This is a genomic window from Rhodovulum sp. PH10 (genome assembly GCF_000293785.1).
Lineage (GTDB): Bacteria > Pseudomonadota > Alphaproteobacteria > Rhizobiales > Xanthobacteraceae > Rhodoplanes.
The window spans coordinates 1-56,570 of record NZ_AKZI01000113.1 but is presented as its reverse complement, the minus strand read 5'-3'; the positions used below and the strand labels follow the sequence as shown (position 1 = coordinate 56,570).

Here is a 56,570-nt window from a genome sequence, read left to right as displayed (position 1 = left end):
CGCCGCGCTGGCTCGCCTCCAAGGGCCACTTCGCCGAGGCCGACAAGATCGTCACCAAGCTCGAGGACGAGGCGACCAAGCGTGGCCTGCCGCTGCCCGAGCCGACCCCGCGCCCGGTCGATCCGCGTGCGACCGCCAAGTCGGACTGGCGCGAGCTGTTCAAGGGCATCTACCGCAAGCGGACGCTGACCATCTGGGCGCTCTGGGTGTGTGCGTACACGATCAACAACGGCATGATCACCTGGCTGCCCACGCTCTACAAAGGCGTGTTCAAGCTGCCGCTGCAGACCGCGCTCGCCTATGGCTGGACCACCTCGGCCTTCGGCGTGCTGGCTTCGGTCGCCTGCGCGCTGCTGATCGACAAGGTCGGCCGCAAGCCCTGGTACATCGCGGCGTTCGTGATCGCGGTGATCCCGCTGGCGACCCTGGCGGTGCTCGGCGGCACCTCGGCGACGCAGATCCTGATCTTCGCGACCATGGTCTACGCCGTGCTGCAGACCATCGCCTTCTCGCTCTACCTCTACTCCTCCGAGCTCTATCCGACCCGCATGCGCGCGATCGGCACGGCGCTCGGCAGCGCGTGGCTCAGGGCGGGCTCGTCGATCGGTCCGGCGATGGTCGGCTTCATCATGGCGGGCTACGGCATCCGCTGGGTGTTCGCGGCCTTTGCGGGTGTCGCGTTGATCGGCGGCCTGATCACCGCGCTGTTCGCGATCGAGACGAAGGGCAAGTCGCTGGAGGAGCTTTCTCCATGATGTGACGCGACGCCGGCCGCCTGGCGCGGCCGGCTCGCTCGACGACCAATAAAAAGAAGAAGACCTCGAAGACCGACAACAAGAACAAGAATGGCGCTCCGCCCCGTCGTGCCGGTCGCACGATCCGGGCGGGGCGTTTTTTTTTCCCAGGGTGTTTTTCGCTGCTGCGAGGAAAGCGGAGGGGCGTGGCCGCCCCCCCTCTCCATCGACGGCGGGCCAGAGATCAGGCGGCGGTGCGCGCCGCCCCCTCGAGCTCGGCGACCGCATCGTCCGGCAAGGACAGCTCGGCCGCCGCGAGGTTTTCCCGCAGATGCGCGACCGACCCCGTGCCCGGGATCAGCAGAATGTTCGGCGCGCGCCTCAGGAGCCAGGCGAGCGCGACCTGCATCGGCGTCGCCCCGAGCCGCGCCGCCACCCGAGACAGCACGGTCGACTGCAGCGGCGTGAAGCCGCCGAGCGGAAAGAACGGCACATAGGGCACGTTTTCGCGCGCGAGGTCGTCGATCAGCGCGTCGTCGTCCCGGTGCATCACGTTGTACATGTTCTGCACGCAGGCGATCGCGCAGATGCGCCGGCCCTCGGCGATCTGGGTCGGGGTGACGTTGGACAGCCCGATGTGGCGGACGAGCCCCTTGCGCTGCAGCTCCGCCAGCGCCGTGAGCGGCGCCTCGAGCGAGCCTTCCGCCGGACCGTGAACGCCGAACATCAGCCGCAGATTGACCACCTCCAGCACGTCGAGCCCGAGATTGCGCAGATTGTCGTGCACCGCCGCGGTGAGCTGCTCGGCCGAGAAGGCCGGGTTCCACGAGGCGTCGGCGCCGCGCACCGCGCCGATCTTGGTGACCAGCACGAGATCGTCCGGATAGGGCGCGAGCGCCTCGCGGATCAGCTGGTTGGTGACGTGCGGCCCGTAAAAGTCGCTGGTGTCGATGTGGTTCACGCCGCTCGCCACCGCCTCGCGCAGCACGGCGATCGCCGCAGCACGATCCTTCGGCGGCCCGAACACGCCGGGCCCGGCGAGCTGCATGGCGCCGTAGCCGAGCCGCCTCACCGCGCGGTCGCCGAGCACGTGGGTGCCGGCCTTCTCGATGCTGGTCATGATCGATCTCCCTGAAAAGCTCCCCGGCTCAGATGTGCACGACCGGAGCGCTCGGAAACAGTGGGAGAACCGCACGCCCCGTACGGGACATCGAACAATGAAGCTCGAGAGGCCATCGAGACGAGACGGCGCGCGAAGGGCTCAGGCGACCTCGCGCTCGGATTCGCGCTCGGGCATCAGTCGTGACACCTCCCGCGCCTCGTCGTCGAGCGGGAAGCGCACCACCACGACGGTGCCGCGGCCGGGGGTCGAGCGCATCCGCATCGTCCCGGAATGCAGCTCGATCAGCGATTTCGAGATCGCCAGGCCGAGCCCCGAGCCCTGGTGCGATTTGGTGAACTGATCCTCGACCTGCTCGAACGGCCGGCCGAGCCGCTCCAGCGCCTTGCGCGAGATGCCGATGCCGGTGTCGGCGATCGCCACCACCACCGCGTTCTTCTTCAGCCGGCCGTGCACCCGCACCTCGCCGCCGTCCGGCGTGAACTTCACCGCGTTCGACAGAAGGTTCAGCACCACCTGCTTGATGGCGCGCCGGTCGGCGTCGAGCACCAGGCCCTCGCCGATGCTCGACGTCACCGTCAGCGACTTGTCCAGCGCGCGCTTCGACACCACGCGGATCGCGTCGGCGAGGATGCGGTCGACCTCGACCTCCTCGACGTCGAGCCGCAGCCGGCCCGCCTCGATGCGCGACATGTCGAGAATGTCGTTGATCACCTCGAGCAGATACTGGCCGCTCGCGCGGATGTCGCGGCAGTACTCGTCGTAGCGGTCGACGCCGAGCGGGCCGAACAGCCGCGCCTCCATGATCTCGGAAAAGCCGATGATGGCATTGAGCGGCGTTCTCAGCTCGTGGCTCATATTGGCGAGGAATTTGGACTTCGCCTGGTTGGCGACCTCGGCGCGGGTCTTCTCCTCGGCGTATTTCTCGGCGAGCTCGGCGAGCTGACGGGCCTGGCTCTGCAGCGCCTGCTGGGACGTTCTCAGATCGCGCACCGTCGCCATCAGCCGGCGCTCGCTCTCGATCAGCTTCTCCTCGTGCCGCTTGATCTTGGTGATGTCGGTGCCGACCGAGACGTAGCCGCCGTCCTTGGTGCGGCGCTCGCTGATTTGCAGCCAGCGGCCGTCGTCGAGCTGCGCCTCGAAGGTGCGCCCACCCGGCGCCGCAGCGCCGGTCTCGTTGACGATGGTGCGCACCACGTGCTGGCTGCCGGCGGCCAGCACCGCCTCGTAGGAGGTGCCGGCGACCACGGCGGAGTCCGACAGATTGTAGAGCTGCTGGAAATTGGAGTTGCACAGAACGAGGCGGTTCTCACAGTCCCACAGGACGAAGGCTTCCGGCACCGTCTCGATCGCGTCGCGCAGCCGCAGGTCCGCCGCGACGGTCTTCTCGACCAAGCTCTTCTGCTCGGTGATGTCGACCGCGATGCCGATCAGATGCAGGCCGCGCTCGTGCGCCTCGCGGATGATCTCACAACGCACCCGCACCCACACCCAGTCGCCACGGGCGTGGCGAATGCGGAAGGCGCGGTCGATCGCCTTGGTCTTGCCGTCGCTGATCTGGGCGGCGAGCGCATAGAGGTCGACGTCCTGCGGGTTCACCAGCGCCTCGACGTCGCCGAAGGTCAGAAGCTCGTCGCTCGCCTCCATGCCGAGGATCGCGAACATCGAGTGCGACCAGAAGATCCGGCCGGACGACAGGTCCCAGTCCCACAGGCCGCAGCGGCCGCGATTGAGCGCGGTGTCGATGCGGTGGCGGACGGTGTCGTGAATGAGATCGGCCTCGCGGGCGCGCACCGTCTGCCAATGGAAGGCGAAGCCGAGGATCAGCACGACGAAGCTCGTCGTCGCCGACAGCGTGATGGTCAGCGCGGTGTCGGAGCGCCATACCGACAGCGCCGGCGGATCGGGTGCGATCACCAGCACGTGCCCGAGCGGAGCGGCGAGCCGGCGCAGCGTCGACAACCCGCGGCGTCCGTCGGGAAGATCGACCAGCAGCACGCTCGCGCGGCGCCCGAGCAAATCCTCGCCCGCGGTCGCCGACACGAGATCGGCGAGCCCGTGGCCGCGGGCGCGCTCCGGCGGCGTCGAGGCGATCACCACGTCGTTCGCGTCGGTGACGAACACGTCGCGGTCCTTCAGCGCCGGATCGCTGCCGATCAGGCGGCTCACCGCCTCCTGCAGACGGACCGGATCGGCGCCGGCGCCCACCGTGACGTCGCCCAAGCGCTCGACCAGCAACGCGGCGAGGATCTCGATCTCGTTCGCCACCATGCCGGCGGCGTGATGACGCGCGTCACGGATCTGCACCGCCGCGCCGGCCGCGATCGTGATCAGAAAGACGATGATCAGCACCGGCACGGCGCGCCGCAGCACCGGCTCGGCGATCAAGAGCCGGCGATAGGTCGGCCTCGCGACCGATTGCGCCAGTCCCTTGATGGAATCGGTACTCGCAGACGCGCTCGCACCGTGAGCGGGCGCCATCGCCAGCCTCCGTTCGGATCGTTCCTGAAAGTCGGAAGGATGTGCCGCATCTCCCGAACGATCGGATTTGAATCGAAGACGAGTGATTTGTCGAGAGTCGCCGAATCATTTTTGGCGGCTTTTGGCCACAATGCCGAAAGCCTACGTGTTTTCAGGGAGTCCGGCCGGACTCGGGTGCCGTCGCGGCGGCATCCGGCCGGGCCGGACGGTAGGCGGCCGGCGCGACGGCCGGCTCGCCCGCGTCGCGTCGCCGGTGTCGCGTCGGCAGTGCCGCGCTGCCGGCGCGGTGCCGACGCCGGTGCGTCAGGCGTCGCCGAGCGAGCGCTGCACGATGTCGGCGAGGTCGCGCGACAGCGACGCCGCCGCCCCCACCCGCTCGATCGCCGCACGCGCCTTGGCCCGCCGCGCGGGCTCGAGCGCCCGCCACGAGCGGAACGCGGTCATCATGCGGGCGGCGACCTGCGGGTTGCGCCCATCGAGCTCCAGCACGATGTCGGCGACGAAGGCGTAGCCGGCCCCGTCGGCGCGGTTGAACTGGGTGTGGTTGGCCTGCGCGAACGAGCCGATCAGCGCCCGCACGCGGTTCGGGTTGCCGAGCGAGAAGGCCGAGTGCTCGGTGAGCCGGCGCACCCGGTCGAGCGTTCCCGCCTCCGGGATCATCGCCTGCAGGGCGAGCCACTTGTCGATCACCAGCGGGTTCGCCTCGTAGCGCTGCAGGAAGTCGGCCAGCGCGTTTTCGCGCGCATCTCCCGGATGCAGCGAGAGGGTCGACAGCGCCGCCATCCGGTCGGTCATGTTGTCGGCCTCGGCATACTGCGCCGCGGCGAGCGCGATCGCCTCCGCCCCGCCGGGCGCCGCCATCAGATCGAGGCAGGCATTGGCGAGCGCGCGGCGGCCGGCACTGGCGGCGTCGGGGCCATAGGGCGCGCCGGTGCGCATCCGGCCGCGGGTCGCGGCGAGTGCGGGCGCGAGCTCGTTGCCGATCGCGCGTCGCAGCGCGCGGCGGGCGAGGAAGATCGCCTCGGGATCGACCTCGCGGCCGAGGTCGCGGGCGATGTCGCCCTCGGAGGGGATCGACAGCACCTGCGCGACGAAGGCGGGCTCCAGCGTCTGGTCGGCGAGCAGCGTGCCGAGCGCGTGCACCAGCCCGCCGTCGTGATGCAGGTTGCCGGCCGAGCGGATCGCCGCCACGTTGTCGATGAGGAGAGACGAGGCGAGCGTCTGCACCGCCTGCCAGCGATTGAACGGGTCGGAATCGTGGGCGGCGAGGAAGCGCAGATCGTCGCTCGACAGATCCGCCTGGATCTTGACCGGCGCCGAGAAGCCGCGACCGAGCGAAGGCACCGGCCGCTCGGCGATGCCGGTGAACACGAAGGTCTCCGCCGGCTTGGTCAGCACGATCACGCCGCGCTCGACCGGCCCGTGGCCCTCCAGCACCAGCGGAAGATCGTCGCCGTCCGGGCCGACCAGGCCGAGCGCGAGCGGGATCGCCATCGGCGCCTTGGAAGGCTGGCCGGGCGTCGGAGGCACCATCTGGGCGAGCTCGAGCGTCAAGGTCTTGGCATGCGGATCGTGCGTCGTGGTCACCGCGATCTCGGGCGTGCCGGCCTGCGCGTACCACAGCATGAACTGCGTCAGATCGACCTTGCCGGCGTCGGCGAAGCAGGAGACGAAATCCTCGATGGTCGCCGCGCGGCCGTCGTTGCGCGCGAAATAGAGGTCCATGCCGGCGCGGAATTTTTCCGGACCCAGCAGGGTCTTCAGCATCCGCACCACCTCGGCGCCCTTCTCGTACACGGTCGCCGTGTAGAAATTGTTGATCTCGCGATACACCTCCGGGCGCACCGGGTGGGCGAGCGGGCCGGCGTCCTCGACGAACTGATGGCCGCGCAGCACCCGCACGTCGGCGATGCGCTTCACCGGGCGCGAGCGCATGTCGGAGGAGAACTCCTGATCACGGAAGACGGTGAGGCCTTCCTTCAGGCACAGCTGGAACCAGTCGCGGCAGGTGATGCGGTCGCCGGTCCAGTTGTGGAAGTACTCGTGGGCGATCACCGCCTCGATGCCGGCGAAATCCTGGTCGGTCGCGGTGTCGGTGGAGGCCAGCACGTACTTGTCGTTGAAGACGTTGAGGCCCTTGTTCTCCATCGCCCCCATGTTGAAGTCGGCGACCGCGACGATGTTGAAGACGTCGAGGTCGTACTCGCGGCCGAACACCTCCTCGTCCCAGCGCATCGCCCGCTGCAGCGCCTCGAGGGCGTAAGCCGCGCGGTCCTCCTTGCCGGTCTCGACATAGACGCCGAGCGCGACGGTACGGCCCGACATGGTGGTGAAGCTCGCGGTGCGGGCAGCGAGCCGGCCGCCGACCAGCGCGAACAGATAGGACGGCTTCGGGTGCGGATCGTGCCACACGGCATAATGCCGGCCGGTGCCGGGAATGTCGCCCGCCTCGACCGGGTTGCCATTGCCGAGCAGCACCGGCGCCTCGTCCTTCGCGGCCTCGATGCGGGTGGTGTAGACCGCCATCACGTCCGGCCGGTCGGGGAAATAGGTGATGCGGCGAAAGCCTTCCGCCTCGCACTGGGTGCAGTAGTTGCCGCTCGAGCGGTAGAGCCCCATCAGCTTGGTGTTGGCCGACGGGTTCAGCTCGGTCTCGATCTCCAGCACGAACGGGCCGGAGGGCGGCTGCGGGATGGTCAGGCCGTCGGCGGTGGCGAGATAGTCTTCCGGCGCGAGGCGCGTGCCGTCGATCGCCACCGACACCGGGGTCAGCTCGTCGCCGTCGAGCGTGACCGGCGCGGGCGCCGCCGCCGCCGGGTTCGGCCGCAGCGACAGCCGCGCTTTCACCCGCGTGCGGGCGGGATCGAGCGAGACGTCGAGATCGACCGTGTCGACCAGCCAGTCGGGGGGGCGATAGTCCGCGAGGCGGACCGGACGGGCTTGCTCTGTACGCATGGGATGTCCTTCGGCTGGTACCGAGCGATGTAAGCCGGCCGCCGGCGGATTTAAAGAGATTTGCCGGCCCGCCGGAGTCCGGGGTCGCCCTGCCGGCCGCCCTGCCGGGTCACCACCCGGTCACCGGCCGGCGATCGCCGCCGACGGGTAGCCGACACAACGGAGACTTCACGGGAATTTCGTTCGCCTGTGGCGGAACCGCGCGGAAGCGAAGCGGTTCTATGCAGGAGTTGCCGGACCGGTCGCCGAGGCATCGCCCCTCGCATGGCTCCCGGACTCGAACCCTCAAGGCACGGGCGGGGGAGTGGAACGAGGACCTCAATGGCTGTTGCTCGCAGGATACGCCGACGCGGCTGGATGAACGCCGCGAAGAAGACACCGCAAGCGCCCGAGCCCCGCCGTCCGTCCGTCCCGCACCTCGCGGTACGCTCGCGCACCGGCGGCTCGCTGGCCGAGGCGCGGGTCTATGTGTTCGACATCGAAGGCACGCTGGTCGACACCGTGCTGCCCTCGCTGAACTGCTGGACCCAAACGCTCGCCGAGTTCGGCCACACCTTCCGCACCGCCGACATCCATCGCTACGAGGGCATGGATGCCGAGGACATGCTGACCGAGCTGCTGCCCGAGAGCGAATGCCGCGAGACGCGCGAGCTGGTGCTCGACAAGTATCGCTGGCGGATGCGCACCGAGGTGTTGCCGACGCTGCGCGCCTTTCCCGGCGTACGCACGCTGATCGCCGACCTGAAGAGCCGCGGCGCCGCGGTCGCGCTGGTGACCACCGCGCGCGACGAGGAGCTCGCGCATTATCGCAGCCTGATCGAGGTCGACGATCTGGTGGACACCGTGGTGTCGGGCGGCGAAGTGGAGCGCGGCATGCCGCATCCCGATCTTCTCGAGGCGGTGCTCGAGCGGCTCGGCACGCGGCATCCGGGCGACGCGCTGCTGATCGGCGACACCCCCTACGACGCGGAAGCCGCCCATCACGTGCGCATGCGCGCGGTCGGCATGCTGAGCGGGCTCTATGCCAAGGCCGATCTCGTGAATGCCGGCTGCCAGGCGGTGTTTCTCGATCCGCGCAGCCTGCATTCGGCGCTCGCGCTGCCCGAGCACGCCGCCGCGCCGGTGGCGGCCGAGCCCGGATCCGAGGTGGGGTCCGAGTTGGAGGTGGACGCAGAGACGGTGCCGACCGCCCCCGCGCCGGAGGCGGCCTGAGGGCTCGGCCCGCGCGCCGCACCGACGTCCGAAACACGATCTAGGATGAAGACCGGACCGGCCGGCCGCGGGAGACGTGGCCGGCCGCTGTCGCATGATCCCGATGCGCTGCCAAGAGCCGGTCGTCCCCATGGGCCGAGCGACGCGAAAACCCGGGATGCGCGAGACGAGCCGCCGGCCGCCGCCCCGCGCGCTTCAAGCGGGCGAGCGCATGGCGTAAAAAAGCACCTGCGGCTTTTCCTCGTCCACCCGCCCCCTGCTGCGCTGTGCGCGGAGACCCGCGTGCCTCGCACGGGCGGCAGCGCAGGTTCTCGAACATGCCGGTCCCCGTCGATTCCCTCGAAGTGCACATCCTGGTCGACAACACGGTCGACAGCCTGTCGTCGGTGCCCGCCGGCATCGAGGCCGAATGGCCTTATCAGGTGCGGCGCGGCCACGAGGTCTCCTCCGACGTGCTGTGCTGCGCGGTGCACGGCCTCGCCTGCCTCGTCACGGTGCGGCGCGACGGCGTCGCCCGCAGCCTCTTGTTCGACGCGGGGCCCGAGGGCTACGCCTTCGAGCGCAACACGACGCGGCTCGGCATCGATCTCGGCGCCGTCGAGGCGGTGGTGCTGTCGCACGGCCACTGGGACCATGCCTGCGGCCTGCCGGCCGCGCTCGACCTGATCCGCGCGGCGAACGGCGAGAAGCCGGTGCCGCTCTACGTGCATCCCGGCATGTTCGCCCAGCGCGGCTCGAAGCGCGCCGACGGCAGCCTGCGGATTCTGGAAGACATCCCCTCCCCCGTCACGCTCGCCGCGCACGGCGCCGTGGTGATCGACGCGACCGAGCCGCAGGAGCTGCTCGACGGCATGGTGCATCTCACCGGAGAAATTCCGCGCGTCGTGCCGTTCGAGAAGGGCCTTCCGGGTGACCTGCGCCGCAACGCCGAGGGCGAGTGGGAGCCCGACCCGCTGATCACCGACGAGCGCTTTCTCACGGTGAACGTCGCCGGCAAGGGCATCGTCGTGCTGACCGCCTGCTCGCACGCCGGCATCGTCAACGTGCTGAAGCACGCGCGCGAGATCCATCCCGACGTGCCGCTGCACGGCGTGGTCGGCGGCCTGCATCTCGCCGGCACGAACGAGCGCATCATCCCGCAGACGGTGGAGGCGCTGCGCGACTTCGACCTCGCCCGGATCGCCGCCGGCCACTGCACCGGCTGGCGGGCGATCGACGCGCTCGTCGAGACCTTCGGCAAGGCGACGGTGTCACCGCTCGCCGCCGGCAAGCGTTATCTGTTCTGAGACGCCCTCCACCCTTCGCACCGAACGCGAACGCGCCCCGATCCGAGAGAATCGGGGCGCGTCGGCCGTTCGTCGAGGAGGTTTCGCGACCCCTCCGCCGAACCGGGGGTCAATCCGGCAAGGGCTTGCCGGCGGTCTCCGGCAGGAACCACGGCACGATCACGCCGAGCACGAACACGCTGGCCATGGTCAGCGCCGCGCTCGACAGCCCGCCGAGGCTGGCGACCAGCGCACCGGCGATGATCGGGAAGAGCCAGGCGATCAGCCGCGCGGCGTTGAAGATGAAGCCGGCGGCGGTGGCGCGCACCGCGGTGGGGAACAGCTCGACCAGATAGATCGCCATCCACGAGAAGGCGAAGCCGAGGGTGAACACGCCGTTGAAGAAGGCGATCACCATGAAGGTGTAGAGGTCGCCGGTCCAGGTGTAAGTGAGGATCGACATCACCAGCGAGCCGGCGAACGTCATGAGAAGATACGGCCGCCGCCCGATCGCATCGGCGATGAAGCCGGACGAGACATAGGCGATGATCGCCCCGACATTGTAGATGAGCGACATGCGCGGCGCCCACACGCCGGCCGGCTCGCCGTGCAGATGCGCGAGCTGCTCGGTATAGGCCGGCATCCAGCTCGACACCGCCCACCAGCCGACCGTGGTGGCGAACGACAGGATGGTGGTCAAGAGCACGCGGCGGCGGCTCTCGGGATCACGGAAGATCTCCGACAGCGTGAACGGCCGGGTGCTCTCGCCGTGGCTCGCGGCGACGGCGCGCTGCGCCTTGACCGCGGCGACCCACTTCTCGGACTCGTCGAGCGCGCGGCGCAGATAGAGCACGCAGAAGGCGGGCAGCGCGCCGGCGACGAAGATCAGCCGCCAGCTCTCGCTGCCGAGCGGCTGGAAGGTGGCGAGCAGGAACCACACCGCCGAGGCGAGCAGCGCGCCGCCGCCGAAGCCCGAATGCAGGAAACCGCAGCCCTTCGGCCGCGCCTTGTCCGGCCAGGTCTCGGACACCAGCGCGACGCCGGTGCTCCACTCGCTGCCGATCGCGAGCCCGGTGATGAAGCGCATCACCGCCAGCATCTCGAAGCTGGTGGAGAAGCAGGTGAGGCCGGTGAACAGCGCGTAGAAGAATACCGCCAGCATCATCATCCGCTTGCGGCCGATATAGTCGCACAGGACGCCGCCGATCAGGCCGCCGATGCCCCAGCCGAGCAGGGTGATGCCGATCGCCGTGCCGGCATAGAAGGCCGGCGTCTGCGCCTGCTCGGGGGTGAGCAGCGTGCGCAGCGCGGAGGGCAGCGCGACGACCAGGGCGAACGCCTCGAAGCCGTCGAAGATCCACCCCATGTAGCTGCCCCACAGGATGCGCCAGTGACGCGGCGTCAACCCTGCATACCAGGGATCCGAACCACTCGCCGCGTCTCCTTGCCCGACGAGGCGATCTTGAATATTCGTCATCTTGCCCCCGCTTTTTCGGTGTCCGAGGAAATCAGAAATCGCCCGGGGGGCCGCTGGCAAATGATAAATAACCAGTCCAGCATGACGAAACGTCATGTCGCCACCGATCGCGACGGAGTGATCCGCGAATGCCCGGCCGTCTTCCCTCGATCGCCTGCCTGCGCGCCGCCGAGGCGGTGGCGCGCCACTGCAGTTTCGGACGCGCCGCAGTCGAGCTGAATCTCACGCAGACGGCGATCAGCCACCAGATTCGCAAGCTGGAGACTCTTCTCGGCATCGAGCTGTTCACCAGAAAAGGCGGCACGGTGCGGTTGACGCCGCCCGGCGAGCAATACCTCGCGGACATACGTCCCATGATCGTCGGCATCGCTCACGCGACCGATCGGGTGGCGCACGGCACCGGCGAGACCTTGATGATCGGGTGCCCCGGCACCTTCCTGCTCAAATGCCTGGTGCCGCGCATCGACGGCTTCATCGAGAAGCATCCGGACATCGACGTGCGGTTGCGCACGCTCAACCCGTACGACACGGGCGACCGCGACGGCACCGGCCCCTTCAAGGGGCTCGACCTCGCGATCCGCTACGGGCTCGGCGCCTTCGCCGGCCACGACTCCGACCGCATCTCCTACGAGCGCATCTTTCCGGTGTGCGGCCCGGCGCTGCTCGCCGGCAAGACGGCGCCGCTCGATCCGGCCGAGCTCGCGCACCACCGGGTGATCCGCGCCACCACGCCGCTCCTGCTGCGGGACGACTGGCCGCTGTGGCTCGAGACCGCCGGCGCGCCGGGCCTCGCCTTCGCCGACGAGATCGCCTGCGACCTGCTCTATTCGTGCTTCGAGCTGGCGGCCAACGGCATCGGCGTGGTGATGGGGCGCACGCCGGTGGTGGCGGAAGATCTCGCGCGCGGACGACTGGTCGCGCCATGGGCGCACAGCCTGCAGTCGTCGTCCGGCTATTTCGTCACGGTGCCGCACGGCCACGGCCGGCACGAGGCGGTGCGGCTGTTTCGCGACTGGCTGCTCGCCGAGTTCGCCGAGCCCGACGCCCCCGCCCTGCCGATCGCGTGAGAAAGTGTCAGCGGTCGGGATCGCGACGCCAGGCCACGAGATCGACCGGCTCGGAGGCGACGACGGTGACGGCGCCCGGCGCCATCTGCTCGTCGAAGAGCACCAGCGTGTCGCACGGCCAGCGGGCGCTGGGTGCGATCAGGCCGTCGAAGCCGAGAAAGAACGCCGCCTCGGCGATCGCCTGAGACCGGAGGTAATCACGATCGGCCCAGCGTTCGGTGACGACGCCGAGCCGCGCGAGCGCGGACGGATCGGCGAGCCGCAGCGTGCGCGCGGTGACGACCCGCAGCGTGTGGACGAGCCACCGGATCTTGGAGGGAAACACCGGCTGCAGGGAGAGAAGCGCGTCGATCTCGGCGATCGCCCCGTCGCGCGCGAGCGAGGTGTAGAGCACGTCGAACGAGCCGTCGCACCAGCGGCTGCGCGAGGGTCCGCCGAGCGTCGGATCGCGCTCCTCGCGCACCACCCGCCACACCCGGCCCTCGAACGCCTCGCGTGGAAAGGCGTCGATCGCGTCGAGCAGCGCGAGGTCGCGGGCGCGACGCATGCCGCCGGGCGGATCGTCCGCCATGTCAGGTGTGGGCTCCGGTCTCCAGCGCCTCGACGAGCGCCAGCACCTCCTCGGTGCGGCCGGCATTGATCAGGTCGATCGCCCGCTCGCCACCGAGCATCGGATGCGCCGCATGCAGCCACAGCCGGGTCTCGTCGGGCGTGTAGAGGTCGGCGAGCCGGTCGACCACGTAGCGCAGCTCGGCGATCACCGTCTGGGTGCGCAGATCGGGCGTCGCCTTGCCGCTCGACCAGCGCGACACGGTCGCCGGCGAGACCGCGACGATGTTGGCGATGTCCTTGCCCTGGAGCCCTCCGTCGTCACGGAGATGGGCGATGATCCGGCCGACCGCGGTGGACATGGGCGTCTCGTCCTCCCGGCGGAGGATTGCATTTCGATTTCACAGCGTCAACGCGGTGAAATCCGCCCGGTTCGCCCGGCCCTCCCCTCACCTGGGTCCTGCCCTCGCCCCTACGGCTCCTCTCCCAAAATCCGAACGAAGCACTTGCGCACCTTCTCCTGGGTCTCGACCACGTGCGCCTCGAGGGTGGCGAAGTCCGGCACGTCGCCGGCGCGGGTGAGCAGCGCCAACAGGCCGGCGCCGGCCTGCTCCGGCACGAACGGCCCGGACAGGCACAGCCGCAGGATGTGGCCGAGGTCGTGATAGAGCCGCGCCGCCGGGCGCAGCACCTCGGCGTCCTCGGCCGACAGGAGGCCGAGGCGGGCCGCCTTCTCGAGCACCCTTATGGTCGAGGTGTCGAGAATCTTCGGCTGCTCGGCGGCGTGGACGAGCTGCAGGTACTGCGTGACGAACTCGATGTCGACCAGCCCGCCGGCGACGTATTTCAGGTCCCACCGCTTGTCGTCGCCCTTCTCGGCGGCGATCGCCCGGCGCATCTCGACGACGTCGCCGGCGATCCGCTCACGGTCGCGCGGCACCGCCAGCACGGCGCGGATCGCCCCGTCCACCGCGGCCGCGAACTCCGGCGAGGCCGACACCACGCGGGCGCGGGTGAGCGCCATGTGCTCCCACGTCCAGGCCTCGGTGCGCTGATAGTCGCGGAAGGCGGCGAGCGAGGTGGCGACCGGCCCGGCGCGGCCGGACGGGCGCAGCCGCATGTCCACCTCGTAGAGCCGGCCGTGATTGGTCCGGGTGGTCAGCGCATTGATCAGCCGCTGGGTGAAGCGGGCGTAATACTGGCTGCCATAGAGCGAGCGGGCGCCGTCCGACTCCGGGTGGTCGGGATCGAAGTCGTAGATCACGATCAGATCGAGGTCGGACGAGGCGGTCATCTCGCGGCCGCCGAGCTTGCCCATCGCCAGCACCGCGCTCTCGCCGTTCGGGATTTTTCCGTAGGTCGCGGTGAAGGTCGCGTCGACGGAGCGATGCAGCGCGCGGATCACCACGTCGGCGAGCCCGGCGAACGCGTCGCCGGCCTGCACCGCCGACACCGTGCCGGAGAGAATCCGCGCGCCGATCAGGAACATCTGCTCCTGGCCGAACAGGCGCACGCGGTCGAGAAAATCCTCGTCCGAGCGGGCGAGCGCGAGCGAGCGGCCGAGCTCGGCGTCGAGCTGCGCGGCATCCGGCAGCGCGCCGAAGAAGGCCGGCTCGATCAGCGGGTCCATCACCTGCGGGTGCTCGGCGAGGATGTCGGCGAGCCGCGGCGCGGTGCCGAGCAGCACGCCGAGCAGCGTGACGAGATCGGGATTCTGGACGAGCAGCGCGAACAGCCGGCCACCGGCGTGCAGGCCGGAGACGAAGCGGTCGAAGGCGAGCACCGCCGCATCGGGGCTTTCGGCGTGGGCGAACTGATCGATCAGGCCCGGCACCAGCTGGGCGAACTGGCTTCGCGCGAACTCGCCGCGCAGGCCGCGCGGCGCGCCGGTCAGCCAGTGCCGCACGCGGGCGGACACCTCGAGCGGCTTCTGAAACCCCATCGTGGCGAGCTTGTCGAGCGTCTCGCGGTCGTCCTGGTCGGGCGGAAAGACGAGGCCGCGCTGCTCGGCGGCGCGGGCGGCGGCGTCCTCGAACAGCGCGGCGTAATGGCGCTGCACCACCTCGAGCTCGGCGACCAGCGCGGCGGCGAACGCGTCGCGGCTCTCGAAGCCGAGGAAGCGGGCGAACTTTTCCAAAGACTCGCGGTCGGCCGGCAGCGTGTGGGTCTGCTCGTCGGCGACCATTTGCAGGCGATGCTCGACGGTGCGGAGAAAGCGGTAGGCCCGCGCCAGCTCGGCCGCCGCCTCCGGCGTGATCCACTGGCCTTCGGCGAGTGCGTCGAGCGTCGCCAGCGTTTCCCGCCCGCGCAGCACCGGGTTGCGGCCACCGGCGATGAGCTGCTGGGTCTGCACGAAGAACTCGATCTCGCGGATGCCGCCACGGCCGAGCTTCACATTGTGCCCCTCGACCGCGATCGCGCCGTGGCCCTTGTAGGCATGAATCCGCCGCTTCATCGCGTGGACGTCGGCGAGCGTCGCGAAGTCGAGATATTTGCGCCAGACGAACGGCGACAGCTCCTTCAGAATGTAGCCGCCGAGCGCGAGGTCGCCGGCACAGGGGCGCGCCTTGATGAAGGCCGCACGCTCCCAGTTCTGGCCGGTGCTCTCGTAATAGTCGAGCGCCGCCGGCACCGACACCGCCACCTGGGTGGACGAGGGATCGGGCCTGAGCCGCAGGTCGACGCGAAACACGTAGCCGTCGACGGTGCGCTCGGAGAGAAGCTTGATCAGGCTGCGGGTGAGCCGCACGAACAAGGGCCCCGGCTCGAGGCCGGGGGCGAGCGGCGCGGTCGGGTCGTAGAAGACGATGAGGTCGATGTCGCTCGAATAGTTCAGCTCGTGGGCGCCCATCTTGCCCATGGCGAACACCACGTAGCCGCAGTGCTCGGCAACGTGGTCGGGATCGGGCGGCACCAGCTTGCCGGCGCGCACCAAGCCGTCGAGCAGGAAGCGCACCGCGGCGCGCACGGTGGTGTCGGCGAGATCGGACAAGGCCCCCGTCACCCGCTCGACCGGCCACACGCCGCCGATGTCGGCGAGCGCGATCAGGAGCGCCGCCTCGGCCTTGAGGGTGCGCAGGAGGCGCATCGCCTCGGCCTCGTCGCGGCTCGCGGCGACGGCGCGAAACGTGTCGGCGAGGATTTCGGCGAGGCGGCGGTCGGGGTCGCAGGCGAGCAGCGCCGCGAAGCGCTGCGGGTCGCGCTGCACCAGCTCCCACAGATAGGGCGAGCCGTCGGCCAGCGCCTCGAGCAGCGGCGCGACGGTGGGCGCGACGTCGAGCGCCCGCTCGACCGCCGCCGCTCCCGCCGGGTCGAGGGTTTCACGCCAGCGCGCGACGGTCTCGCTCGCACCCTCGGGGTCGGCACAAAGGGGCACCGCGACGATGCGCCGGGCCAAGGCCGGCGAGCCGTCGACGGTCTCGGCAGCGGCCTGGTCGTCCACATGGTCGTCCACGTCGGATCCTCACGGCGGCGCCGCCCGCGGCAGGGACAGGACGGCACGAAGACCCGGCGCATTGTCTTCGAGCCGAAGGTCCCCTCCATGAAGCCGGGCGATCGCGGATGCAAGGCTCAATCCGAGCCCGGAGCCCGGCTGCGACCGGCTCTGCTCCAGCCGGACGAAGCGGTCGAGCACGCGCACGCGGTCGCCCGCACCGATGCCGGGGCCACGATCGGCCACCTCGAGCTCGACGCGGTCGGCGACGATGCGGGCGCGCACCACGATCTCCGGCGGCGCATTGTCGCCCGCACGCGGGGCTTGCTGGCCCGCCTCCTCCGCACCCTCCGCTCGTCCCGGCGAAAGCGGAGATCCGGCGGAAGCCGGGGCGTGCTCGATCTCGTCCGGCCCGCCGGCCGGCCGGCCCGCGACCTCAGCGAGCGCCGGCGCAGGCGCTTGCGCGGCCTTCTCTTCGGCTTCCAGCGTGAGCACGGAATATTTGATGGCGTTGTCGATCAGATTGGCGATCGCCTGCCCGACCAGCTCGCGATTGCCGCGCACCGGCGCCGTCGCCACCGCCTCGACCCGAAGCGACAGACCCTTCTCCTCGGCCAGCGGCTCGTACAGCTCGCCGACGTCGCGGGCGATGCCGGCCGCATCGAACGCCGCCATATTGTCCCGCAGCTCGCCGGATTCCGCCCGCGCGATCATCAGGAGGGCGTCGAAGGTGCGGATCAGCCCGTCCGACTCGGCGATCGTCTTCTCCAGCGCCGCGCGATAGTCGCCCTCGCCGTCGGCATTGCGCAGCGCCGCCTCCGCCTGGTTGCGCAGCCGGGTGAGCGGCGTCTTGAGGTCGTGGGCGACGTTGTCGGACACCTCCTTCAGCCCGCGCATCAAGGCCTCGATGCGGTCGAGCATGACATTGAGGTTGGAGGCGAGGCGGTCCAGCTCGTCGCCGGTGCCGGCGATCGGCAAGCGGCCGGTGAGATCGCCGGCCATGATGGTGCGGGTGGTGTCGGTCATCGCATCGACGCGGCGCAGCACCCGGCGGCTGACGAACAGCCCGCCGGCGAGACCGAGCACCAGCACGATCGCGACCGACCAGCGGCCGGCGGTGGCGACGATGCGAAACAGCCGCTCGCGCTCGGCGAGGTCGCGGCCGACCAGCAGGCGGAAGCCGCCCGGCAGCTCGGCCACCTTGACGAGCGCGACATGACCCTCGCCCTCGGTCTCGTCGAGCCGGCGATAGGCGGTCTCGACCCAGCCGACGCTCTCGATCACGCCGGGCTCCAGCGAGCCGACGTTTCCCGCGAGGGCCGCGCCGTTCGGCATGGTGACGAGATAGAGGTTCGAGCCCGGCTGGTTGGCGCGGCTCTCGACGATGTAGACGAGCCGGCGCAGCCCGCCGATGTCGTACTGGTCGGACAGCTCGGAGACCTCGCTGGTCACCGTGCGCTCGATCTGCTCGTTGATCAGGCGGCGGGTGTTGAGCGCGAAATAGCCGAGCAGGAAGGCCGCGAACAGCGCGACCACCAGAAGATAGACGAGGGTGAGGCGGAACGCCGTGGTGCGCAGAAGCTTGGCGAGCGCCGACATGGCGGGACCGAGGGAGCGGAACAGCGTCATCGGGCCGCCACGCCGGCGCGGGAGCGCCACGAGCAGACGCCCGACACCGGGAGGGAGCGGGTCATCCGGCGACCGTGTCCCGGATCATGTAGCCGGCGCCGCGCACGGTGTGCAGCAGCGGCTGTGAAAAACCCTTGTCGATCTTCGCGCGCAGCCGCGAGACGTGGACGTCGATCACGTTGGTCTGCGGGTCGAAATGGTAGTCCCACACGTTTTCCAGCAGCATGGTGCGGGTCACCACCTGGCCGGCGTGCTTCATCAGATATTCGAGCAGGCGGAACTCGCGCGGCTGCAGCACGATCTCCTCCTCGCCGCGCACCACCCGGTGCGACAGGCGGTCGAGCTCGAGGTCGCCGACCCGGTAGACGGTCTCCTCCCGCCCACCGTGGCGGCGGGCCAGCACCTCGATGCGGGCCAGAAGCTCGGCGAACGAGTAGGGCTTTGCGAGATAGTCGTCGCCACCGGCGCGCAAGCCTTTCACGCGGTCGTCGACCGCGCCGAGCGCCGACAGGATCAGCGCCGGGGTGGTGACGCCCTTGCCGCGCAACGCACCGATCACCGCGAGGCCGTCGCGCTTGGGCAGCATGCGGTCGACGATCAGCACGTCGTAGGATTCGGCGAGTGCGAGCGCCAAGCCCTCCTCGCCGTCGGCGGCGTGGTCGGCGACGTGGCCGACCTCGCGCAATGCCTTGACCAGATACTCGGCGGCATCGCGATCGTCTTCGATGACCAAGAGACGCATGGCGTGCCCCTTGTCGGCGCCGGTGCTTCCGGTTGCGGTGTCCTGCTCGGCCGACGACAGACGCGACATGGGCGACATGGCCCGACCTCCGATCGACAAGTAACGATCCCCCGACGCGATGACAATCCATCCCGACTTGCCGTCCCCGGCTCGCCGTCCCGGCTCGCCGCACGGACTGCGAGGGCGCCCGCGAGCGGACCGGCGGGGACCGGCGGAACGGCGAGGGACGGACCCGAGGGTCCGCCCCTCAGAGGCTGCCTGGCGGGGGCGACGGTTGCCGACGGCAGCCTCTTGGCAATCTCCTCCTGCGGAAACGGCCGATCAGCCCTTGCCGAGCGGCACCGCGACGAAGCGGGTGTTCTGGCCCGACTTGATGCGCATCAGCACGGTCTTCTTGCCGCCGTCGGTGGCGTCGGCGAGCGCCCGGCGGACGTCGCGCGGGGTGGAGACCGCGGTGCCGGCCACGTCGAGGATCACGTCGCCGGTGCGCACCCGGTCGGCGGCCGCGCCGTCCGGATCGACCTCGGTGACCACCACGCCCTCGCCGCCGGCGCCCGCCACGTTGTCGGCCGGCGCGAGCGTCAGGCCGAGCCGCGACACCTCGGTGTCCTGCCGGCCGCCGCGGCCGCGATCGCCGTCGTCACGGTCGGCGCGGGCGGTGCGCTGCTTGGGCAGCTCGCCGAGCGTCAAGGTGACGTCCTCGGTCTTACCGTTGCGGTAGAGGCCGAGCTTGACCGAGGTGCCGGGCGGCATCGCCGAGATGGTGCGGGCGAGCGAGCGGGCGTCCTTCACCGGATCGCCGTTCACCGACATGATCACGTCGCCGGACTTGATGCCCGCCTTGTCGGCCGGGCTGCCGTCCTGCGGCTCGGCGACCAGCGCGCCCTCGGCCTTCTTGAGCCCCAGGCTGTCGGCGATGTCGTCGCTCACCGGCTGGATCTGCACGCCGATCCAGCCGCGGGTCACCTGCCCCTTGTCCTTGAGCTGGTCGACCACGTTGCGCACGGTCTCCGCGGGGATCGCGAAGGCGATGCCGACCGAGCCGCCGGACGGCGAGAAGATCGCCGTGTTGACGCCGATCACGTTGCCGTCGACGTCGAAGCTCGGGCCGCCGGAATTGCCGCGGTTCACCGGCGCGTCGATCTGGATGAAGTCGTCGTAGGGGCCGGAGCCGATGTCGCGCCCACGCGCCGAGACGATACCGGCGGTGACGGTGCCGCCGAGGCCGAACGGGTTGCCGACCGCCAGCACCCAGTCGCCGATGCGCGGCGCCTTGTCGGCGAGCGCCACCGTCGGGAAGGTCCGGCCCTTGCCGTCGACCTTGATCAGCGCGAGGTCGGTGCGCGGATCGGTGCCGATCACCTTGGCGTCGTAGCTCTGGCCGTCGTCGGTGGTGACCTGGACGGTCTCGGCCTTGTCGACCACGTGGTTGTTGGTCACCGCATAGCCGTCGGCGGAGATGAAGAAGCCCGACCCCTGGCCGGTGGTGAAGTGGCGGCGGCGGTGATGGCGCGGCGTGCGGCCCGGCATGTCGTCGCCCTGGCCGAAGCGGCGGAAGAAGAACTCGAACGGCGAACCGGGACCGAACGGGTCGTCGCTGGTCGCTCCCATGCGGGGCGACGGGTCGCTCATCTTGACGCGCACCGACATCACCGCGGGCTTCACCTTCTCGACGATGTCGGCGAAGCCGGCCGGGCGCTGCATGTTCTGCGCATAGGCGGGGCTCGCCAGCACCGGGCCGCCGCTCTGCGGGGCGAAGCCGGGCGCGGCGAACAGCACGCCGGTGCCGACGGCGCCGACGGTGGCGAGGAGAGCGAGGCGGCGGACGGACAGCGGGCGGCGCGCCTTCTTCGTCGTTTCGGTCATGCGAGGCTCCAAAAGCTCGATCGTGAACGCGGGTTTCTCGGGTGACCCGTCCGGTCGGGGTCCTGGCCGGCCGGTCGGCGAGATGGCGAGGCGGAGAACCGCAGCGCCGTTGCCGGGGAAGATGGGAGAGGCCGGATTACGGTGTCCTGACCGCGGGATTAAACATCGGTAATGTCGCGCGTTCCGGACCCGGGAACGACCGCTCCCGGCGGTCGCTGGCAAGAGGAACGACCGCCCCGGGCGGTCGCGGGCAAGAGGCACGACCGCCCCCGGCGGTCGCGGGCAAGAGGTACGACCGGACGCCCGCCGGTCGCGGGCGAGCGGGATCGCGCCTACATTGTCTTCGCTCGCCGCCCGTCCGGACGCCGAGCGCCCGATCCGACCGAGAACCAGCGCCGCCGGAACGGCGCGCGTCCGAGAGCCGCCCATGCCCCCGATCCCGGCCCCGCCCGCCGTCCCGCCCGCCGTCCCGTCCGACCCCGACCGGCCCGACCCCGCCCCGCCCGATCCCCGCGCCGAGGACCACGGGTCCGAAGAAGGCGACCTGCGCGAAGAAGACGATCTGCGCGACGACGCGCCGACGCTACCGGCGGTGCCGCCCTCCCCGGCCGCCGCCGCGCTGCCCGACCAGGTGGCGGCCTGCGCCACCCTGCACGAGCCGGGCGTCGTCAACGCGGTGGTCTATCGGCACGGCAAGAAGATCGGCGACGTCGCGATCGAGCATGCCGGGCTGTGGGCGCAAAAGCCGGAGCACGTGGTGTGGATCGGCCTGTTCGAGCCGGGCCACGACCTGCTCGCCCGCGTGCAGGCGCAGTTCTCGCTGCATCCGCTCGCCATCGAGGACGCCGAGAAGGCGCATCAGCAGCCGAAGCTCGAGCTCTATGGCGACACGCTGTTCGTGGTCGCCCGCACGGCGCAGATGGCCGAAGGGCGCATCGTGTTCGGCGAGACGCATCTGTTCGTCGGCCGCGGCTACGTGGTGAGCGTGCGGCACGGCCCGTCGATCTCGTATGCCGACGTGCGCCAGCGCTGCGAGGCGGCGCCCGACATGCTGATCAACGGCGAGGACTACATCCTCTATGCCGTGCTCGACTTCATCGTCGACAATTACGCCCCGGTGCTCGAGACGGTGACCGACGAGGTGGAGGCGATCGAGGATTGCGTGCTGGTGCGCAACCTCACCGGCGACGAGGTGAACCGCCTCTACATGCTGCGGCGCGACCTCCTGCGGCTGCGCAACGCCGCCGGCCCGCTGGTCGACGTCTGCCAAAGGCTCGAGCATTCCAAGCTCACGGTGGTCGATCCCGAGCTGCAGCCGCTGTTTCGCGACGTCACCGACCACATCAAGCGCGTCCAGTCGGAGATCGACACGCTGCGCGAGGTGCTGGCGTTCGCCTTCGAGGCGGGGCTGATGATCGGCCAGTCGCAGCAGACCGTGATCACCCGCCAGCTCGCCGCCTGGGCCGCCATCCTGGCGGTGCCGACCGCGGTCGCCGGCATCTACGGGATGAATTTCTCCAACATGCCGGAGCTGCACTGGCGGTACGGCTATTTCGTCGTGCTCGGCGCGATCGTCGCGATGTGCGGCGGGCTGTTCTGGTGGTTCAAGCGGGTGAAGTGGCTGTGAAGGCCGGCGCGGGGCGTCTGGCCCGGCCGGGCCGGCGGCGCGGGACTTGGCCGGCGGCGCGGCGCGCGCGGTTGTGGTAAGGTCGCGGCGCCGTTCGCCGGCGGCCCGACCAGCGTCGCTCGACGGCCACGAGAGGGCTCATCGATGACCACGACCGCTCGGCGTGCCGCGACTTCGACCGCGATCCGGACTGCGATCCGAACTGCCGCGATCCGGTTCCTGTCGGCCTCGGCGCTGGCCCTGCTGACATGCCTTCCGCCGCCCGGCGCCGCGCGGGCGCAAGACGCCGGCACCGGCGCCGCGGATGCCGCACCCCGGCTGCGCGCCGGCACGGTCGAGCTGCGCGACATCGCGATCGACGGCGGCGCGGGCGCCGCAATCGGCATCGGCCGGATCGCCTTCAAGGGCTTTTCGCGCGACGGCGACGCCATCCTGGCCGAGCGCATCGACGTCGAGGCGGTCGAGATGCGGGTCGCCGCCCAGACCGTCCGCATCCCCGACGTCCATCTCGCCGACGTGCGGCTGCCCGACCGGCTCTACCGTGCGCTCACCGAAGGTGGCGGGCCCGACACGCCGTGGGTCGCGCTGTTTCTCGGTGTGAAGGCCGACATGGTGACGATCGACCGCATCACCGTCGCCGACACCGCCAAGCGCTTCGAGCAGACGCTGAGCGGCTTCGTGCTCACCGGGCTCGCCGACGGCGTGGTCGGCTCGGCCCGCCTCGGCGCGTTCACCGCCACCACCACGCCCGCGCCGGGCAAGACGGTGCGGATCGAATCCGGCGAGCTGCGCTACCGCACGCTCGACATCGGCAATGCGCTGCGCATCGTCGTCGGCGGCGGCGACGGCACCGCCAAGCGCTTGCTCGAGCACGCCTCGATCGACGGCCTGACGATCACCGCCGACGACCTGACGATGCGGATCGGCCGCTACGAGGTCGGCAACGTCGTGATGGCGGTGCCGCGCGAGCCGCTGCCGCCCGAGCTGGTCGCGCTGATGGAGATGCCCGACCCGGCCAAGAGCGCCGACCCGGCGGTGCTCGCCGCCGCCGCCCGCTGGTACCGCCATCTGCTGCGCGATTTCCGCATCGAGACCTACCGCTTCGAGGGCATCGCCGCGACCGATGCCGAGACCAAGGTCTCGATCGACCGGATCGGGCTCGACGGGTTCGGCGGCCGCGGCTTCGACCTGTTCGCGGTGGAGGGAATTTCGGTCGAGCAGCCGAGCGAGCACTTCCGGCTCGACCGCTTCGCGGTGGAGAAGGTGAGCTGGGGCGGCCTGGTCGATCTGGTGCTCGATGCGCTCGCCCGCGGCGAGGAGCCGGTGATCCCGCCGGGCGGCCTCGGCGACCGCGTGCAGGCGGCGGCGGTGCGGGTCGCGGGGCTGTCGGTCGGCACGCCGCAGGGCCCGGTGAGCCTCGACCGGCTCGCGCTCGAGGCCGACAACGGGCCGGACGGCATTCCGCGGCGGCTGTCCTTCGCGCTCGCCGGCCTCTCCGTGCCGGTCGGCACGATGACCTCGGGCAAGGAGCACGAGGAGCTGGTCGATCTCGGCTACGAGACGCTGAAGCTCGACGCGACGACCACCGTGCGGTGGTCGCCCGACGACGAGACGCTGACGCTGGAGGGCACCGCCGTCACGCTCCAGGACGCCGGGCGGATCGGGCTGGCGGCGCAGGTCGCCGGCCTCGACCTCGCGGCGCTGACCGCCGCGCCGGAGCGGGCCGACGCGATTCTCGACCGCGCCGCGGTGCGCGAGGTGCGGCTCGAGGTGACGGATCTCGGCCTCGCCCAGCGGATTTATGCGGCGCTCGCCCGCCGCTCCGGCGACACGCCGCAGGCGGTGCGCGACGAGATCGCCCGCCGCGTCGAGGAGGACACGCGAAAAACGTTCGGCAGCGCGCTGTCGGCCGCCGATCTCGACCGCGTCGTGCGGTTCGTGCGGCAGCCCGGCGAGATCGCGATCACGCTGCGCCCGCGCGGCGGCCGCACCTCGATCCGGCTGCCCGAGATCGTCTCGCTCGGCCCGGAGATCGTGAGCCGGCTGACGATTTCGGTCACCACCCGAAACCCCGCCCCCACCGGGCCGGACACGAGCGGCGGGAAGTGACGACGGCGAGCGCCGGAGCGGCCCGAGCGAGAGGCGCGTGAACGGGGGGCGTGGCAGCGGCCCGTGTGTTGCGTCGGCCAGTGTTGCGTCGGCCAGTGTTGCGGTGGCCGCGGATGCGTCGCGCGAAAAATTCGGATCAGGCGGCGGGACGGCCGCCGCCGTCGGTCAGTGCCGCGAGCTTCTTCTTCTCCGCCTCGGTGAGCGGCCGCGGGGCGCCGCCGGACGAGAGATCGCGGCGGCGGTGCAGCATCACGCCGAAGCCGATCGCGCCGGCGAGCAGCACCAGCCCGGGCGCGATCCACAGGAGCGCGGTGTGCCACTCGAAGCGCGGCTTCAGCAGGACGAACTCGCCGTAGCGGCTGACCAGGAAGTCGACCACCTCGGAATTGGTGTCGCCCTTCTCCAGCCGCTCGCGCACCAGGAGGCGCAAATCCTTGGCGAGGCCGGCATCGGAATCGTCGATCGACTGGTTCTGGCAGACCAGGCAGCGCAAATGCTGGGAGATGTCGCGCGCCCGCTGCTCGAGCGCCGGGTCCTTCAGCATCTCGTCCGGCTGCACGGCGAGAGCGGGCGACACGGCGGCAAGCGCCAGCACGGCGGTCGTGATCACGAGAGCTTTACGAAACATGGGAGGCGACCCGTCTCGACGTTGACATCGCATTGTGCGATATTGCGGCATGCGGTCGATCGTGTTCACACCGGCCGCCACACGGCAGTGGACAAAACTCTCCCCTGCCGTTCGCGCCCGGATCGGAGCCAGGCTGGAGGCTTTTGCGGCGACCGGCCACGGGGACGTGAAAGTGCTGAAGGGCCGCGCCGGCGCGCGCCTGCGGGTGGGCGACTGGCGGGTGATCTTCGACCAGAACGACGAGACGATCGTGGTCGCCGCCGTCGGCCACCGCCGCGAGATCTACGACTGAGAGGGTGCGATGAAGGTGCGCTTCGAGACGACGCCCGAGGGTGAGATGGCGATCGTGCCGCGCGCCGAGTACGAGCGCCTGATCGCGCTCGCGGCGGAAGCGGAGGAGGATGCCGGCACCGCGCGCCTCGTCGACGACGCCTTGCGCGAGATCGCGGCGGGAGCGCCGCTGTTTCCGCTCGCGGTCGCCAATGCGCTCGCCGATGGCGAGAACCCGATCCGGGTGCTGCGAAAATTTCGCGGGCTGACGCAGGCCGAGCTGGCGGCAGCCAGCGAGATCGGCCAGGGCTACCTGTCCGACCTCGAGGGCGGAAAACGAAAAGGTCCGCTCGAGCTTCACCAGAAGATCGCCCGCGCCCTCGGCGTGCCGCTCGATCTGTTGGCGCCGGCCGGCGCTTCGCCCGAACCCGCGAGCCCGGCGAAGCGCACGCGGCGCGTCACCCGGCCGGGCCGATCGCAGCCGCGTCGCTGAACGCGGCGCCGACTTCCCTCCCCCCGCGTCCGGGGAGAGCCGGCGTCGAAAAACCTCGACGGCCCCGTCCATCGGGCTCACTCCGCCGGCTGGAGGCCGAGCTTGGCCTTGGAGGGGCGGGGCGCGCCGACCCGCAGCCGCCGGTCGGACAGCGACAGGCCGCCGCCCACCGCCATCACCAGCGTGCCGAGCCAGATCAAGAGCACCAGCGGCTTGTCGTAGGCGCGCACCGCGACCGTGCCGTCTTCGCCGACGTCGCCGAGCGAGACATAGAGCTGGCTCACGCCGTGGCGCATCAGCGCCGCCTCGGTGGTCGCCATCTGGCGGCTGGCGAAGGCGCGCTTGGAGGGCGACAGCGTGGTCACCACTGCGCCGCCCTCGCGCACCGTGAAGTTCACCAGGACCTCGGTGAAATTCGGACCGGCGCGCTGCTGCATGCCGTCGAGCGTCAGCTCGTAGCGGCCGACGGTGGTGGTGTCGCCGGCCTTCATCGCGACGATGCGCTCGATGTTCCACTGCGACTCGCCGACGATGCCGAGCAGCATCACGCCGAGCCCGACATGGGCGACCGCGGTGCCCCAGGCCGAGCGCGGCAGGCCGACCGCACGGCGCAGCGAGTTCGCGAGCGAGGTGCGGAACAGCGCGGTGCGCTCGGCGACGTCGGTCAGCGCGCCGACGATGACGAACACCGCGAGGCCGATGCCGAACGGCGCCAGCACCGACTTGCCCTGGATCATGAAGGTGACGCCGAGCGCGAGGATCGCCAGCGCGGCGGCGGCGAGCAGGCGCTGGGCGGCGCCGAGGATGTCGCCGCGCTTCCAGGCGAGCAGCGGGCCGAACGGCACGGCGATCAGCAGCGGCACCATCAGCGGCCCGAAGGTCATGTCGAAGAACGGCGCGCCGACCGAAATCTTGTCGCCGGTGGTGGCCTCGAGCGCGAGCGGATAGAGCGTGCCGACGAACACCGTCGCGCAGCCTGTCGTGAGAAAGAGATTGTTGAAGACCAGCGAGCCTTCGCGCGAGATCGGCGCGAAAAGGCCGCCCTGCCGAAGCATCGGCGCGCGCCAGGCGAACAGCGTGAGGCTGCCGCCGATGAACATCACCAGGATCGCCAGGATGAACACGCCGCGGGTCGGGTCGGTGGCGAAGGCGTGCACCGAGGTGAGAACGCCCGAGCGCACCAGGAAGGTGCCGATCAGCGACAGCGAGAAGGTGAGGATCGCGAGCAGCACGGTCCACACCTTGAGCGCGTCGCGCTTCTCCATCACGAGCGCGGAGTGCAGGAGCGCGGTGCCGGCGAGCCACGGCATCAGCGAGGCGTTCTCGACCGGATCCCAGAACCACCAGCCGCCCCAGCCGAGCTCGTAATAGGCCCAGTAGGAGCCCATCGCGATGCCGAGCGTGAGGAAGATCCAGGCGGTCAGCGTCCATGGCCGCACCCAGCGCGCCCAGGCGGCGTCGATGCGGCCGATCAAAAGCGCGGCGGCGGCGAACGAGAACGCCACCGAGAAGCCGACATAGCCGACATAGAGAAGCGGCGGATGGATCGCGAGGCCGGGATCCTGAAGAATCGGGTTGAGGTCGCGGCCCTCGAACGGCGGCTGCGCGAGGCGGGTGAACGGGTTCGAGGTGAGCAGCACGAACAGATAGAACGACACCGCGATCACCGCCTGCACGGCGAGCGAGGCGGCCTGCAGATCGAGCGGGATGTTGCGGCCGAATTGCGCGAGGAGTGCGCCGAACAGCGCGAGGATCAGCACCCACAGGAGCATCGAGCCCTCGTGGTTCCCCCACACGCTGGTGATCTTGTAGATCAGCGGCATGGTCGAGTGGGAGTTCTCGGCGACGTTGAGCACCGAGAAGTCCGACTGGACGTAACAGATCGTCAGCGCGGCGAAGGCGAGCGCGGCGAACAAGAGCTGGGCGAGCGCGGTCGGGCGGGCGACGCTCATCAGCGCGGCGTCGCCGGTGCGCACACCGGCGAGCGGCACGATCGCCTGGGCGAGCGCGAGCGCGAGCGCCAGCACCAGCGCGTAATGGCCGAGCTCGGGGATCATCGCGTCGCTCCGGCGACTGCGGTGCCGACCGGTGCGGGAAGCGCGCTCGATGCCCCCGGAGCGGCCCCCGGCGCGGCCGGCGAGCCGGCGGCGGGCGAGGCGGGCGAGCCCGCGGGCGCTTTCGCGCCGGCCTTGTCGTAGTCGGTCTGCCAGTGGCCCTGCTTCTTCAGCGCGTCGGCGACCTCGCGCGGCATGTATTTCTCGTCGTGCTTGGCGAGCACGGTGTCGGCCTTGAACACGCCGCCCGGCTCCATCATGCCCTCGGCGACCACGCCCTGCCCTTCACGGAAGAGATCGGGAAGGATGCCGGTATAGGTCACCGGCACCGCCTTGTTGCCGTCGGTCACCTCGAAGCGGACGTCGAGCTTTGTCGGGCGCACCACGGAGCCGGGCTGCACCAGCCCGCCGATGCGCAGCCGCGTGCCGGGACCGACGGGTTTTTCGGACAGCTCGGTCGGCGAGGTGAAGAAGGCGATGTTGTCGTCGAGCGCGTGCAGGATCAGGCCGACCGCCACCGCCAGCACGGCGACGCCGCCGGCGATCAGGGTGAAACGGCGCTGCTTGCGGGTCATTGCGGTGTCTCCTCGCCTGTCGCTCGTCGCCCGAACGGTCGTGGTCGCATTCGCGGTGGTCGTCTCGTCGTCTTCGTCTCGCGTCGTGTTCTCGCCGCCGCCGGCTCGCCGGCGTGCCGAAAAAGCTCAGCCGGTGATGCCGAGCTCCTTCACCACGCCGTCGAGGCGCTTCAGCTTGTCCGGGTCGCCGGCCAGCGCCTTGCGGGCGTCGCCGAGCGCGGCGCTCGCGCGGTCGCGCTGCCCCAGCGCCATATAAGTGCGCAACAGCTTCTCCCAACCGTCGACGTCGGAGCCGTCGGCCGCGAGCTTCTTTGCCAGCCGCTCGGTGAGAACGCGCATGGTGGCGTCGTAGTCGTCGAGCGTCGCCTCGGACCCGGCAGACGTCCCGCCGGCGGAAGCCGCCGTGCCGGAGGCCCCGCCGGCGGAAGCCGGCATGCCGGGAGCCGCGCTTTCGGCCGAGGCCGAGACCGGCGCCGTCGGCGTCGCCGAGGCTTCCACCCGCGCAGCCGGCGCGGACTGCTCCGGCAACGCCGGCAGCGCGATCGCCGGGCCGGCGGGGGCGGTCACCCGCGGGCCGGGGGCGACCGACGCGGCGGCCGCCGCCGGATCGAGCCCGGTCTCACGCAATCCCTGGTCGAGCAGCGCGAGCTTCTCGCTATTGCCGGCGAGCGCCGCACGGGCGTCGGCCGCGGCGGCGAGCGCTGCGGCACGGTCGCCCATCACCACGTGCGAGCGCACCAGCCGCAGCCAGCCCTGCACGTCGGAGCCGTCCTGCTTCAGCCTGGCGGCGAGCCCGTCGATCATGCCGCGCACCATGGTGCGCTGCTCGTCGGTCAGCTCCGGCGGACCACCGGCACCGGCCGCGGCCTGCCCGGCCGACGGCGCCCCTGCGGGCGCGGCGAGCGAGGCGAGTGCGTTCTTGACGAAGCCGGTCCACGGCGCGTCGGCCGGCGCACCGGCGAGCAGCGCCTCCCAGCGCGCCTTTGCGGCGTCGGGCCGGCCGGCCTGCTTGTCGGCGAGGCCGAGATAGAAGCGCGCCGAGACGTGCTGCGGATCGAGCGCCAGCGCCCGCTCGAACTGCGCTTTCGCCTCCGGCGTCACGGTGCCGCGGGCGACCCCGGTCATCGCCTCGCCGAGATCGGCGACCCGGTCGGCGCTGGCGCCGAGCAGGCGGATCACGTTGCGATAGGCGGTCACCGCCTCGGGATAGCGTTCGAGCCGCATATAGACCGGAGCGATCACCCCCCAGCCGCGCCCGTCGTCGGGATTGGCCTGCAGATGCGCTTCCACCCGGGCGACCATGTCGGCCATCGCGGCCTGCTGGTCGGCGACCGTCTTCTCGTCCTGCTGGAGGCGGGCGATCCGCTCGGCCAAGGGCTCGCCGGGCAGGTCCGGCGACCCGGTGACGAGATAGAAGCCGACCGCGCACAGCGGCAGCACCACGAGCACCACGCCGGCCATGCCGCGGTTGGAGCGCAGCGCCGGGGTCTTCCGCGCCGCCTCGGTCCCCTTGGCGTCGGCGGCGGCGATCAGCCGGCGCGACACCTCGATGCGGGCCGCCTCGGCCTCGGCCGGGCCGATGCCGCCCATCGACAAATCGCGCTCGATCTCGTCGAGCTGGTCGCGATAGACGGCGACGTCGTCCCCGCCGCGCACCGGCGCGGAGCGCCGCAGGAGCGGCCACAGAGCGGCGCCGACCGCCACGGCCGTCATCAGCGCGAACAGCAACCAGAACATGCCGAAACCCTATCCCGTGAGGCTCCTGTTGACCATGGCGCCCCCGGGCACACCTTGGCAAATGTCAAAACTCGGCAGCGGCGGAACGGCGCAGCCGCGCCCGGCCCCGGCCGGCTCGGCGGGCCGATACGGCACGAGCGCGCGAAAATTGTGGCGAGGGGGATGGCGAGTGGCGAGTGGGGAATAGCGAGTGGCGAATGGCGAATGGCGAGTGGCGGGAGGGCGCAGGAGGACGAAGGCGGGAGGAAGAAGAGGAGGAAAAGGAGGAAAAGGAGGAAAAGGAGGGAGGAAGTGGAAGGGGCGTGAAGAAGAGGGGGACGGACGGGGGTGAGCGGCCGGCCGTGCGCCGGCCGGCGACGCGGGCGGGTCCGTCAGGCCTTGGCGGACTTGGCCGCCTGACCGGCCTTGGCCGGCTGGCCGGATTTCGCCTTGCGCTCGCTGCCGACCGCCACCTCGGCCGCCCGCGACAAGAGCGTCGCGTACTCCTCGCCGAGAATTTTTGCGCAGAAGCGGGTCGCCGCCTCCATCTGCGCGGTCCGGTAGGCGAGCTCGGCCTGATCGCAGGCGCGCAACACGTCGAGAATCGAGCGCGAGCCGTTGTCGAGCTGGCTCTGGAGATCGGACAGCACCCGCAGGGTGATCTCGTTGAGCGCCAGCTCGCCTGCGTAAATCTTGCAGGCGGCGACGAAGGCGAGCAAGCCCTCGATCTCGGCGACCTCGCTCGGGTCGATCGTCGCGCCGCGCGGCAGCTGCTTGCCGGGCACGATGCGGATCACCCGGCGCACCCGGCCGGGGATCGATTCGAGTTCCGACTTGAAGGCGTCGGCGACCCCTGCCCGCACCGCGGCGAGGCGGCGGGCCGGCGGCGTGCCCGCCACCATGTTGACCTCGCTGCGCAAGCCGCGCACCGCCTCGTGGACGTCCTTGAGCTGGGCGATCGCCCGCACCATCTGGCCGCGGCGGAAGTCGCGCACCAGGTCGCGCACCTGCCGCTCGACGTCGCCGAGCACCATGTCGAGCGCGAGCCCGTAGGGGCTCTCGGCGATGCGGTCGGCCTTGTCGGACTGCACCGCCCGCAGCGCCACCCGGACGAGATGCCAGGCCGCCGGCATCCGGTTCATCACCAGGACCAGCGCGTGGCGCAACAGCTGCTTGTCGCGGGCGAGCGCGCCGTCGAGCACGGCGATCACCTGGTCGAGCTGATCGGCGGAGACGCTGCGGATGCGGGTGGGCAGCCGGCCGGCGATGGTGGCCAGCGCGTCGCGCTCCTTGAGGATCGTGTAGAATTCCAGCACGTCGTCCTGGGCGCGCGGGGTGCCGATGCGGAAGGCGATGCGGCGGCGCGCCTTGTCGTCCTTGCGGGCGGCCTCGAGAGATTCCTCGAGCCGCTTCACCACCACGTCCTGCAGGACGCGGGCGGCCTGGTCGGCCTTGGCGCTCTCCTTGGCGAGCAGGAAGCGGGCGACGTCGGCGAGATAGATCTTGGCCTCGGCGGGGGCGATGTCGGTCGACACCCAATCCCACAAGGGGCCGATGGCGGCGCGGGCGAGCCGGCCCTCCTGGGCGTGCTCGGGCTCGTCGTCGACGATGAAGGGCTCGACCGGCAGGAAGAACAGCCGGGCCGGATTGCCGATCCGCTCGGGGACGCGCTCGTCCTCCCACAGCGCCTCGCGCAGATGGGCGAGCAGCAGGTCCGACTGCGGCATCTGCTCTCCCCGCAGAATTCCCCGCTCGAGCTCGGCCATCAGCATGGCCCGCGCCTCCGGCGTGAGACCGCGAAGATAGGCACGCAGCTTCTCGGAGGACTGCTCGTCGCCTGCCATCCCCACACCCTGCAAACGGAATTTCTTCCGGTTCGGTATAGGGACGTGGTCTGAAGAAGCAGTTAAATGTCCGAAAGGTCGAGCGAGCGCGCGGAGGACGGGTGGCGGGGTCACGTCCGACCGGCTGCTCCGGGCGGGCGCTCCGAGGCCGCGGCTGGGCTGGACGAGGCGAGAGAGAAGCGCGGGTTTTGCCCGCGCCTCCGATGTCGGTCCGTCTCGATGTCGCGCGCCCCGAGGTCGGCACAAGGTCGCCACAGAGGTCGCCGCCGGAGGCAATCCGGCCGCCTCCGGCCGATCGTGCCGGCGGGTCGGCCTGGTTCAGCCGACCGGCTGCCAGCTGCCGTCCGGATTGCGGCAGGCGGTGCCGCGGGCGGTCTGCGGCGTGCCGTCGATATAGATCGTGTGGGTGTAGCTCCGGCACTGCGAGGGCCCCTGCTGATAGGCCGGCCCCGGCACCACGCTGCCGTAGCGCCCCGAATCCGGGTTGCGCCAGTTGACCGGTGCACCCGACCGGCCACTCTCGAGCGCCGCCATCTCGGCCGCATAGGCGCGCCGGCGGTCCTCGTCGTCCATCGCCGCGCCGATCCGATTGCCGAGCAAGCCGCCGATCGCCGCGCCGGCGACGCCGCCGGCGATCTTCGAGCCCGCACCGCCCCCGGTGACCGCCGCGCCCAGCGCCGCGCCGCCCAGCGCGCCGAGCAGCGTGCCGGTGTTTTCACGAGGGCCGGTTCCGAAATTGGGATCGCCCGCGCAGGCGCCGAGCATCAGCGCCGCCGCCGCGACCGCGACCCCGCGCCCGACGATTTTCCGCGGAGAGACTCCTCGTGCGAAATCGCGCGCGGCTCCTCGCGCACGTGGTGCAAAATCGCGCGCAGACGCGCTGTCGACGCTCATGGTCACCCCCCTCTCACCCGGCCGGCCGAAGTCGGCTCGTGGACCCTCCGGCCCAATGGGGTGAGAAATGGGGCAAAACTGAGGGGCGGTTCCGGATGGTCAGCAGGCCGTTGCGGCCGCCCCGCCGTGGTGGTCGGGAAAGAAGGACTTCAGCTCCGAAGCGACGACGGCCGGTCGGCTGCGAACCCGCGCGAGGTCGAAGAACACGAGCCTGCGCAGCACCACACCGGCGACGGGACCGCGATACGTCATCGCCACGAGCGACGACACGATCGCTTCCATCAGCGGCTTCATCAGCTCCTTCCGGCGACCCAAGAAGTCGGACACTGCGGGGTCGTCCTCGGCATCGTCGTACGTCTCCTCGAAGCCCTTGTGGCGAAACAGCAGATGCCCGAGGATTTTGCTCGCGATGCTTCGGTCGGAAATGATGTCGTTGAGAAATTCGATCAGCTCGACGATCCCTGAAGGTGTGTCGGGATCATCGAGCAACGGCGCGATGCTCTCGTAGAACTTGCTCGCATGCCGCTCGAACATCAATTCTTGCTTTGTTCTCCACCTCGTCCAGTAATAGACCGCAAAGACGAAAAGAACAAAGAATATGATCGCATAGGCCATGGTGCCATTCATCCCGGCGGGTCACGCTGTCTTTTCTTCTCCAGCCTCTCTTTCTTTTTCTTTAGTGAACGGGCAGCGAGCAAACGCTTTCGTTCTATCTCCGCCTCGATCCGCCTGTGCTCCCGAGCGCCGGTAAAAATCTCCCGGACGATATCCGGCAAGCGCCAGACCAGCATTCCCGCGGCAACGATGGCAAGCGTCCATTGCGGCGGATAGTTCCGTATGATCTCGGCAACAATCTGCCCCCAGCCGTCGTCCGACATGCCCTCGCCCCTGGCGAGAGGATAGGCACGTCGATCGAGGTTGTGTAGAGGAAAACCTCCCCTTCGGTCGAGGAACACCGGCTCGAGCGCCGCCCTACCCCGCCGCCGGCAGGGTGAGCTCGGCGCGCAGGCCACCCATCGGCGAGTCGGTGAGCACCAGGCGGCCGCCATAGAGGCCGGCGAGCTCCGTGACGATCGACAGGCCGAGGCCGGAGCCGGGCTTCGATTCGTCGAGCCGGCTGCCGCGGCGGGCGACCTGCTCGCGCTCGCCGACCGAGAGGCCCGGTCCGTCGTCGTCGACCAAAAGGTGCAGGCTCGGCCGCAGCCGGCCGCTCGCCGCGCCGGTGGCGGCGACCGGGGTCGGCGCCCCGGATCTGGCGGCGCCCGCCGCGCCGCCGGTCGAGCGCGACGGCTCCGACGACGCGAGCGGCACCGCCAAAACCTCGATCGAGACGCGCCCTTGCGCCCATTTGCAGGCATTGTCGACCAGATTGCCGACCATCTCCTCGAGGTCCTGCCGCTCGCCGAGGAACCGCAGGTTTTCCGGCACGTCGGCGTCGATGACGATGCCGCGGCCGTGGTGCAGCTTCTCCATCGTCCTGGCGAGCGCCTCGACCACCGGCCGCACCTCGGTGACGGTGCCGACCACCTCGAGGTGGGCGGCCAGCCGGGCACGCTCGAGCTGCCGCGCCACCTGGTCGCGCATGATCGCCGCCTGCTCCCGCACCTTTGCCGCCAGCGGGTCGTCGCGCCCGGCCGCCTCGTTGACGATCACCGTGAGCGGCGTCTTCAGCGCGTGCGCGAGATTGCCGACATGGGTGCGGGCGCGCTCGACGATCTCGCGGTTCGCCTCGATCAGCGCGTTGGTCTCGCGCGCGAGCGGGGCGATCTCGTCGGGAAACGTGCCTTCGAGCTTTTCGCTGCGCCCGGCGCGGATGGCGGCGAGCCCGTCCGACAAGCGCTTGAGCGGCGCCAGGCCGAACCGCACCTGAAACACCGTCATCAGCACGAGCACCGCCGCGAGCATCACGAAGGTGACGCCGAGCGTGCGGTCGAACGAGCGGGTCTCCTCGTCGATCTCCTGCGGGTCGCCGGCGACCGACACCAGGAAGCGGCCCTCGTCGCCGAGATCGATGATGCGCTCGACGAGCCGCAGCCGCTGGTCCTGGGGCCCGTCGACATAGCCGCGGCGGGTGCCGTCGGGCCCCGGCTCGACGCCGAGATCGGCGAGGTGCGGCAGGGTCGAGTCCCACAGGGAATGCGACGAGCGGGTGTCCTTGTCGCCGTCGAGCCGGCCGATCTGCCAGTACCAGCCGGACAGCGGCAGCTCGAACAAGGGCTCGCCGAGCGGCATCGGCGCGCGCTCGCCCTCGTCGGGGGCGGCGATCTCGGCCACCAGCGTGCGCAGATAGACGCCGAGCCGGCGGTCGAACGAGCGCTCCACGCCCTGCCGGTAGAGCGACGACAGCCCGATGCCGGTGGCGAGCAGGATCACCACGGTCCAGGCGGTGGCGGAGAGAAAGAGGCGGAGCGCGAGCGAGTGGGCGCGCACGGGCATGATCTCAGCGGGCCTCGCCCGGCGGCGTCAGCAGATAGCCGAGCCCGCGCACGGTCTGGATCACGTCGACCCCGAGCTTCTTCCGGATGCGCCCGACGAAAACCTCGATGGTGTTGGAGTCGCGGTCGAAGTCCTGGTCGTAGAGGTGCTCGACCAGCTCGGTGCGCGACACCACCCGGCCGGTGTGGTGCATCAGATAGGCGAGCAGCCGGTACTCGTGTGAGGTGAGTTTTACCGGCGCGCCGTCGACCGTCACCCGGCCGGTGCGGGAGTCGAGCCGCACGGGGCCGCACAAAAACTCCGCCTTGGCGTGGCCGACCGAGCGGCGCAGCAGCGCCCGCATGCGGGCCAACACCTCCTCGAGGTGGAACGGTTTTGCCACATAGTCGTCGGCGCCGGCGTCGAACGCCTGCACCTTGTCGCTCCAGCGGTCGCGCGCGGTGAGCATCAGCACCGGCATCGCCCGGCCGGCGCGGCGCCAGCTCTCCAGCACCGAGAGGCCGTCCATCCGCGGCAGGCCGATATCGAGGATCACCGCGTCGTAGGGCTCGGTCTCGCCGAGATAGTGGCCCTCCTCGCCGTCGAAGGCGCGGTCCACCACATAGCCGGCCTCGGTCAGCGCGGTGGCAAGCTGACGGTTGAGGTCGGGATCGTCCTCGACGACGAGAAGCCGCATGGAGAGAATCTCGGGCGGAGCCGGCGCACGAATCCGCCGATCGGCCGGGATGGCCGTATCACCCCGACTGTGGTTTCGAAAATGTCCAAAAAACGGCGGTGGCGCAACGCTCCCTTGCGGACGGTGTCGTGCAGGCGGGTCAGCGGGAGGCGATCAGGCTGCCGGTGACGGCGTCGACGGTCGCCCGCACCACTTTTCCGCCGCGCGGCAACACAGTGAGATGATAGACGAGGCGGCCGTTCTGCTCGCACAGGCGGGCGCGCACCACCTCGCCGCGGCGAGCTTTTGCGGCGTGCATCGCGCGGGCGAGCGAGACCACCGTGTGGTTGGCCGTGCGGGTGCGCTGCTCGGCGCGGGTGAGGCAGCGCGGACCGCCGGGCGCCGGCTCGCGCTTCTGCTGGGCAGGGCTCGCCGCATGCGGCCGGGCGCCGCTCTGCTCCGCGGCCGGCGCGCGAAACACGCCGCAGCCGGCGAGCAGCCCCAGCGCGAGCAGAACCGTTCCGGCCGTGTGCCGGCCGTTTCGCCTCCCGGCTTCTCGCGTCATGACGATCACGCCCGCCGACCTTTGCCGCGCCGCCCGGCGGCGCCGGCCCGTCCGTTGCTCCGGACAGTCCGGCGGCGCATTGCCGCCGGCCCCTGCCCTTTCGGCGTATTTAGGGGCACATTGCGGCGACGCAAAGTCCACCCGACGCCGCAGGCGGCGCGTTTCGTCGCCTCGGCACACTTCCTCGGCACACTTCCTCGGCGCGCCTCCTCAGCGTGCCCGCGCCGCGCCGATCACGCGGCCGACCAGCGAGGGCACCGGCTGGCCGGTGGCGAGCGCGGTCTTCTCCCGCGAGCGGCCCTCGACATAGACGCCGAGCACGGCGAAGCGCGCGCCCCAATAGAGGCCCAGGAGCCCGGTCGCCTCGACGGCGGCGTTCAACGGCGCGACGTCGCCGCGGGCGAGCGCCCACACGACCACCCCCCAGAAGGCGGCGCACTCGACGGTCAGCTCGAAGCCGTAGAGCGGGCGCCACCAGCGCTGCACCGGATCGCCCGCCAAGGCCTCGGCCCGCATGGTCGCCTGCGTCTCGCCGAGCGCCCGGCCCAAAAGGTCGGCGCGCGCCTTGGCGATATCGGCGAGCGCCGGCCATTTGGCGAGCGCCTCGCTCTCGGCGCCGGCGAGCTTGGCCGAAAGCTCGGCCGGCGCCGTCGCGGCGATGGCGGCATCGACCGCCTCCGGCGTCGGCTCGGCGCCGAGCGCTTCCGCCAAAACGCCGCCGACCGCGTTGCCCAAAAGGCCACCGAGCGGCCCGCCGAGCGCCGTGCCGATGATCGGAGCGCCCGCCTTCGCGAGCTGCCCGCCGAGATCGCGCCAATCCATCGTCAGCCTCCCCTGCCGATCCGCCGAACGACCACCGCTCGCGCTGCGAGAACCGCGGCCGAAGCCTTCTCCTCGGCGGCGAGGACGAGGCGGCAGAGACCCGCCGAGGCGCCGGTCCAGGCCCGCTCGATCAGCGCTTTGCGCCGGACCGCGAGCCAGCCGGCCACCAGCACGACGGCGACGCCGCTGCCGATCAGCGTCGAGGCGACGAGCGGCGTCAGGACGGGGGCATGATCGGGCTCGACCGTCCCCGTCTGCGTCACGACCTCGCTGCCGGTGCCGGCGGCGGCACTCGCGGCACCCGCGTCGCGCACCGCGCGCGCCTTTCGCGTCGCCTCGCGCGTCACCGCCTTCGGCGGGGCCGCCTCGGCCGGCGCCTTCGAGAAGATGATCGCCGCCTCCGGATCGGACGCGATCAAGCTCTTGAACACCGCGACACAGCCCGGCTGCGCGTCGGTGGCGGTCGGCGAATAGACGTGATCACGAACGTATTTTCCGGCGTGGTAGAGATTGGTCCACGACCACAGATACGGGCTGTTGATCTTTCCGAGATAGCCCCAGCCGTTGTACCGCTCGCATTCGTAGAGGATGCGCTCGACCGACCAGTTTTCGACCCGGTCGAGTCGGTGCCCCGCCATGGTGAGTGCATCGATCGCCGATTCCTCCCAGCCGTACGGCGGGCCGTGCGCGACCTTCGGGCGCCCCTTCGGCACCCGCCTGGTCTTCGCACGCAGCGGGTCGCCGTTGTGCAGATGGCCGGCGAAGGAGAGATCGCTCTCGCGCACATGGAGCGCGGCGATCACCGGCCACGGCACGCCGGTCGCGGCCTGGACCGCGGCATAGCGGCCCTTCACCCGGCCTATTCTCGTTGCGAGCATTGCCGCGTCGTCGCGGCGCGCCGCGTCGATCTCCGCGCGGCTCCACAGATTGCGATAGCCGGCCGCGGTCGCTGCGGGCGTCGGTGCCATGCACGTCTCCCGATTGTGATGAGATGAAGTGATCCAATCGCGGGCGCGCCCTCACGCGATCCGCACCCCCCAAAAAACGTTCTCGTTGCCGAGCACCCGACCGTTCGCGCCGGTGAACCAGATTTTTGGACCGACCGTCGCGCCCGCCGCGAGCGACAGGAGTGCCGTCGTGCGGCACTGCGTCTCGCCGGACACGAAGGTCGCGTCGCCCGTGGTGCCGAGCGTGTCGGCGGTCGGCGTCGCGCCGCTCACCGACAGGCCGACCTGCATCTTGCTCGGCGCGCTGCCCGCCTCGTAGGTCGCCGAGAGGCCGAACAGATAAACGCCCGCGGTCGGCGCGGTGAAGGTCAGGACGTTGGAGACGATCGCCGCCGCCCCCTGGTCGTTGTGACGGAAATTGTTGAAGAGAAGATCCCGCCACGCGCCCGCGGCGTAATCCTGCCCGTAGTTCAGATAGGCCGAGAATTTTGCGCCACGGACGTGATCGACCCGGCCATCCCCCTTGCGCACGACCAGCCCGGTAAAGAAGCTCGAGCCGTCCGGCGTCACCTTGACGGTGAAATCGTCGTCGCCCAGAAGGCCGAACAGCGCACGGGTGCTCCAGCCGTCCTGAAACACGAAGCCGGCGTCACGCGCCGCCGCACTCTTGTTGAGCGTGAGCCGCAGATCGCCCGAGCCCGGCGTCACGTCGTCGTGCGAGAACAGCGCCGTGTCGGTCTTCACCGCGAGGCGGTTCGTGGCATCCGCCGCGGTGAGAATGCCGATCCGCGACAGGCTGCCGTCCGCGACCGCACCGGTGGTGAGAAAGCCGAGCGTGCCGCCGAAATCGGTCCAGCCGCTGCCGGTCCATACCGAAAGAAGCTGCGCCGTCTCGTCCCAGCAGATCCAGCCGGATTTCGGCACCAGCTTGCGCCACTCGCCGTCGAGCTTCAGCGCGATATTGAGGTCCCAGGCGGACCACTCGCCGGTCGCGCCGGAGGCGACGCGGTAGCGGTCGCCGTCGACCACGGTTTCCGGCGGCGACGTGTGCTCGCTGTCGATCACCGAGAGTTGCACCACCGCATCGATGATCAGCAACGCCTCGTTGTGGGTGACGTGCTTCTGCGCCTGCGCCGCGGCGAGCAGCGGCAGGCCGAGCCGGACCGTGTCGGTCATGAGAGTCCCGTCTTGTGAGGAAATGATCAGAGCCAGAGCGTCACGGCGGCAGGAAAGCCGCGGCCGACCGTGCCGGAGAGCTGGAAGACGCGTACTGCGAGCGCCGATTGCGGCGCCCCGAAATCGGCGAGCTCGCTCGCCGCGGAATAGAGAGCACTCGGCATCGTGCTCCCGAGCGTGCGAAGCACGGTGTCGCCGGACAGGATGTCGACCTCGTAGGCCTCGACGCTTTCGCCGAGCGGCACCTCGGAAATCTCCCAGGAATCGCCGTCGCGCCGGGTGCGGCGAACCCATCTGATCACGAGACCCTCGGCCGTCCGTCGTCCCCGCACGTGCACCGGTGCGAGCGGTTTTGCCGCCGTCGCGTCGGGCGTCACGTGAAGAATGGTGGCGCTCGCCTCACCGTGGCTCCTGTCGGCAGCGACCGCGCGCAGCTCGATCGATCGCCCGAGGTTTTCCAGCCCCCGCACCAGCGGCGTCACCGCCTCGCCGAGCCGCACGAAGCTCGCCCCCGGCGGCACCGGATCGGCCATCGCGTATTCGCTGCCCGCCTGCCCCCGCAAGAAACGCGAGAGCATGTAGGTGCGCTGGTCCACCAGCTCGGCATTCGCGAACTGAAGCACCTCGCACACCCCGTCCGGCCGCTGCACCACCGCGGCATTGGCGCCGGCGAACAGCGCCTCGTCGCTGACGGAGGCGAGCGCGCCACCGTCGAGCCGCACACGAAACTGGTTTATCACGTCGAACCGCCCAGTCGGGCCGGAAAAGAGCGGGTCGAGCGTCTCGCCGGTCACGGCCGGCGCCGGCATCACCGCGATCCGCTCGAAATAGGCGCCGTCGAACGAGCGCCAGATCGCGATCGGCCCCGGCCACGGATTTGCGAACACCGCGGCGCGCAGCAGCACCGGCGCGTCGTCGGCATCGCCAGGCAAGGTCGGCAGCGCCATCACGAGGAGATGCGGCGGGCCGGCGGAGGCCGCCATCACCGGCGCGCTCCAGGCCAGCCGCGGCAGTGGCAACGAAAACACCTCCGGATCGATTGCCCGCGCCGTGACGCTGCGCGCGCCCGCATCGACCAGCTCGCGCACCTCGACGAGCCGCCGCCGCCCGGCGACCGTGAGGCCGATCACGTCGCCGGGCGCCAATGCGAGCCGGCTCGGCGGCAGTGCGAACGTGGCGCTCTCACGCGAGGCCCACGCGTCCTGAAGCAGAATTTCTGCGCGCCGCGTGGCGGCGCTGCGGGTGGTGACGGCGGCGAGATCGACCTGGGAGACCGCCATCGAGCCGCCGACCAGCTTGCGTGACTGCACCGCCGCGCGGCGATAGTCGGTCGCAAGATCGGTGAAGCCGATCGCGACCGCGGCCGGCAGCTCGGTCTCCTGCGCGCGGACGAGCTTGGACGAGGCGCCACTGTCCGACGTGATCAGATCGTTCTCGTCGATTTCCGCGACCGGAAGCCCACCGCGACGACGAAAGGCCAGCGTCGCCCCGTCCGCCACCGCGTCGAACGCAAAAGCCTGCGCCAACGGCTCGATCGCAGCGCGCGGCGTCATCGGCCGATCGATCAGATAGCCGTCGAGCGTGTCGGCGAGCGCCGAGGTGTCGATGCCGGTCACGCCCGCATCGGTCAGGATTTGCGCGATCAGCCCGTCGAGCGGGCACGCGCCGAGCCGGCCGGTGAGCCAGTGCCCGGTCTCCCAGTTCGGCCCCTCGCTCCACACCTCGGTCGCGGCGGGAAACATCGGAAACGGCCGCGCGTCCCAGGTCCACAGATGGATCGCGGAGGGCTCCACCATCGGCCCGCCATAGACCGAGGAGATCGGATTTCCCGCGGTCGCGCCGAGCGCGGGATCGAATGCCGTGAGAACGGCCTCGAGGCTGCGGCGCTGAATCACGTCGTCGCGACGGCCGTTGGAAAACCACGGCGTGCCGCTCTCCGACGATTTGGTGTCCGGAAACACGCTCGGCTGATTGGCGCCCTTGTCGACCGCCGGGCAGCCGACCTCGGTGAGCCAGATCGGCTTCGATTGCGGCACCCAGGCGGTCGGTGCCGAAAGCTCGACGCCGCCGACCCGCTCGTGATGAGGATTGCTCCAAAAGTTCCAGAAATCTTTTGCGCGATGGATCCACGGTTTTTCCAGGCCGTCGGTGATCGGCGTGCGGGCTTGCGCGGCGCGTGCGGCATCGTCGGCGTAGTACCAATCGAAGGCTTCGCCGGCGCGGACATTGGCGGCGAGATAGACGCGGTCGTAGGGCGTGTCGGCTTGCGCGCGGTCGAGATGATCGGCACCGTCACGCCAGTCGGACAACGGCGCGTAATCGTCGATGCCGATCGCATCGATCGCGGTCGAGCCCCACAGACGATCGAGCGGAAAGCGGATCTCGGTGGCCGCCTCGTCGACCACGTGCGCGCCGTATTCGGTCCAGTCGGCGCCGTAGGTGACGAGCGTGCCCGCGCCCAGCATCGCCTTCACCTCGGCCGCGAGTGTCACGAGCGCCTCGACCGCAGGATAGACGCCGGAGGCGCTGCGCACGCGGGTGAGGCTGCGCAGCTCCGAGCCGATCAGAAACGCATCGACACCGCCCGCCTCCGCCGCGAGCGAGGCGCAATGCAGCACGAGCTTTCGGTAATTGTCGGGGGTCGCCGAGCCGATACCGAAAAAGGCATCGATCTGCGCCTGCGCGGCCGCAGTGCCGTCCGGCGAGCCGGGCCGACCCGGCGCCGGATCGCAGGTGATGCGGCCACGCCACGGATGCACCGGCTGCGAGCCCGCATCGCTCCACGGGTCGGGCCGCCCGTTGCCGGCCGGGATGTCCACCATCACGAACGGATAGAGCGTCACCTTCCAGCCGCGCGCCTTCAGCGACCTGATCAGATGGACGACGCTGTCGTCGGAGGGTGTGCCGCCATAAGCCGGGCGGCCGTCGATCTGCGAGACGAGATGGGCCTCGGCGCGCGAAAGGCCCGCCACCGACCACGTGTCCGGATGAGTGATTTTCGCCGCGTCGTCGACCCCCGGCTGCACGGTGCACACGCCGGTGCGAAGGTCGTCGCCGAACCAGGCGACCACCAGCGCGACCCGTTCGAGATTCGGGCACACGGCGGCGAGCTCGTCGAGCGCGACCTCGACGTCCGACGGCGCAGTGGTGACGTGGCGGTTCTCCGGGCTCGAGGCGCCGCGGCCGCGGGCCTGCACCACGGTGGAGGGCTCGTAGCCGAACTCGGTGGTGCCGGGGATCAGCGTCACCGCGCGCACCATCTTCTCCAACGCGCCGACCGGACGCAGCACCTCGAAGGAGAGCTGCGGAATGCGGTTGCCGAACTGAGCGAGCGGCAGCCGCTCGAACACCACGTAAGCGAGGCCGCGATAGGCCGGCGCGCCGTCCGGCTCCTTTGCGACGATCAGCGGATCGGCGGTCTGGTCCTCGGCTCCGGAATAGGTGCGCACCACGAGGCCATCGAGATCGAGCAGACTGCCGTCCGCCCAGATGCGGCCCACCCGGCCGATCGGCCCTTCGCACAGGCCGACTGCGATGTTGGCATAGTAGGTATAGGTGGTGGTCGTGGTTGTGCTCGACGCTCCCATCCCCTTGCCGCCGGTCGTCTCGGTGGTGGTCGAGATCACCTCCTCGATATCGGTCGCCCAGATTACCTGGCCGGACAGGCGCACCCGGCCGTAGACACGCGGAATCGGCGCGCCTTCGGTCGAGGCCATCACGTCGAGGTCGGCGAGGCGCGGGCCCTCCACCGTTCGGTCGTTGCCGCCGCCGAGCAGCGCGTGGTCGATCAGATTGCCGGCGACCGCGCCGGCGATCCGCCCGGCGATCGCCCCGATCGGCCCGAACACGCTGCCGACCGCGGCGCCGGCGACGGAGAGAACGAGAGCGGCCATGGCAGGTCCTACGCTTCGACACCGGGAAAGCGGAACGCCGCGGCGAGCTTTCGCCGCCACCATGGCGCGATCGCCACCTCGGCGACACGTGCGCCGTCGTGCGCATGCACCATCGTCTCGCGCGTCGTGACGATCGCCGCGTGCTTGGCCGGAAGGTTGTCACGCCAGCGAAACAGCAGCACGTCGCCCGGCGATACTTCCGACGGCTCGATCCTGATCAGATGGCGTGTCGCCGCCTCGAGCAGCGTGTCGCGGCCGCGCGCCTCCGCCCAGTCCGGCGTGTAGGGCGGCGGCGCTTCCGGCTCGCCCCCGTAGAGCGCGCGCCACACGCCGCGTACGAGGCCGAGGCAGTCACAACCGACGCCGCACAGCGACGCTTGGTGGCGATAAGGCGTGCCGATCCAGCGCCGCGCCTCCGCGACGATTCTTTCTCGTTCGATCATGGTGGGTCTCGAAGCGCCGTGAATCAGGACGGATAGCGGATGACGAAATCGTTGCCGGGAATGTGCGGAAATCCGCGGAAATTCGCCGTGTTGGCAAAGCGGTCGCGGCAGGTGACGAAGCGCTTGTCGCAGCCCGACGTGATCACGAATCCATCGCCCGGCGCGATCGGCTCCGGCATCGCTTGCCACAGGGTGATGACGACACCCTGTGGATCGATCGCGTGGCGCTTCACCTCGCTCTCGACGCCCGCATTGGCGCCGCTCGCAAATGTCAGGCGGCCGGCGGTGAACGCGCCGTCGGCAAATGCCTCGCAGCCCGACACCCGCATCATCGAGGTACCGAGCAAGCTCGTCACGGTGCCGTCGGCGCGATGCGCGGCGGAGGAAAGGTCCACGCGGCATTTCGCGTCGCCGAGACTTGCGGTGCAGTCGGCGGTGTAGAGGCGGCCGCTGGTCTGCGCCAAGCGGTCGGCGATGCCGCGCAGCTCCGCGGTGAAGGCGAGACCTTCGCGGCGCACCTCGCCGAGCGTGCCGGCGAAGAGCAGCACCGAGAGCGCCGGCTCGCTCCAGTCGACCAGATGCGTCTCCACCGTTGCGGCGTCGTATCGTCCGGCGGCGAGGTCGGTCTCCGCGAGCGAGTCGGAGGCGAGCGCGCCCGACACCTCGCCGCCGTCGATCTGCAGCCCGAGCCGTGCAGTCGCCTCCGAGGCGTCGAGGCCCGTGCCGGCGAGGCAGACGATCCCGCCGAGCGAAACGTCCTCGTCGTGATCGGTGAAGCCGAGCACGACGCCGTCGCGTCGGCGGATCAGCCAGCAGCGGCACAGCGTGGTGACGCCGGTCTCCAACTTTGCCTGCAAAGCGGCCGGAAGAGTGCGCATGAAAGACCTCCGACGTCGGTCACGGCCTGATCTCGACCAGCGGAATTTTCGGGATCGCCCCCGCCTCGAACGCCGTCAGATCGACCTCGAGATAATCGGTGTCGAACCGCACCGGCACGTCGAACAGAAAGCCCGCGGTGACGGCGGCGCCCGCGACCGGCAGGTGGCCGCCGAGAAACGTCACCGCGCCGGTCGTCGTGTCGCACACGAAGGCTGCGCCTTCCGTCTGCTCGATCCCGCCGACCGCGACCCGCACGCTGCCCGCCACCGGCTTTTCGATGGTCCGCCGATAAGGCGCATGCACCGAGCCGTAGATCTTCACCAGCGGAAACACCGCAGTCTCGCCGTCGCCGGTGCCGAGGGCTTGGTCGAGCGGGCTCGGCGGGCCCGCGCCGGACGAATGGTCGAGCCGATCGCGCCAGCGAAAGCCGTGCAAACGGCCGCGCCGCTCCTCGAAGAAGGCCACCACCGTCGACAACGCCGCGATGGTGCGCACGCCGTAGCCGGCGTCCCAGCGGCGGCGCGAATGCGCCCAGCGCGCGTTGCGCTCCTCGCGGCCGGAGCCGAGCGTGACGATCTCGGTGCGCCGCTCCGGCCCGCCCGCGCTTCTCAGCGCGATGTCGAGTGGAAACAGCACCTCGTGGAAGGCGGCCATCCCGACCCCCGGTTTGCTCGATCAGAGTCCGCGCCGCCCGCGGGCGACGGCGCGGGCGATCTGGCCGGTGAGATAAACCTCGGAGCCGCGGAAGCTGGAAACGTCCTGCGCGGCGATGTTGACCGTCACCTGCGTCGCGGTACCCCCGCCCCCGCTCGCGGCGATGCCGAGCGCGCCGTCGGCGCCGCGGGCGAGCGGCACGATCGCCTCCAGCCCCGCCTCGCCGGCGAGCCCGAGCCCGCCGCTCGCGAGCGGAAAATAGGTCGGCGTGCCGATCACCCCGCCGGTCGCGAACGGTTTGATCGCCCCGCTCGCGGCGGTCAGCTGCGTGCCGCCGCCGAAGCTGCCGAACAGCCCGACGAGAGACTGCAGCGACGAGGAGATCCCGCCGGTGAGCGGCTGCAGCGCGGATTTGAGCGCGAGATCGGAAAGGCGCAGCGCCAGCGACTTCAGCACGTCGTCGAGCTGGCGACCGCTCGAGACGGCCTGCGTGAAGGCGCGGGTGGTGGCGCGGGCCACCGCATCGGCGCCGCTCTCCAGATCGCCGAGCTTGAGCGACAGCGCATCCGCCGTCTCGGTCGCGGTGGCGAGGCTTTCGCTCGTCTGCACGAGCTTGTCGGTGTCATCGGGCATCGGGAAACCGCCTCATCAGGTCGGCGAGCACCGCCCGGTCGGGCGGCGCGGGTGCAAGCCCGTGCCGCGCCCGCAGCGCCAGTGCGAGCTCGCGCGGGGTGGTGCGCCAAAACACGTCGGGAGAAAGCCGCAGGACGGCGAGGCCGACACCGATCGCCTCGTCCCAGGGAAACGGTTTCAACCGTTGCCCCTGTCCTGCGGCGCCGGAGGGTTTTTCTGAGCACTCGCATCCCCGCGCTCTCCGCCCGGAGCCGCCGAGCCAACCGGCGAGCCGGCGCCGAAGGTCGCGACCAAAAGGTCGGCGGCGATCGCGGCAAAGCCGGCGGCGCCGCCCGGCGTCGTCATCGCCGCGACCTCGGCATCGGTCACGGCATCGCCTGCGCCGCGCAGGCCGGCGCCGACGATCCGCACCAGATCGGCCGCCTTGATGCGGCCGGAGGCGAAGCGGTCGGCGAGCGCCACCAGATCGTCGGCGCCGCACGCGGCCTCGAGCTCGGCGAGCGCGCCGAGCGTGAGCACCAGCCGGCGCGACACGCCGTTCAGCTCGGCGTCGATCTCACCGCGATGGCGGTTGGCCATGACACGCCTCCTCGTCGCCGGAGCGGGGTCGACCACCGGGGCATCCCGGCACGGGCGCCGGCGCGAACCGGTTTTTCGGCAATTCCTTTTTCATAGTTATTAGCCCGCCGCGGCTAGATGTTTTACGTATTCATTCATCGAATACATCTTTCTCTTTCACCCCCAGCTCGTATTCATGTCCATTTAAGAGGTTCGGTGCAGCGTGCGATGTGAATAATTCTCACTCAGAGGCAATCATGCTGAACCGGGTGTCGTCGAACATTCTCTTGAAGGCGGTCATCGCGCTGATGGCTGCCGGGCTCGTTCTGGTGCTGGCACTCGGCGCGTGGAGCACCTCGCGAGAGCTCGCCGCGGCGAGCCGGCTCGCTGCGGTCGCCGACGTGCAGGGGCGGATGTTCCGCGCCATGGCGAACCTGCGGCTCGATCGCGCGCTCACGGTGCGGGCGCTCGGCCTCGACGGCAGCATCGACCCCGGCCAGCGCAAGCAGATCGACGACGCGCGCGCGGCCGGCTGGCCGGCGCTGCAGGCGGCGTCGCGCATGCTTCCCGCGATCGACTTTGCCGGGCGCGAGACCGACCTGCCGGAGTTCGACCGGCTGGTCGCCAGGCTCGGCGATCTCTATCGCGACACCGCCGCCGACATGGCCAAGCCGAAAGCCGAGCGGCGCCCGGCGCTCGCCGAGGATCTGCAGTCGACCGCCACCGCGATGCTCGCGCTGATCCAGCGGATGAGCGGGGCGGTCGAAGCCAGCGCCCGCGGCCAGGACGCGTTCGTCGATCAGATGATGCTGATCAAGGACGCCGCCTGGATGGCGCGGGAGGACGGCGGCAACATGTCGGTCACGCTCTCCAACGCGATCGCCTTCAAGAAGCGGCTGTCGCCCGAGGGCTTGGAGCAGCTCGCCGAGCTGGTCGGCCACGGGCGGGGCGCCTTCGCCATGCTGGAGACGCTGCGGGTCGGGCTCGGCCCGGACTCGCCCGTGGTGCAGGCGATCGACAGGGCCGAGGCGTCCTTCTTCGCCCCGGCGTTCGTCGACAAGCGCAAGCGGATCGTGGCGATGCTCTCGTCCGACCAGCCGATCGCGATGGCGACCAGCGAATGGACCCTCGATTCGGTGCCGCGTCTGAAGACCGTCCTCGAGGTCGCCGAGACCGCCCTCGACGTCGCCGAGAGCCACGCACGCGATATGGTCGACGCCGCGCGGACCGATCTGATCCTGCGGCTGGTGCTCCTGGTCGGCGCGGTGGTGATCGCGGCCGGCGGCATCGTGCTGGTGTCGCGCCGGGTGATCGGGCCGCTACAGGCGATCCGCGCCGCGATGCTGAAGGTCGCCGCCGGCGATCTTTCGACCGAGGTGCCCTATCGCGGCCGCTCGGACGAGATCGGCAGCCTCGCCGGCGCGCTCGCCACCTTCAAGCAGAACGCCGAGGAGAAGGCCCACATCGAGGCGGCCGAGACCCGCAACCGCGAGCAGGCGGTGCAACGCCAGCAGACGATCGAGCGCCACATCGCCGAGTTCGAGGCCGGCATCGGCGAGGCGCTGCGGGCGCTCGCCGGCGCGGCCGGCGAGATGCAGGAGACCTCCAACATCCTCACCGGCACCGCCGCCCGGACCAACGACCAGGCGCGCGAAGCGGCCGCCGCCTCCACCGACGCCTCGCACAACGTGCAGACCGTGGCGGCCGCCTCCGAGGAGCTCAGCGCCTCGGTGGAAGAGATCGGCCGTCAGGTCTCCCACGCGGCGACCATCGCCAAGCGCGCGGTGACCGAGGCCGAGGAGACCGACGGCACCGTCCAGGGCCTCACCGAGGCGGCGCACCGGATCGGCGAGATCGTCAGCCTGATCACGGCGATCGCCAACCAGACCAACCTTCTGGCGCTGAACGCGACGATCGAGGCGGCGCGCGCCGGCGAGGCCGGCAAGGGGTTCGCCGTGGTCGCCTCCGAGGTCAAGACGCTGGCCGGCCAGACCGCCAAGGCGACCGAGGACATCTCCTCGCAGGTCGGCGCCATCCGCGAGGTCGCCGACCAGGCGCTCGCGGCGATGCGGCGGATCGGCAGCACGATCGCCGAGGTGTCGTCGGTCGCGAGCTCGATCGCCGCCGCGGTCGAGCAGCAGGGTGCGGCGACCCAGGAGATCACCCGCAACACCCAGGAGGCCGCGCGCCGCACCATGACCGTGTCCGACAACATCGCCGGCGTGACGACCGATGCCGATGCGACGGGCGCGGCGGCCGAAGGCGTGAAGACCAGCGCCGAGGTGCTGAACCGCCAGTCCGACACGCTGCGCCACCGGATCGACGGGTTCCTGCAGAAGATCCGCGCCGCCTGATCCGGGCGGCGGCCGGATCGCCACCGCGTCATCGCCACCGCGTCCCGCGGGCCGACCGTTCGCGGGCGCGCCGCCATCGCAGGACCGGACGGCCCGACACCGGCCGGGCCGGGCCGGAACAACCCGAGATAAGTAACGAGAGACCTTCGCACTTAATGCTCATTTAACCGGAAGTTGCGGATAGTTCGAGCGGCTGCGAACGACCGAGGCAACGGACTCCCGCACATGACCGCTTCCCACCAGCTCGACGAGCGTTTGGCGTTCGTGGAAATCGACGCGGAGACCCGCGCGCTGCTGCGCGAGCTTCGGCCGCTGATCGCCGCCCATCTGCCCGGCATCCTCGACGACTTCTACCGCCAGGTGAAGCGCCACCCGCCGGCGGCGAAGATGTTCCGCGACGACCGCCACATCCGGCACGCCCGCGACAAGCAGCTCGCGCATTGGGACACCATCGCGGCCGCCGAGTTCAGCGACGACTACGTGCGCTCGGTGCGGCGGATCGGCGAGGCGCACAACACCCTCGGTCTCGAGCCGCGCTGGTACATCGGCGGCTACTCCTTCGTCGCGGTGCGCCTGCTCGCGACGATCGAGCACGCGATCCCGTCCGGCCTGTTCGGCCGCGGCGCCGAGAAGAAGGCGAAGCTGCTCGGCGCCTTCGTCAAGGCGGCGATGCTCGACATGGACTTCGCGATCTCGGTCTATCTGGAGGCCGGCGAGCGCGACAAGCAGAATGCGCTGGAGCGCATCGCCGCCGCCTTCGAGCGCGAGATCGGCGGCATCGCCAATTCGGTCGCCGAAGCCTCGTGCCACCTCGAAGGGGCGTCGCGCACGCTCGACAAGACCGCCGACGACACCCAGGAGGTCGCGCTGGCGGTCGCCGCCGGCTCGGAGGAGGCCTCCACCAATGTCGGCTCGGTCGCCGCTGCCGCCGAGGAGCTGACCTCCTCGGTCGCCGAGGTGACCCGGCAGGTTCACGACTCGAGCCGCATCGCCGGCGAGGCGGTCGCCCAGGCGGAGAAGACCGACGCGCGCATCACCGCGCTGTCGCAGGCCGCCGGCCGCATCGGCGACATCGTCCAGCTGATCGGCAGCGTGGCCGACCAGACCAACCTGCTCGCGCTCAACGCGACCATCGAGGCGGCGCGCGCCGGCGAGGCCGGCAAGGGCTTCGCCGTGGTGGCGCAGGAGGTGAAGGCGCTCGCCACCCAGACCGCCAAGGCGACCGAGGAGATCGCCTCGCACGTCTCCGGGATGCGCAGCGCCACCGAGGACTCGGTCGCCGCGATCAAGGAGATCGGCGCGACCATCCTGCGCATCTCCGAGATCACCGGGGCGATCGCCGCCGCCGCCGAGCAGCAGGGCATCGCCACCCAGGAGATCGCCCGCAACATCCAGCACGCCGCCGCCGGCGCCGCCCAGGTGACGGGCCACATCACCGAGGTGAACACGCGCGCGGCGGAAACCGGAACGGCCGCCGGCGACGTGCATCAGGCGGCGCTCTCGCTGTCGGAGCAGAGCGGGCGGCTGAAGGCCGAGGTCGGCCGTTTTCTGACGATGCTGCGCAAGGACTGCACGAACGGCGCATGAGTCGCGCGGCGCGCGTGAATTTTCACGCACGAGAACCACACGCGTGACGCCTGCGCGAGCAAACTCCGTGCGCGCGAAACAGCACGGGCGCTGCAGGAGGCGGCCGACAAAACAATGGTCGCGGACCTCATCATTTCACCGGATCGTGCCCGAACCAAGGCAAGATGCGGCCGATCGGCTCGGACGGAGCACGGCGGCAACACCTCACGGGTCTCGCCGCTCGCGCCGCCACGCAGTCCATTGACTCCCTGCGAGGATGATATTTTAGCTCCGGAGCGATCCGTTTTTGCCGGTCGCGAGTCGCGACGGCGCGTGTCCGGATCGATCGGAGGGGATATGTCTCGGTTGAAAGTGGCTCTCGTGGCCGCAGCGGCTGCGCTTCTCGCGCCGCTGCCGGCGGCGGCGCAGTCGGCGATGAACATCGGCGTTCTGAGCTGCGAGGTGGCGCCCGCGGTGGGGCTGGTGGTCGGCTCGACGCAGCCGGTGCGGTGTGTCTTCCGGGCCAACAACAGCCGGCGCCGCGAGGTCTATCACGGCGCCATCTCGCGGGTGGGCCTGGACGTCGGGATCACCGAAGGCAGCCGTCTCACCTGGAGCGTCTGGGCGCCGACCCGCCGCATCCAGCGGCACGGCCTGGTCGGCCGCTACACCGGCACCAGCAGCGCGCTGGCGATCGGTGCCGGCGCCGGCAGCAGCACCGAGCTGCTCGGCGGCCCGGCCCGCGGGATCGCGCTGCAGCCGCTCGCGCTGCAGAACGTGGTCGGCGTCAATGTGGCGCTCGGCATCACCGGCCTGACGCTCGAGTGAGAGAACGACCGGCGCCGCCGACGGCGACGATCGGATACGACCGTATCGTGACAGGACCGGGGCGCGTCTCGCCCCGGTCCTTTTTCTTGTCCGGCGCGGCGATCTCACGTCGCGGCGAAGGCGAGCGCGCCGGCCGACTCGAGCGCCAGCTCGAAGGTCACCTCGCCATTGTGCTCGCCGGCAAATTCCAGGCTGGTGATCTGGAACGGCCCCGTGACGGTGCCGAAGTCCGGGATCACCACGCGCCAGGTGCGCACCGCCCCCTCGAAGAAGATTTCGCGCAGCAGGGCGTCGGACGTCGCGTCGACGAACAGGCCGCGGCCGGACAGCGAGGCGCGCTTGACGCCCGCGCCATCCAAAAGCTCGCGCCAGCGGTCGACCGACTCCGCATGCGTGGTGTCGACCGTCTCGGCGTTGAAGGCGATGCGGCGCGAGCGCAGGCCGGCGACCGTCACGAAGCTGCCGCCCTCCTCCAGCTTGAGCAGCAGATCCTTGCCTTTCTGGGCCGTCATGGCAGCTCTCCGAAGCGTATTGCGAAAGCGGCTCGCCGCGGCGCGGCACACCAAGCGAGGCGTGTCACGCCGGCGAGGTGACGGCGCGAAAGCGCACCTGGGCGTGGTGGGTGAGGCCGTCCGCCTCGCGTCTCACGTCGGCGAGCGCGAAGCGCAGATTGATCAGCCGGTGGCCGGCGAGCGACAGGTCGGCGTCGTCGAGCGCCTGCAGCAGCGCGCCGGCGATCAGATGCGCCTCGCGGTGGCCGCCCTGGCGCGACCAGGCATGCAGCACCAGCGCGTGCTCGGTCGCCGGCGCCTCGTCGGAGCCGTAGTCGGTCACCCGCGCCTCGCCGAGGGTCACATAAGGAAACGAAGCGCCGCGCGGCACCTCGTCGAAAACCCGCGCGCCGCCGAGCAGCGCGACCAGCGCGCCGTCGGCAACGAGCGCGGAACGCACGGCGCTGCGCAGCGCCACCGCGGCCTCTGTCATTTTTTTGTCACCTCGGTTGGTGGAGAAGGAAGCGGTGGTGTGCGAGGCGCGGCGACGCCGAACGCGTCAGTCGGTCCACTCCTCGGCGTCGATCTCGAGAAAGCCGAAACCCGGATCGCGCACCGCCAGCACGCGCAAGATCCGGGCGCCGAGCCGGAGGCGATGGCGGGTGGTGATCTCGCGCGGCGCGCGCATCACGATCCGCCAGGCGACCGTCGCACCGTGTGCATCGGCCTCGCTGCCATGGGTGGCGGAGACCGGCGTCACCGCGGCCCACAGCGTGGCGACCTCGGCAAATGTGCGGACGACGCCGCCGGCGCCGTCGTCGGTCTCGGCCGGCGCCTCCAGCACGAGGCGGCGGTTCAGGCGTCCCGGATCGCGCATCATGGCAACAGCACCCGCCACGGCGCGAGCAGCGCGGCGACGCCGAGCGGCAAGGGCTGGGCGCTCGTCTCGGCGACCACCGCGCGGTTCGCGTACCAATGAGCGAGCAGCATCCGCACCGCCTGGACGAGCGGCGCCGGCACCTCGGCGGCGGTCTCGCCATAGCCGACCGAAACGTCGATCTCGATGCCGGCGGTGCGCCGGCCGGGCGCGCGCGGCACGTGCGGAGCCACCGCGATCACGCCGGGCGCGTTCGTCGGGTCGAGCGTGAAAATCTCCGGGTCGATCGCCCGAGCGGTGCCGGCGGCGTCGAACACCCGTGCCGCGACCACCGTGCGCAAGGGCGCCGGCAGCACCGCGATCCGGCCGCTCGCGGGCCAGGCGTCGCGGGCGAGCCGCCAAGTCTGGACGAGGAGCGCCCGCCGGGTCACCGCCTCGACATGCCGGCGCGCCGCCGCAATCAACGTGGCGATCAAATCGTCGTCCGTGTCGTGCTCCACCCGCAGGACGAGCTTTGCCTCGGCGAGCGACAAGGGCTCCGCGGCGGGAGGTTGGAGAAGCATGGCCATGGGGTTTTTCCGATGGATGTTGACAAGCCGGGCCGGCTGCGGTTCCTCGCGCGCATGCGCGCCCTCCCCGCCTCGCGGCTGTGTCTTCCGCTGCTCGTGTCGCTCGTCGTGACGCAGGCTCGTCCCGCCGCCGCGATGGTCGGCGCGGCCGACGCGCCGGCTTCGCTCGCCCGCCACGTCGTGCTGATCGTCGGCTCGCACGGCACGTCCTGCACCGGCGCGGTGCTCGCGAAAAACCTCGTGCTGACGGCGGCGCACTGCGTGCAGCCGGGCTCCGACTACAAGCTGGTGACGTTCGACGCGGCGCGGCAGCCGACGCTGCTCGACGTCGCGACCATCGCCCGCCATCCCGGCTTCGACATGAAAAGCCTGCTCGGGCACCGGGCGACCGCCGATGTCGCGCTGATGAAGACGGCGGCGTCGCTGCCGGAGACCTTTTCGCCGGCCCCGCTGGCAAGGCTCGAGACGCTGTCGGTCGGCCAAAGGTTCACGGTCGCCGGCATGGGCGTCGCGGTGCGCGGCGACGGCCGCAGCGGCGGCACCGTGCGCGCCGCCGATCTGATCGCGACCGGCAGGCCGGGCACGTTGCAGCTCCGCTTGATGGATCCGGCGACCAAGGGCGAGCGGCCGGGGGCCGGCGCCTGCACCGGCGATTCCGGCGCACCGGTTTTTTCGCTCGGCGCCGCTCCGGCGATCGCCGGCGTGGTGAGCTGGTCGACCGGGCCAAAACTCTCGGCCGGCTGCGGCGGGCTCACCGGCGTGACGCCGCTGATCCGCTACCGCGGCTGGATCGTCGACACCGCCCGCGCACTCGGCAGTTCGGTCGGCAGCCCGGCCGCGCCGTGATGCCCGCGCCCTTCGTATAAAGCATCACAGCTGCCGCACCCGCGGCCGGCCACGGCCGGACATCAAGGCCGTCACCGCCCACACCAAAGCGTCGAGCCGGTCGGGCGAGCGGCCCGACGACAGCCCGTCGAGCCCGAAATCGCACATCTCGTCCTCGAGCGCCGGGAAGGCGCCGACATGCTTCACCCGACCCTGCTCGTAGAGCGCGGCGACCGGCTCGGCCCGCACCCATTTGCCGCGCGTCGCGTGCACCTCGACGACCGGCACCGAGGCATCGAGCTCGCGCAGCACGGTCTTCACCATCTCGCCGCCCATATTGGTCTCGGCGATCAGCGCGTCGGCCGCGAGCCGGCGATAGAGTGCGATCGCCCGCGCCGCCCAGGCGGACGGCGTGAGGCCGTTTGCGGACGCGTCCTCCAGCACGAACACCGTGCCGTCCTCGGCCCTGCCCGCGGCGACGATGCCGCAGGCATCCGCCGTGCGGCGCGAGGAGCCCGGCGGATCGAGCCCCACCACGATCCGGCCGAGCGGCGGCGCGGCAGAAATCCGGCAGGCCTCCAGAAGCCCGCGCGACCACAGCGCATCGGGACGGTCCTCGATCAGCTCGCCGTCGAGTTCTTGGCGGCCGAGCCGCGTGCCGGCATAGCGCGCGACCACGGTTTCCAGAAAGGCAGGCGACAGGTGCGCCCTGTTGGCGGCGGTGCCGGCCCGCGTCACCCGCGTGCGCGGATCGGCGATCAGCCGGCGGATCAGCGGGATCGGCCGCGGCGTGGTGGTGATCATCTGGCGCGGCGACGGCCCGAGCCGCAGCCCGAACTGCAGCATGTCGAACGCCGCCTCGGCGTGGCGCCATTTCGCCAGCTCGTCGCACCAGGCGGCCTCGAACTGCGGGCCACGCAAGCTGTCGGGATCCTCCGCGGAAAAGATCTGGGCGACCGCGCCGTTCGGCCATTCCAGCCGGCGGCGCGTGGCGATCCACACCGGCCGCTCGCGCGGCGGCGAGATCTTCAACAGCCCCGAAGCCCCCTCCACCATCACGTCGCGAGCGTCGCGCTCGCTCTCGCCGATCAGCGCCAGCGCGCCATAGGCGTGGTCCGCCCAGGGCGGAATGCCGCCGACCAGCGCGCGCACCCATTCGGCGCCGAGCCGGGTTTTTCCGGCGCCCCGCCCGCCGAGCACCAGCCAGGTGGTCCAGGGCGTGCCGTCGTTGCCGGCGTCGCGATGCTCCTGATGGGCATGCGCAAAGATCGCAAAATCGTCAGCCAGACGCGTCAGGCTCGCCGGGCTCAACGCCTCCAGCACCCGCGCCGTCGTCCTCGTCCTGCACGAGCTCCGCAATGCGGCGCGCAAGCACGCGACGGAACTCGTCGATGTCGCGGGGCAGATCGTCATCGGGCTCCCGGGCCTCGGGCTCGCGCAGCCGGCGCACTTTTCCCAGCGTGTCGGTGAGGCGCTCGAGCGTGCGGGCGACGCGCTCGGCGTCGGCGACGTCGGGCGCGGCGGCGTCGCGGCGCACCGCCTCGACACGGGAAATCTCTTTGGCGAGCAGCCGCTCCAGCCGGTCGGCCATCGAGCGTTTCTTTTGTCTGCGGACCCGTGCCTGCGGCGGCTTGCTTTTCGGGCGCGAAGCCGCAGTGCCGCCGCGCCGCCAGCCTTCCCGCTCGGCGACGAGCGTCAGGCTCGACGGCGAGACGCCGAAGTCTTTTGCGACGCCCTTCAGCGTCGTCCCGGCGGTTTCATAGGCGCGGCGCAGGGCGGCGCGCTCGTCGGCCGCGAGCGTTCGGATCGGTCGCGTGTCCGGCATGGCGTCGCTTGCGCTGAACGAAAACGAGGCCCGCGGGCCGAGAGGTCGGCCCGGCGGGGCGATCCCACGAGATGCGGCGCCGAAGAAAAACCCGGCGGGCGGAAAAGCGGCCGCGTCAGGGTTTTACGGTGGTCACTTCCTTGCAGCTCCGGCTGCCGAAATAGCCGTGGGCGCACTCGCGGGTGGTGACGTATTTCGGCGCCGGCGGCGGCGCGGGCTCCTCGGCCGGTGCGGCCGCCACGGCGGGTGCGGGCTTGGGCGCCGCCGGCATCTTGGGCGCGCCGGGATAAGGCAGCCGCGACAGCGTGAAGAGAAGAAGAACGACGACCAGAACAGCGAAGAGGGTACGCATCACGTCTCTCCGTTCGGAGCGTCCGGCTCACGGAAAAAGCGGACGCGGCCGAGCATCAACGAATTTCGAGCAAACCAAATCTTCGCTACCCGGGCGCTCCCGCACGGTCAAGGAAAACGCGCATGCATGCTTAAGCACGCCGCCGGCGTGCGCCTCACGAGGTGACGCGTCGCGTGATGGCGCATCACGCGGCAGCCGTCTCGACGGCCACCGTCTCGACCGCCTCTCGCCACGGCCTCTCTCGACGGCCGTCTCTCGCCCCCGCCACCCGAGTTCCAGCCGCAGGAACCATCACCATCATGCCCCGTTGTCCCTCCGTTCGGCCGCGCGGGAGCGGCCCGTGCGCAGGAGGCAACGCATGAACAGCATCATTTATCTCGTCGGCTTGGTCGTGGTGGTTCTCGCCATTCTGTCCTTCCTCGGCCTGCGCTGACGCGCTCAGAGCCCGTTTGGGAACTCCGACGGGGCTGCGCCGGAGCCGC

General features: G+C 70.6%; 50 protein-coding genes (1 of these 50 running past the window's edge). 12 read left to right on the top strand and 38 right to left on the bottom strand.

The genetic code is table 11. The features are described 5' to 3' along the window. Positions 1-755: the 3' portion of an MFS transporter gene (locus A33M_RS17280; RefSeq protein WP_202801937.1), read on the top strand. Its footprint begins 535 nt before the window's first position; only the last 755 of its 1,290 coding nucleotides appear in the window; its start codon lies beyond the left edge, outside the window; its stop codon occupies positions 753-755. Between the two features lie 223 nt (positions 756-978). On the opposite strand, the gene A33M_RS17275 is transcribed toward A33M_RS17280, so the two are convergent. The 3 genes from A33M_RS17275 to pepN form a co-directional block, all read right to left on the bottom strand. Next, complete coding sequence (locus tag A33M_RS17275; RefSeq protein WP_008389762.1) at positions 979-1,854, bottom strand: aldo/keto reductase family oxidoreductase; 876 nt, start codon at positions 1,852-1,854, stop codon at positions 979-981. Positions 1,855-1,995: 141 nt separating this feature from the next. After that, positions 1,996-4,335, bottom strand: a complete 2,340-nt coding sequence (locus A33M_RS17270) for a sensor histidine kinase (protein WP_008389760.1) — start codon at positions 4,333-4,335, stop codon at positions 1,996-1,998. A 303-nt stretch (positions 4,336-4,638) separates the two neighbouring features. Then, positions 4,639-7,290, bottom strand: coding sequence for an aminopeptidase N (gene pepN, locus A33M_RS17265; RefSeq protein WP_008389757.1), 2,652 nt, complete (start codon positions 7,288-7,290; stop codon positions 4,639-4,641). Positions 7,291-7,647: 357 nt separating this feature from the next. On the opposite strand from pepN, the gene A33M_RS17260 reads away from it, so the two are divergent. Both A33M_RS17260 and A33M_RS17255 read left to right on the top strand, forming a co-directional pair. Then, positions 7,648-8,502 carry an HAD family hydrolase gene (locus A33M_RS17260; protein ID WP_008389755.1) on the top strand — a complete coding sequence of 285 codons (855 nt, stop codon included), beginning with the start codon at positions 7,648-7,650 and terminating at the stop codon, positions 8,500-8,502. A gap of 317 nt (positions 8,503-8,819) precedes the next feature. Then, entirely contained in the window at positions 8,820-9,788 is a 969-nt protein-coding gene (locus A33M_RS17255; RefSeq protein ID WP_040621308.1) for an MBL fold metallo-hydrolase, read from the top strand. A gap of 109 nt (positions 9,789-9,897) precedes the next feature. Here the strand turns inward: A33M_RS17255 and A33M_RS17250 are convergent, their stop codons facing one another. Continuing rightward, complete coding sequence (locus A33M_RS17250; protein ID WP_052027102.1) at positions 9,898-11,244, bottom strand: MFS transporter; 1,347 nt, start codon at positions 11,242-11,244, stop codon at positions 9,898-9,900. Positions 11,245-11,372: 128 nt separating this feature from the next. Between A33M_RS17250 and A33M_RS17245 the strand changes: the two genes are divergently transcribed. Continuing rightward, a complete protein-coding gene (locus tag A33M_RS17245; protein WP_008389749.1) occupies positions 11,373-12,311 on the top strand; it encodes a LysR substrate-binding domain-containing protein in 939 nt (312 codons plus the stop codon). A 7-nt stretch (positions 12,312-12,318) separates the two neighbouring features. Here the strand turns inward: A33M_RS17245 and A33M_RS17240 are convergent, their stop codons facing one another. The 6 genes from A33M_RS17240 to A33M_RS17215 all read right to left on the bottom strand — a co-directional run bounded on the left by A33M_RS17240 (position 12,319) and on the right by A33M_RS17215 (position 20,530). Then, positions 12,319-12,882: an RES family NAD+ phosphorylase gene (locus A33M_RS17240; RefSeq protein ID WP_008389747.1), complete on the bottom strand. Its 564-nt coding sequence runs from the start codon at positions 12,880-12,882 to the stop codon at positions 12,319-12,321. A 1-nt stretch (position 12,883) separates the two neighbouring features. Further along, positions 12,884-13,222: an antitoxin Xre/MbcA/ParS toxin-binding domain-containing protein gene (locus tag A33M_RS17235; RefSeq protein WP_008389745.1), complete on the bottom strand. Its 339-nt coding sequence runs from the start codon at positions 13,220-13,222 to the stop codon at positions 12,884-12,886. 110 nt (positions 13,223-13,332) lie between these two features. Continuing rightward, the gene (locus tag A33M_RS17230; protein WP_237718407.1) at positions 13,333-16,314 is read right to left on the bottom strand and encodes a bifunctional [glutamine synthetase] adenylyltransferase/[glutamine synthetase]-adenylyl-L-tyrosine phosphorylase; all 2,982 of its coding nucleotides are present in this window, start codon (positions 16,312-16,314) and stop codon (positions 13,333-13,335) included. Between the two features lie 9 nt (positions 16,315-16,323). After that, entirely contained in the window at positions 16,324-17,922 is a 1,599-nt protein-coding gene (locus tag A33M_RS17225) for a sensor histidine kinase (protein WP_008389740.1), read from the bottom strand. A 61-nt stretch (positions 17,923-17,983) separates the two neighbouring features. Next, positions 17,984-18,664 carry a response regulator transcription factor gene (locus A33M_RS17220; protein ID WP_040621346.1) on the bottom strand — a complete coding sequence of 227 codons (681 nt, stop codon included), beginning with the start codon at positions 18,662-18,664 and terminating at the stop codon, positions 17,984-17,986. A 321-nt stretch (positions 18,665-18,985) separates the two neighbouring features. After that, entirely contained in the window at positions 18,986-20,530 is a 1,545-nt protein-coding gene (locus A33M_RS17215; protein WP_008389735.1) for a Do family serine endopeptidase, read from the bottom strand. Positions 20,531-20,957: 427 nt separating this feature from the next. On the opposite strand from A33M_RS17215, the gene A33M_RS17210 reads away from it, so the two are divergent. Both A33M_RS17210 and A33M_RS17205 read left to right on the top strand, forming a co-directional pair. Beyond that, the gene (locus A33M_RS17210; RefSeq protein WP_008389734.1) at positions 20,958-22,157 is read left to right on the top strand and encodes a magnesium and cobalt transport protein CorA; all 1,200 of its coding nucleotides are present in this window, start codon (positions 20,958-20,960) and stop codon (positions 22,155-22,157) included. Positions 22,158-22,301: 144 nt separating this feature from the next. After that, positions 22,302-24,266 (top strand): hypothetical protein, encoded by a 1,965-nt coding sequence (locus A33M_RS17205; protein WP_008389731.1) that lies wholly within the window; start codon positions 22,302-22,304, stop codon positions 24,264-24,266. Positions 24,267-24,402: 136 nt separating this feature from the next. On the opposite strand, the gene A33M_RS17200 is transcribed toward A33M_RS17205, so the two are convergent. Beyond that, positions 24,403-24,894: a cytochrome c-type biogenesis protein gene (locus A33M_RS17200; protein ID WP_008389729.1), complete on the bottom strand. Its 492-nt coding sequence runs from the start codon at positions 24,892-24,894 to the stop codon at positions 24,403-24,405. Between the two features lie 49 nt (positions 24,895-24,943). On the opposite strand from A33M_RS17200, the gene A33M_RS17195 reads away from it, so the two are divergent. Together A33M_RS17195 and A33M_RS17190 are read left to right on the top strand one after the other, a co-directional pair. Further along, entirely contained in the window at positions 24,944-25,186 is a 243-nt protein-coding gene (locus A33M_RS17195; RefSeq protein ID WP_040621306.1) for a type II toxin-antitoxin system RelE family toxin, read from the top strand. Positions 25,187-25,195: 9 nt separating this feature from the next. Beyond that, a complete protein-coding gene (locus tag A33M_RS17190) occupies positions 25,196-25,657 on the top strand; it encodes a helix-turn-helix transcriptional regulator (protein ID WP_008389722.1) in 462 nt (153 codons plus the stop codon). A gap of 77 nt (positions 25,658-25,734) precedes the next feature. Here the strand turns inward: A33M_RS17190 and A33M_RS17185 are convergent, their stop codons facing one another. From A33M_RS17185 to A33M_RS17090, 20 genes are all read right to left on the bottom strand, one after another. Further along, positions 25,735-27,714: a heme lyase CcmF/NrfE family subunit gene (locus A33M_RS17185; RefSeq protein WP_008389720.1), complete on the bottom strand. Its 1,980-nt coding sequence runs from the start codon at positions 27,712-27,714 to the stop codon at positions 25,735-25,737. Further along, on the bottom strand, positions 27,711-28,286 hold the full coding sequence (gene ccmE, locus A33M_RS17180; protein ID WP_008389718.1) for a cytochrome c maturation protein CcmE: 576 nt from the start codon (positions 28,284-28,286) through the stop codon (positions 27,711-27,713). Before ccmE ends, A33M_RS17185 begins: the two co-directional genes overlap by 4 nt. Positions 28,287-28,412: 126 nt before the next feature. Further along, positions 28,413-30,023, bottom strand: coding sequence for a c-type cytochrome biogenesis protein CcmI (ccmI, locus tag A33M_RS17175; protein ID WP_008389716.1), 1,611 nt, complete (start codon positions 30,021-30,023; stop codon positions 28,413-28,415). Between the two features lie 371 nt (positions 30,024-30,394). Continuing rightward, positions 30,395-31,846, bottom strand: coding sequence for a hypothetical protein (locus A33M_RS17170; protein ID WP_052027101.1), 1,452 nt, complete (start codon positions 31,844-31,846; stop codon positions 30,395-30,397). Positions 31,847-32,164: 318 nt separating this feature from the next. Next, positions 32,165-32,611 carry an RT0821/Lpp0805 family surface protein gene (locus tag A33M_RS17165; protein ID WP_052027103.1) on the bottom strand — a complete coding sequence of 149 codons (447 nt, stop codon included), beginning with the start codon at positions 32,609-32,611 and terminating at the stop codon, positions 32,165-32,167. Positions 32,612-32,839: 228 nt separating this feature from the next. Then, the gene (locus tag A33M_RS17160) at positions 32,840-33,355 is read right to left on the bottom strand and encodes a hypothetical protein (protein WP_157223533.1); all 516 of its coding nucleotides are present in this window, start codon (positions 33,353-33,355) and stop codon (positions 32,840-32,842) included. 8 nt (positions 33,356-33,363) lie between these two features. Next, positions 33,364-33,618 (bottom strand): hypothetical protein, encoded by a 255-nt coding sequence (locus tag A33M_RS17155; RefSeq protein WP_040621297.1) that lies wholly within the window; start codon positions 33,616-33,618, stop codon positions 33,364-33,366. Between the two features lie 94 nt (positions 33,619-33,712). Next, complete coding sequence (locus tag A33M_RS17150; RefSeq protein ID WP_008389700.1) at positions 33,713-35,176, bottom strand: sensor histidine kinase; 1,464 nt, start codon at positions 35,174-35,176, stop codon at positions 33,713-33,715. Between the two features lie 4 nt (positions 35,177-35,180). Beyond that, on the bottom strand, positions 35,181-35,852 hold the full coding sequence (locus tag A33M_RS17145; RefSeq protein ID WP_008389698.1) for a response regulator transcription factor: 672 nt from the start codon (positions 35,850-35,852) through the stop codon (positions 35,181-35,183). A gap of 139 nt (positions 35,853-35,991) precedes the next feature. Next, positions 35,992-36,396 carry a PepSY domain-containing protein gene (locus tag A33M_RS17140; protein ID WP_040621295.1) on the bottom strand — a complete coding sequence of 135 codons (405 nt, stop codon included), beginning with the start codon at positions 36,394-36,396 and terminating at the stop codon, positions 35,992-35,994. Positions 36,397-36,606: 210 nt separating this feature from the next. Then, positions 36,607-37,218: a 3TM-type holin gene (locus tag A33M_RS17135; RefSeq protein ID WP_008389695.1), complete on the bottom strand. Its 612-nt coding sequence runs from the start codon at positions 37,216-37,218 to the stop codon at positions 36,607-36,609. A gap of 2 nt (positions 37,219-37,220) precedes the next feature. Continuing rightward, positions 37,221-38,186, bottom strand: coding sequence for a hypothetical protein (locus A33M_RS22535; RefSeq protein WP_008389692.1), 966 nt, complete (start codon positions 38,184-38,186; stop codon positions 37,221-37,223). Between the two features lie 51 nt (positions 38,187-38,237). Then, positions 38,238-39,341 (bottom strand): DUF2793 domain-containing protein, encoded by a 1,104-nt coding sequence (locus tag A33M_RS17125; RefSeq protein WP_008389691.1) that lies wholly within the window; start codon positions 39,339-39,341, stop codon positions 38,238-38,240. Positions 39,342-39,367: 26 nt separating this feature from the next. Further along, positions 39,368-43,234, bottom strand: coding sequence for a baseplate multidomain protein megatron (locus A33M_RS17120; RefSeq protein WP_008389689.1), 3,867 nt, complete (start codon positions 43,232-43,234; stop codon positions 39,368-39,370). A gap of 8 nt (positions 43,235-43,242) precedes the next feature. After that, positions 43,243-43,677: a DUF6950 family protein gene (locus tag A33M_RS17115; RefSeq protein WP_008389687.1), complete on the bottom strand. Its 435-nt coding sequence runs from the start codon at positions 43,675-43,677 to the stop codon at positions 43,243-43,245. Between the two features lie 23 nt (positions 43,678-43,700). After that, on the bottom strand, positions 43,701-44,555 hold the full coding sequence (locus tag A33M_RS17110) for a DUF2163 domain-containing protein (RefSeq protein WP_008389684.1): 855 nt from the start codon (positions 44,553-44,555) through the stop codon (positions 43,701-43,703). Positions 44,556-44,574: 19 nt separating this feature from the next. Continuing rightward, positions 44,575-45,210 carry a DUF2460 domain-containing protein gene (locus A33M_RS17105; protein WP_008389683.1) on the bottom strand — a complete coding sequence of 212 codons (636 nt, stop codon included), beginning with the start codon at positions 45,208-45,210 and terminating at the stop codon, positions 44,575-44,577. 21 nt (positions 45,211-45,231) lie between these two features. Next, positions 45,232-45,843: a phage tail tape measure protein gene (locus A33M_RS17100; RefSeq protein WP_008389681.1), complete on the bottom strand. Its 612-nt coding sequence runs from the start codon at positions 45,841-45,843 to the stop codon at positions 45,232-45,234. Beyond that, positions 45,833-46,024 carry a rcc01693 family protein gene (locus tag A33M_RS17095; protein ID WP_008389679.1) on the bottom strand — a complete coding sequence of 64 codons (192 nt, stop codon included), beginning with the start codon at positions 46,022-46,024 and terminating at the stop codon, positions 45,833-45,835. The genes A33M_RS17100 and A33M_RS17095 overlap by 11 nt, the downstream gene beginning before the upstream one ends. Then, positions 46,021-46,422 (bottom strand): gene transfer agent family protein, encoded by a 402-nt coding sequence (locus A33M_RS17090; protein WP_008389676.1) that lies wholly within the window; start codon positions 46,420-46,422, stop codon positions 46,021-46,023. The genes A33M_RS17095 and A33M_RS17090 overlap by 4 nt, the downstream gene beginning before the upstream one ends. 236 nt (positions 46,423-46,658) lie before the next feature. Between A33M_RS17090 and A33M_RS24690 the strand changes: the two genes are divergently transcribed. The 3 genes from A33M_RS24690 to A33M_RS17075 all read left to right on the top strand — a co-directional run bounded on the left by A33M_RS24690 (position 46,659) and on the right by A33M_RS17075 (position 51,149). After that, complete coding sequence (locus A33M_RS24690; RefSeq protein WP_008389674.1) at positions 46,659-48,755, top strand: methyl-accepting chemotaxis protein; 2,097 nt, start codon at positions 46,659-46,661, stop codon at positions 48,753-48,755. A 225-nt stretch (positions 48,756-48,980) separates the two neighbouring features. Further along, the gene (locus A33M_RS17080) at positions 48,981-50,342 is read left to right on the top strand and encodes a globin-coupled sensor protein (RefSeq protein ID WP_008389672.1); all 1,362 of its coding nucleotides are present in this window, start codon (positions 48,981-48,983) and stop codon (positions 50,340-50,342) included. Positions 50,343-50,693: 351 nt separating this feature from the next. Continuing rightward, entirely contained in the window at positions 50,694-51,149 is a 456-nt protein-coding gene (locus A33M_RS17075; RefSeq protein WP_237718408.1) for a DUF992 domain-containing protein, read from the top strand. A gap of 104 nt (positions 51,150-51,253) precedes the next feature. Here A33M_RS17075 and A33M_RS17070 read toward each other — a convergent pair whose 3' ends face one another. The 4 genes from A33M_RS17070 to A33M_RS17055 all read right to left on the bottom strand — a co-directional run bounded on the left by A33M_RS17070 (position 51,254) and on the right by A33M_RS17055 (position 53,086). Continuing rightward, positions 51,254-51,661, bottom strand: coding sequence for a phage major tail protein, TP901-1 family (locus A33M_RS17070; protein WP_008389668.1), 408 nt, complete (start codon positions 51,659-51,661; stop codon positions 51,254-51,256). Positions 51,662-51,725: 64 nt separating this feature from the next. Further along, entirely contained in the window at positions 51,726-52,133 is a 408-nt protein-coding gene (locus tag A33M_RS17065) for a DUF3168 domain-containing protein (RefSeq protein ID WP_008389665.1), read from the bottom strand. Between the two features lie 66 nt (positions 52,134-52,199). After that, a complete protein-coding gene (locus A33M_RS17060; protein WP_008389663.1) occupies positions 52,200-52,520 on the bottom strand; it encodes a phage head closure protein in 321 nt (106 codons plus the stop codon). Further along, positions 52,517-53,086 (bottom strand): head-tail connector protein, encoded by a 570-nt coding sequence (locus A33M_RS17055; protein ID WP_008389660.1) that lies wholly within the window; start codon positions 53,084-53,086, stop codon positions 52,517-52,519. The genes A33M_RS17060 and A33M_RS17055 overlap by 4 nt, the downstream gene beginning before the upstream one ends. Positions 53,087-53,098: 12 nt before the next feature. On the opposite strand from A33M_RS17055, the gene A33M_RS17050 reads away from it, so the two are divergent. After that, entirely contained in the window at positions 53,099-53,932 is an 834-nt protein-coding gene (locus tag A33M_RS17050) for a S1 family peptidase (protein WP_202801935.1), read from the top strand. A gap of 24 nt (positions 53,933-53,956) precedes the next feature. On the opposite strand, the gene A33M_RS17045 is transcribed toward A33M_RS17050, so the two are convergent. From A33M_RS17045 to A33M_RS24485, 3 genes are all read right to left on the bottom strand, one after another. Beyond that, positions 53,957-55,234 (bottom strand): DNA-packaging protein, encoded by a 1,278-nt coding sequence (locus A33M_RS17045; RefSeq protein ID WP_008389657.1) that lies wholly within the window; start codon positions 55,232-55,234, stop codon positions 53,957-53,959. Further along, on the bottom strand, positions 55,191-55,736 hold the full coding sequence (locus tag A33M_RS25035; RefSeq protein WP_008389654.1) for a hypothetical protein: 546 nt from the start codon (positions 55,734-55,736) through the stop codon (positions 55,191-55,193). The genes A33M_RS17045 and A33M_RS25035 overlap by 44 nt, the downstream gene beginning before the upstream one ends. Positions 55,737-55,851: 115 nt before the next feature. Beyond that, complete coding sequence (locus A33M_RS24485) at positions 55,852-56,088, bottom strand: hypothetical protein (RefSeq protein WP_008389652.1); 237 nt, start codon at positions 56,086-56,088, stop codon at positions 55,852-55,854. Between the last annotated feature and the right edge of the window lie 482 nt (positions 56,089-56,570).

Bases quoted from the DNA above. Each gene is read 5' to 3' on its own strand.
- A33M_RS17220 (WP_040621346.1), bottom strand. From the start codon at position 18,664: ATGCGTCTCTTGGTCATCGAAGACGATCGCGATGCCGCCGAGTATCTG.
- A33M_RS17195 (WP_040621306.1), top strand. From the start codon at position 24,944: ATGCGGTCGATCGTGTTCACACCGGCCGCCACACGGCAGTGGACAAAA.
- A33M_RS17165 (WP_052027103.1), bottom strand. From the start codon at position 32,611: ATGCTCGGCGCCTGCGCGGGCGATCCCAATTTCGGAACCGGCCCTCGT.
- A33M_RS17065 (WP_008389665.1), bottom strand. From the start codon at position 52,133: ATGACAGAGGCCGCGGTGGCGCTGCGCAGCGCCGTGCGTTCCGCGCTC.
- A33M_RS17235 (WP_008389745.1), bottom strand. From the start codon at position 13,222: ATGTCCACCGCGGTCGGCCGGATCATCGCCCATCTCCGTGACGACGGA.
- A33M_RS24690 (WP_008389674.1), top strand. From the start codon at position 46,659: ATGCTGAACCGGGTGTCGTCGAACATTCTCTTGAAGGCGGTCATCGCG.
- A33M_RS17185 (WP_008389720.1), bottom strand. From the start codon at position 27,714: ATGATCCCCGAGCTCGGCCATTACGCGCTGGTGCTGGCGCTCGCGCTC.
- pepN (WP_008389757.1), bottom strand. From the start codon at position 7,290: ATGCGTACAGAGCAAGCCCGTCCGGTCCGCCTCGCGGACTATCGCCCC.
- A33M_RS17110 (WP_008389684.1), bottom strand. From the start codon at position 44,555: ATGCGCACTCTTCCGGCCGCTTTGCAGGCAAAGTTGGAGACCGGCGTC.
- A33M_RS17200 (WP_008389729.1), bottom strand. From the start codon at position 24,894: ATGTTTCGTAAAGCTCTCGTGATCACGACCGCCGTGCTGGCGCTTGCC.
- A33M_RS17225 (WP_008389740.1), bottom strand. From the start codon at position 17,922: ATGACGCTGTTCCGCTCCCTCGGTCCCGCCATGTCGGCGCTCGCCAAG.
- A33M_RS17160 (WP_157223533.1), bottom strand. From the start codon at position 33,355: ATGGCCTATGCGATCATATTCTTTGTTCTTTTCGTCTTTGCGGTCTAT.
- A33M_RS17215 (WP_008389735.1), bottom strand. From the start codon at position 20,530: ATGACCGAAACGACGAAGAAGGCGCGCCGCCCGCTGTCCGTCCGCCGC.
- A33M_RS25035 (WP_008389654.1), bottom strand. From the start codon at position 55,736: ATGCCGGACACGCGACCGATCCGAACGCTCGCGGCCGACGAGCGCGCC.
- A33M_RS17140 (WP_040621295.1), bottom strand. From the start codon at position 36,396: ATGACGCGAGAAGCCGGGAGGCGAAACGGCCGGCACACGGCCGGAACG.
- A33M_RS17210 (WP_008389734.1), top strand. From the start codon at position 20,958: ATGCCCCCGATCCCGGCCCCGCCCGCCGTCCCGCCCGCCGTCCCGTCC.
- A33M_RS17155 (WP_040621297.1), bottom strand. From the start codon at position 33,618: ATGTCGGACGACGGCTGGGGGCAGATTGTTGCCGAGATCATACGGAAC.
- A33M_RS17270 (WP_008389760.1), bottom strand. From the start codon at position 4,335: ATGGCGCCCGCTCACGGTGCGAGCGCGTCTGCGAGTACCGATTCCATC.
- A33M_RS17240 (WP_008389747.1), bottom strand. From the start codon at position 12,882: ATGGCGGACGATCCGCCCGGCGGCATGCGTCGCGCCCGCGACCTCGCG.
- A33M_RS17090 (WP_008389676.1), bottom strand. From the start codon at position 46,422: ATGGCCAACCGCCATCGCGGTGAGATCGACGCCGAGCTGAACGGCGTG.
- ccmI (WP_008389716.1), bottom strand. From the start codon at position 30,023: ATGTTCTGGTTGCTGTTCGCGCTGATGACGGCCGTGGCGGTCGGCGCC.
- A33M_RS17125 (WP_008389691.1), bottom strand. From the start codon at position 39,341: ATGACCGACACGGTCCGGCTCGGCCTGCCGCTGCTCGCCGCGGCGCAG.
- A33M_RS17170 (WP_052027101.1), bottom strand. From the start codon at position 31,846: ATGGCAGGCGACGAGCAGTCCTCCGAGAAGCTGCGTGCCTATCTTCGC.
- A33M_RS17050 (WP_202801935.1), top strand. From the start codon at position 53,099: ATGGATGTTGACAAGCCGGGCCGGCTGCGGTTCCTCGCGCGCATGCGC.
- A33M_RS17070 (WP_008389668.1), bottom strand. From the start codon at position 51,661: ATGACGGCCCAGAAAGGCAAGGATCTGCTGCTCAAGCTGGAGGAGGGC.
- A33M_RS17190 (WP_008389722.1), top strand. From the start codon at position 25,196: ATGAAGGTGCGCTTCGAGACGACGCCCGAGGGTGAGATGGCGATCGTG.
- A33M_RS24485 (WP_008389652.1), bottom strand. From the start codon at position 56,088: ATGCGTACCCTCTTCGCTGTTCTGGTCGTCGTTCTTCTTCTCTTCACG.
- A33M_RS17115 (WP_008389687.1), bottom strand. From the start codon at position 43,677: ATGATCGAACGAGAAAGAATCGTCGCGGAGGCGCGGCGCTGGATCGGC.
- A33M_RS17120 (WP_008389689.1), bottom strand. From the start codon at position 43,234: ATGGCCGCTCTCGTTCTCTCCGTCGCCGGCGCCGCGGTCGGCAGCGTG.
- A33M_RS17250 (WP_052027102.1), bottom strand. From the start codon at position 11,244: ATGACGAATATTCAAGATCGCCTCGTCGGGCAAGGAGACGCGGCGAGT.
- A33M_RS17245 (WP_008389749.1), top strand. From the start codon at position 11,373: ATGCCCGGCCGTCTTCCCTCGATCGCCTGCCTGCGCGCCGCCGAGGCG.
- ccmE (WP_008389718.1), bottom strand. From the start codon at position 28,286: ATGACCCGCAAGCAGCGCCGTTTCACCCTGATCGCCGGCGGCGTCGCC.
- A33M_RS17260 (WP_008389755.1), top strand. From the start codon at position 7,648: ATGAACGCCGCGAAGAAGACACCGCAAGCGCCCGAGCCCCGCCGTCCG.
- A33M_RS17100 (WP_008389681.1), bottom strand. From the start codon at position 45,843: ATGCCCGATGACACCGACAAGCTCGTGCAGACGAGCGAAAGCCTCGCC.
- A33M_RS17275 (WP_008389762.1), bottom strand. From the start codon at position 1,854: ATGACCAGCATCGAGAAGGCCGGCACCCACGTGCTCGGCGACCGCGCG.
- A33M_RS22535 (WP_008389692.1), bottom strand. From the start codon at position 38,186: ATGGCACCGACGCCCGCAGCGACCGCGGCCGGCTATCGCAATCTGTGG.
- A33M_RS17060 (WP_008389663.1), bottom strand. From the start codon at position 52,520: ATGATGCGCGATCCGGGACGCCTGAACCGCCGCCTCGTGCTGGAGGCG.
- A33M_RS17255 (WP_040621308.1), top strand. From the start codon at position 8,820: ATGCCGGTCCCCGTCGATTCCCTCGAAGTGCACATCCTGGTCGACAAC.
- A33M_RS17150 (WP_008389700.1), bottom strand. From the start codon at position 35,176: ATGCCCGTGCGCGCCCACTCGCTCGCGCTCCGCCTCTTTCTCTCCGCC.
- A33M_RS17105 (WP_008389683.1), bottom strand. From the start codon at position 45,210: ATGGCCGCCTTCCACGAGGTGCTGTTTCCACTCGACATCGCGCTGAGA.
- A33M_RS17205 (WP_008389731.1), top strand. From the start codon at position 22,302: ATGACCACGACCGCTCGGCGTGCCGCGACTTCGACCGCGATCCGGACT.
- A33M_RS17145 (WP_008389698.1), bottom strand. From the start codon at position 35,852: ATGCGGCTTCTCGTCGTCGAGGACGATCCCGACCTCAACCGTCAGCTT.
- A33M_RS17135 (WP_008389695.1), bottom strand. From the start codon at position 37,218: ATGGATTGGCGCGATCTCGGCGGGCAGCTCGCGAAGGCGGGCGCTCCG.
- A33M_RS17055 (WP_008389660.1), bottom strand. From the start codon at position 53,086: ATGGCCATGCTTCTCCAACCTCCCGCCGCGGAGCCCTTGTCGCTCGCC.
- A33M_RS17080 (WP_008389672.1), top strand. From the start codon at position 48,981: ATGACCGCTTCCCACCAGCTCGACGAGCGTTTGGCGTTCGTGGAAATC.